General features: G+C 36.8%; 60 protein-coding genes and 1 pseudogene (1 of these 61 running past the window's edge). 28 read left to right on the top strand and 33 right to left on the bottom strand.

Annotation, left to right across the window (positions count from 1 at the left end; genetic code table 11):
- A protein-coding gene (locus J5J03_RS14550) for a prolyl oligopeptidase family serine peptidase (RefSeq protein ID WP_208590523.1) crosses the window boundary here: on the bottom strand, positions 1-100 show its beginning. 665 nt of this gene lie to the left of the window's left edge; the window shows 100 of its 765 coding nt (coding positions 1-100); its start codon is at positions 98-100; its stop codon lies off the left edge, out of view.
- A gap of 143 nt (positions 101-243) precedes the next feature.
- Between J5J03_RS14550 and J5J03_RS14545 the strand changes: the two genes are divergently transcribed.
- From J5J03_RS14545 to J5J03_RS14535, 3 genes are all read left to right on the top strand, one after another.
- Positions 244-1,098 (top strand): Cof-type HAD-IIB family hydrolase, encoded by an 855-nt coding sequence (locus J5J03_RS14545; RefSeq protein WP_208590489.1) that lies wholly within the window; start codon positions 244-246, stop codon positions 1,096-1,098.
- Positions 1,099-1,284: 186 nt separating this feature from the next.
- A complete protein-coding gene (locus tag J5J03_RS14540) occupies positions 1,285-1,482 on the top strand; it encodes a DUF3813 family protein (RefSeq protein WP_208590487.1) in 198 nt (65 codons plus the stop codon).
- 131 nt (positions 1,483-1,613) lie between these two features.
- The gene (locus tag J5J03_RS14535; RefSeq protein WP_100359601.1) at positions 1,614-1,877 is read left to right on the top strand and encodes a NifU N-terminal domain-containing protein; all 264 of its coding nucleotides are present in this window, start codon (positions 1,614-1,616) and stop codon (positions 1,875-1,877) included.
- A gap of 349 nt (positions 1,878-2,226) precedes the next feature.
- On the opposite strand, the gene J5J03_RS14530 is transcribed toward J5J03_RS14535, so the two are convergent.
- Positions 2,227-3,087: a BsuPI-related putative proteinase inhibitor gene (locus J5J03_RS14530; protein ID WP_208590485.1), complete on the bottom strand. Its 861-nt coding sequence runs from the start codon at positions 3,085-3,087 to the stop codon at positions 2,227-2,229.
- 50 nt (positions 3,088-3,137) lie between these two features.
- Positions 3,138-3,986, bottom strand: coding sequence for a YitT family protein (locus J5J03_RS14525; protein WP_208590483.1), 849 nt, complete (start codon positions 3,984-3,986; stop codon positions 3,138-3,140).
- Positions 3,987-4,219: 233 nt separating this feature from the next.
- On the opposite strand from J5J03_RS14525, the gene J5J03_RS14520 reads away from it, so the two are divergent.
- Positions 4,220-5,080, top strand: a complete 861-nt coding sequence (locus tag J5J03_RS14520; RefSeq protein WP_208590481.1) for a DegV family protein — start codon at positions 4,220-4,222, stop codon at positions 5,078-5,080.
- Between the two features lie 186 nt (positions 5,081-5,266).
- Positions 5,267-6,127: an SDR family oxidoreductase gene (locus tag J5J03_RS14515; RefSeq protein ID WP_208590480.1), complete on the top strand. Its 861-nt coding sequence runs from the start codon at positions 5,267-5,269 to the stop codon at positions 6,125-6,127.
- Between the two features lie 18 nt (positions 6,128-6,145).
- On the opposite strand, the gene J5J03_RS14510 is transcribed toward J5J03_RS14515, so the two are convergent.
- From J5J03_RS14510 to J5J03_RS14500, 3 genes are all read right to left on the bottom strand, one after another.
- A complete protein-coding gene (locus J5J03_RS14510; RefSeq protein WP_208590478.1) occupies positions 6,146-6,649 on the bottom strand; it encodes a DinB family protein in 504 nt (167 codons plus the stop codon).
- 748 nt (positions 6,650-7,397) lie between these two features.
- Positions 7,398-8,306, bottom strand: a complete 909-nt coding sequence (locus J5J03_RS14505; protein WP_208590477.1) for a macrolide 2'-phosphotransferase — start codon at positions 8,304-8,306, stop codon at positions 7,398-7,400.
- 497 nt (positions 8,307-8,803) lie between these two features.
- The gene (locus J5J03_RS14500; RefSeq protein ID WP_208590522.1) at positions 8,804-9,373 is read right to left on the bottom strand and encodes a flavin reductase family protein; all 570 of its coding nucleotides are present in this window, start codon (positions 9,371-9,373) and stop codon (positions 8,804-8,806) included.
- Between the two features lie 147 nt (positions 9,374-9,520).
- Here J5J03_RS14500 and J5J03_RS14495 point away from each other — a divergent pair, with 147 nt between their 5' ends.
- Positions 9,521-10,231 (top strand): ArsR/SmtB family transcription factor, encoded by a 711-nt coding sequence (locus J5J03_RS14495; protein ID WP_208590476.1) that lies wholly within the window; start codon positions 9,521-9,523, stop codon positions 10,229-10,231.
- A gap of 885 nt (positions 10,232-11,116) precedes the next feature.
- On the opposite strand, the gene J5J03_RS14490 is transcribed toward J5J03_RS14495, so the two are convergent.
- From J5J03_RS14490 to J5J03_RS22255, 5 genes are all read right to left on the bottom strand, one after another.
- Entirely contained in the window at positions 11,117-12,529 is a 1,413-nt protein-coding gene (locus J5J03_RS14490; protein WP_208590475.1) for an alpha-amylase family glycosyl hydrolase, read from the bottom strand.
- 115 nt (positions 12,530-12,644) lie between these two features.
- On the bottom strand, positions 12,645-13,091 hold the full coding sequence (locus tag J5J03_RS14485) for a hypothetical protein (protein WP_208590474.1): 447 nt from the start codon (positions 13,089-13,091) through the stop codon (positions 12,645-12,647).
- Positions 13,092-13,129: 38 nt separating this feature from the next.
- Positions 13,130-14,977, bottom strand: coding sequence for an asparagine synthase (glutamine-hydrolyzing) (gene asnB / locus J5J03_RS14480; protein WP_208590473.1), 1,848 nt, complete (start codon positions 14,975-14,977; stop codon positions 13,130-13,132).
- Positions 14,978-15,937: 960 nt separating this feature from the next.
- Positions 15,938-16,318 carry a YisL family protein gene (locus J5J03_RS14475; protein WP_208590472.1) on the bottom strand — a complete coding sequence of 127 codons (381 nt, stop codon included), beginning with the start codon at positions 16,316-16,318 and terminating at the stop codon, positions 15,938-15,940.
- A 115-nt stretch (positions 16,319-16,433) separates the two neighbouring features.
- A complete protein-coding gene (locus J5J03_RS22255; protein ID WP_208590471.1) occupies positions 16,434-17,612 on the bottom strand; it encodes a DUF418 domain-containing protein in 1,179 nt (392 codons plus the stop codon).
- A gap of 156 nt (positions 17,613-17,768) precedes the next feature.
- On the opposite strand from J5J03_RS22255, the gene J5J03_RS14465 reads away from it, so the two are divergent.
- From J5J03_RS14465 to J5J03_RS14440, 6 genes are read left to right on the top strand one after another with little or no spacing between them, the layout of a single operon-like run.
- The gene (locus J5J03_RS14465; RefSeq protein ID WP_208590469.1) at positions 17,769-17,987 is read left to right on the top strand and encodes a spore germination protein; all 219 of its coding nucleotides are present in this window, start codon (positions 17,769-17,771) and stop codon (positions 17,985-17,987) included.
- Positions 17,988-17,998: 11 nt separating this feature from the next.
- Positions 17,999-18,205, top strand: coding sequence for a spore germination protein GerPB (locus tag J5J03_RS14460; protein WP_208590467.1), 207 nt, complete (start codon positions 17,999-18,001; stop codon positions 18,203-18,205).
- Between the two features lie 24 nt (positions 18,206-18,229).
- A complete protein-coding gene (gene gerPC / locus J5J03_RS14455) occupies positions 18,230-18,769 on the top strand; it encodes a spore germination protein GerPC (RefSeq protein WP_208590465.1) in 540 nt (179 codons plus the stop codon).
- A 6-nt stretch (positions 18,770-18,775) separates the two neighbouring features.
- On the top strand, positions 18,776-18,982 hold the full coding sequence (locus tag J5J03_RS14450; RefSeq protein WP_208590463.1) for a spore gernimation protein GerPD: 207 nt from the start codon (positions 18,776-18,778) through the stop codon (positions 18,980-18,982).
- Positions 18,963-19,346: a spore germination protein GerPE gene (locus J5J03_RS14445; RefSeq protein ID WP_208590461.1), complete on the top strand. Its 384-nt coding sequence runs from the start codon at positions 18,963-18,965 to the stop codon at positions 19,344-19,346. Before J5J03_RS14450 ends, J5J03_RS14445 begins: the two co-directional genes overlap by 20 nt.
- 49 nt (positions 19,347-19,395) lie before the next feature.
- A complete protein-coding gene (locus J5J03_RS14440; protein ID WP_208590459.1) occupies positions 19,396-19,614 on the top strand; it encodes a spore germination protein in 219 nt (72 codons plus the stop codon).
- 20 nt (positions 19,615-19,634) lie between these two features.
- On the opposite strand, the gene addA is transcribed toward J5J03_RS14440, so the two are convergent.
- The 5 genes from addA to J5J03_RS14415 form a co-directional block, all read right to left on the bottom strand.
- Positions 19,635-23,339, bottom strand: coding sequence for a helicase-exonuclease AddAB subunit AddA (gene addA / locus J5J03_RS14435; RefSeq protein WP_208590458.1), 3,705 nt, complete (start codon positions 23,337-23,339; stop codon positions 19,635-19,637).
- Entirely contained in the window at positions 23,339-26,812 is a 3,474-nt protein-coding gene (addB, locus tag J5J03_RS14430; RefSeq protein WP_331460500.1) for a helicase-exonuclease AddAB subunit AddB, read from the bottom strand. Before addB ends, addA begins: the two co-directional genes overlap by 1 nt.
- 239 nt (positions 26,813-27,051) lie before the next feature.
- The gene (locus J5J03_RS14425) at positions 27,052-27,672 is read right to left on the bottom strand and encodes an HAD-IA family hydrolase (protein WP_208590456.1); all 621 of its coding nucleotides are present in this window, start codon (positions 27,670-27,672) and stop codon (positions 27,052-27,054) included.
- A 113-nt stretch (positions 27,673-27,785) separates the two neighbouring features.
- Positions 27,786-28,301, bottom strand: a complete 516-nt coding sequence (locus J5J03_RS14420; RefSeq protein WP_208590455.1) for a GrpB family protein — start codon at positions 28,299-28,301, stop codon at positions 27,786-27,788.
- Between the two features lie 29 nt (positions 28,302-28,330).
- Positions 28,331-28,693 carry a VOC family protein gene (locus tag J5J03_RS14415; RefSeq protein ID WP_208590454.1) on the bottom strand — a complete coding sequence of 121 codons (363 nt, stop codon included), beginning with the start codon at positions 28,691-28,693 and terminating at the stop codon, positions 28,331-28,333.
- Positions 28,694-29,126: 433 nt separating this feature from the next.
- Here J5J03_RS14415 and J5J03_RS14410 point away from each other — a divergent pair, with 433 nt between their 5' ends.
- The 3 genes from J5J03_RS14410 to J5J03_RS14400 are packed head-to-tail and all read left to right on the top strand — an operon-like array spanning position 29,127 to position 32,656.
- On the top strand, positions 29,127-30,542 hold the full coding sequence (locus tag J5J03_RS14410) for an ABC transporter permease (protein ID WP_208590453.1): 1,416 nt from the start codon (positions 29,127-29,129) through the stop codon (positions 30,540-30,542).
- A 16-nt stretch (positions 30,543-30,558) separates the two neighbouring features.
- A complete protein-coding gene (locus tag J5J03_RS14405; RefSeq protein WP_208590452.1) occupies positions 30,559-31,230 on the top strand; it encodes an ABC transporter ATP-binding protein in 672 nt (223 codons plus the stop codon).
- Positions 31,223-32,656 carry a PASTA domain-containing protein gene (locus J5J03_RS14400; protein ID WP_208590451.1) on the top strand — a complete coding sequence of 478 codons (1,434 nt, stop codon included), beginning with the start codon at positions 31,223-31,225 and terminating at the stop codon, positions 32,654-32,656. Before J5J03_RS14405 ends, J5J03_RS14400 begins: the two co-directional genes overlap by 8 nt.
- Before the next feature lie 254 nt (positions 32,657-32,910).
- Here J5J03_RS14400 and J5J03_RS14395 read toward each other — a convergent pair whose 3' ends face one another.
- The 5 genes from J5J03_RS14395 to J5J03_RS14375 form a co-directional block, all read right to left on the bottom strand.
- On the bottom strand, positions 32,911-33,510 hold the full coding sequence (locus J5J03_RS14395) for a DJ-1/PfpI family protein (protein ID WP_208590450.1): 600 nt from the start codon (positions 33,508-33,510) through the stop codon (positions 32,911-32,913).
- A 174-nt stretch (positions 33,511-33,684) separates the two neighbouring features.
- Positions 33,685-34,590 (bottom strand): alpha/beta fold hydrolase, encoded by a 906-nt coding sequence (locus J5J03_RS14390; protein ID WP_208590449.1) that lies wholly within the window; start codon positions 34,588-34,590, stop codon positions 33,685-33,687.
- Between the two features lie 15 nt (positions 34,591-34,605).
- Positions 34,606-35,430: a GNAT family N-acetyltransferase gene (locus tag J5J03_RS14385; RefSeq protein WP_208590448.1), complete on the bottom strand. Its 825-nt coding sequence runs from the start codon at positions 35,428-35,430 to the stop codon at positions 34,606-34,608.
- Between the two features lie 132 nt (positions 35,431-35,562).
- On the bottom strand, positions 35,563-36,108 hold the full coding sequence (gene lepB / locus J5J03_RS14380; RefSeq protein ID WP_208590447.1) for a signal peptidase I: 546 nt from the start codon (positions 36,106-36,108) through the stop codon (positions 35,563-35,565).
- A 58-nt stretch (positions 36,109-36,166) separates the two neighbouring features.
- Entirely contained in the window at positions 36,167-36,835 is a 669-nt protein-coding gene (locus J5J03_RS14375; RefSeq protein ID WP_208590445.1) for a TVP38/TMEM64 family protein, read from the bottom strand.
- Positions 36,836-37,022: 187 nt separating this feature from the next.
- Between J5J03_RS14375 and J5J03_RS14370 the strand changes: the two genes are divergently transcribed.
- The 4 genes from J5J03_RS14370 to J5J03_RS14355 all read left to right on the top strand — a co-directional run bounded on the left by J5J03_RS14370 (position 37,023) and on the right by J5J03_RS14355 (position 38,564).
- Positions 37,023-37,418: a hypothetical protein gene (locus J5J03_RS14370; RefSeq protein ID WP_153833921.1), complete on the top strand. Its 396-nt coding sequence runs from the start codon at positions 37,023-37,025 to the stop codon at positions 37,416-37,418.
- A 67-nt stretch (positions 37,419-37,485) separates the two neighbouring features.
- Entirely contained in the window at positions 37,486-37,857 is a 372-nt protein-coding gene (locus J5J03_RS14365) for a hypothetical protein (protein WP_208590442.1), read from the top strand.
- Positions 37,844-38,341, top strand: coding sequence for an RNA polymerase sigma factor (locus J5J03_RS14360; RefSeq protein ID WP_208590440.1), 498 nt, complete (start codon positions 37,844-37,846; stop codon positions 38,339-38,341). The genes J5J03_RS14365 and J5J03_RS14360 overlap by 14 nt, the downstream gene beginning before the upstream one ends.
- A complete protein-coding gene (locus J5J03_RS14355) occupies positions 38,331-38,564 on the top strand; it encodes a hypothetical protein (protein ID WP_208590438.1) in 234 nt (77 codons plus the stop codon). The genes J5J03_RS14360 and J5J03_RS14355 overlap by 11 nt, the downstream gene beginning before the upstream one ends.
- Positions 38,565-38,573: 9 nt before the next feature.
- Here J5J03_RS14355 and J5J03_RS14350 read toward each other — a convergent pair whose 3' ends face one another.
- On the bottom strand, positions 38,574-38,777 hold the full coding sequence (locus J5J03_RS14350; RefSeq protein WP_208590436.1) for a hypothetical protein: 204 nt from the start codon (positions 38,775-38,777) through the stop codon (positions 38,574-38,576).
- A 132-nt stretch (positions 38,778-38,909) separates the two neighbouring features.
- Here J5J03_RS14350 and J5J03_RS14345 point away from each other — a divergent pair, with 132 nt between their 5' ends.
- Positions 38,910-39,758 (top strand): hypothetical protein, encoded by an 849-nt coding sequence (locus J5J03_RS14345; RefSeq protein WP_208590434.1) that lies wholly within the window; start codon positions 38,910-38,912, stop codon positions 39,756-39,758.
- Positions 39,759-39,857: 99 nt separating this feature from the next.
- Here the strand turns inward: J5J03_RS14345 and J5J03_RS14340 are convergent, their stop codons facing one another.
- Positions 39,858-40,388 carry a competence protein ComK gene (locus J5J03_RS14340; RefSeq protein ID WP_208590432.1) on the bottom strand — a complete coding sequence of 177 codons (531 nt, stop codon included), beginning with the start codon at positions 40,386-40,388 and terminating at the stop codon, positions 39,858-39,860.
- 193 nt (positions 40,389-40,581) lie between these two features.
- Between J5J03_RS14340 and J5J03_RS14335 the strand changes: the two genes are divergently transcribed.
- The 6 genes and pseudogenes from J5J03_RS14335 (at position 40,582) to J5J03_RS14310 (ending at position 43,671) form a co-directional block, all read left to right on the top strand.
- A complete protein-coding gene (locus J5J03_RS14335) occupies positions 40,582-41,034 on the top strand; it encodes a DUF3939 domain-containing protein (RefSeq protein WP_208590431.1) in 453 nt (150 codons plus the stop codon).
- Positions 41,035-41,118: 84 nt separating this feature from the next.
- Positions 41,119-41,373, top strand: a complete 255-nt coding sequence (locus J5J03_RS14330; protein WP_208590430.1) for a DUF2651 family protein — start codon at positions 41,119-41,121, stop codon at positions 41,371-41,373.
- Between the two features lie 95 nt (positions 41,374-41,468).
- Positions 41,469-41,987, top strand: coding sequence for a sigma-70 family RNA polymerase sigma factor (locus tag J5J03_RS14325; RefSeq protein WP_208590429.1), 519 nt, complete (start codon positions 41,469-41,471; stop codon positions 41,985-41,987).
- On the top strand, positions 41,980-42,837 hold the full coding sequence (locus J5J03_RS14320) for an LCP family glycopolymer transferase (RefSeq protein ID WP_208590428.1): 858 nt from the start codon (positions 41,980-41,982) through the stop codon (positions 42,835-42,837). Before J5J03_RS14325 ends, J5J03_RS14320 begins: the two co-directional genes overlap by 8 nt.
- Before the next feature lie 32 nt (positions 42,838-42,869).
- Positions 42,870-43,049, top strand: a pseudogene (locus tag J5J03_RS14315) (hypothetical protein); the annotation flags it as partial.
- Positions 43,036-43,671 (top strand): O-methyltransferase, encoded by a 636-nt coding sequence (locus J5J03_RS14310; protein ID WP_208590427.1) that lies wholly within the window; start codon positions 43,036-43,038, stop codon positions 43,669-43,671. The pseudogene J5J03_RS14315 and the gene J5J03_RS14310, both read left to right, overlap by 14 nt.
- Positions 43,672-43,709: 38 nt before the next feature.
- Here J5J03_RS14310 and J5J03_RS14305 read toward each other — a convergent pair whose 3' ends face one another.
- The 5 genes from J5J03_RS14305 to J5J03_RS14285 form a co-directional block, all read right to left on the bottom strand.
- On the bottom strand, positions 43,710-44,072 hold the full coding sequence (locus J5J03_RS14305) for a hypothetical protein (RefSeq protein ID WP_208590426.1): 363 nt from the start codon (positions 44,070-44,072) through the stop codon (positions 43,710-43,712).
- A gap of 4 nt (positions 44,073-44,076) precedes the next feature.
- The gene (locus J5J03_RS14300; RefSeq protein WP_208590425.1) at positions 44,077-44,949 is read right to left on the bottom strand and encodes an AraC family transcriptional regulator; all 873 of its coding nucleotides are present in this window, start codon (positions 44,947-44,949) and stop codon (positions 44,077-44,079) included.
- A 112-nt stretch (positions 44,950-45,061) separates the two neighbouring features.
- Positions 45,062-46,000, bottom strand: coding sequence for a hypothetical protein (locus J5J03_RS14295; RefSeq protein ID WP_208590424.1), 939 nt, complete (start codon positions 45,998-46,000; stop codon positions 45,062-45,064).
- A 32-nt stretch (positions 46,001-46,032) separates the two neighbouring features.
- Positions 46,033-47,190, bottom strand: a complete 1,158-nt coding sequence (locus J5J03_RS14290; RefSeq protein WP_208590423.1) for a M48 family metalloprotease — start codon at positions 47,188-47,190, stop codon at positions 46,033-46,035.
- Between the two features lie 158 nt (positions 47,191-47,348).
- On the bottom strand, positions 47,349-48,344 hold the full coding sequence (locus J5J03_RS14285; RefSeq protein ID WP_208590422.1) for a lipoate--protein ligase: 996 nt from the start codon (positions 48,342-48,344) through the stop codon (positions 47,349-47,351).
- Between the two features lie 157 nt (positions 48,345-48,501).
- Here J5J03_RS14285 and yhfH point away from each other — a divergent pair, with 157 nt between their 5' ends.
- Positions 48,502-48,630, top strand: coding sequence for a protein YhfH (gene yhfH, locus J5J03_RS14280; RefSeq protein ID WP_208590421.1), 129 nt, complete (start codon positions 48,502-48,504; stop codon positions 48,628-48,630).
- 579 nt (positions 48,631-49,209) lie between these two features.
- Here the strand turns inward: yhfH and hemY are convergent.
- From hemY to J5J03_RS14260, 4 genes are all read right to left on the bottom strand, one after another.
- The gene (gene hemY, locus J5J03_RS14275) at positions 49,210-50,607 is read right to left on the bottom strand and encodes a protoporphyrinogen oxidase (protein ID WP_208590420.1); all 1,398 of its coding nucleotides are present in this window, start codon (positions 50,605-50,607) and stop codon (positions 49,210-49,212) included.
- Complete coding sequence (hemH, locus tag J5J03_RS14270; RefSeq protein WP_208590418.1) at positions 50,604-51,539, bottom strand: ferrochelatase; 936 nt, start codon at positions 51,537-51,539, stop codon at positions 50,604-50,606. The genes hemY and hemH overlap by 4 nt, the downstream gene beginning before the upstream one ends.
- A gap of 16 nt (positions 51,540-51,555) precedes the next feature.
- Complete coding sequence (gene hemE / locus J5J03_RS14265) at positions 51,556-52,587, bottom strand: uroporphyrinogen decarboxylase (RefSeq protein WP_208590416.1); 1,032 nt, start codon at positions 52,585-52,587, stop codon at positions 51,556-51,558.
- Between the two features lie 126 nt (positions 52,588-52,713).
- Positions 52,714-54,900 (bottom strand): transglycosylase domain-containing protein, encoded by a 2,187-nt coding sequence (locus J5J03_RS14260; RefSeq protein ID WP_208590414.1) that lies wholly within the window; start codon positions 54,898-54,900, stop codon positions 52,714-52,716.
- A 125-nt stretch (positions 54,901-55,025) separates the two neighbouring features.
- Between J5J03_RS14260 and J5J03_RS14255 the strand changes: the two genes are divergently transcribed.
- On the top strand, positions 55,026-55,499 hold the full coding sequence (locus J5J03_RS14255; RefSeq protein WP_208590412.1) for an antibiotic biosynthesis monooxygenase: 474 nt from the start codon (positions 55,026-55,028) through the stop codon (positions 55,497-55,499).
- Positions 55,500-56,264: 765 nt separating this feature from the next.
- Here the strand turns inward: J5J03_RS14255 and J5J03_RS14250 are convergent.
- Entirely contained in the window at positions 56,265-57,548 is a 1,284-nt protein-coding gene (locus tag J5J03_RS14250) for an IS110 family RNA-guided transposase (RefSeq protein ID WP_208587795.1), read from the bottom strand.
- Positions 57,549-57,671: the final 123 nt, after the last annotated feature.

Here is a 57,671-nt window from a genome sequence, read left to right as displayed (position 1 = left end):
GTATGTATGTTAAAGTTGGTAATGCTTGCTCTTTCTTTTCTCCGTCAACGACATGTAATAACGGTATGTCGTGCCAATACTCTTTATTTATCGCTATCATCGGTACATTCCTTTCTCGTTCTTTTCTTATTTTCATGATATAACTTCTTAATCAAACATGCAAAATTTAGAAATAAAAATATACAAAACTTTACACCTGAAAGAAAGATCTTTAAACTATAATTACAATAGTGAGGTGAAGGTATGCAAACAAATAGACACTTGGTTGCGTTAGATCTAGACGGAACATTGTTAACCGATCGAAAGGAAATCAGCTCTTATACCAAATCAGTGGTTCAGCAAATCATCCAAGAAGGACATATCGTTGTGATCGCCACAGGTCGACCGCATCGTGCAAGTATTGCGTATTACCAAGAGCTTGGTTTACAAACTCCGATGGTTAACTTTAACGGTGCACTTATTCATCATCCAACCGATCAAAAATGGGACGTATTACACACACCACTCCCAAATCGAACTGCCAAAAAAATCATTCAAACCTGTTACGATTTTGAAGTCCATAATATTTTTGCTGAAATCAGAGATAATATGTACTTAGATCAGTTTGACCAACAAATTATCGATGTTTTTTCGGAACCTAATCAACAGGATTTGATTACAGTGGGAAGCTTAAAAAATCACTTACAAGAGGATCCTACCTCTTTATTAATCCACCCGAAAGACGAGCATATTGAGGAATTGCGTCAATATTTAGATGATAAACATGCATCCATTATTGAACATAGAAAATGGGGTGTACCTTGGAATGTAATTGAAGTTGTACGAAAAGGGATTAACAAAGCTGTTGGCTTGAAAAAAATTGCACATTATTTCCACATCCCTGTCGATAATATCATTGCATTTGGTGACGAAGATAATGACCTCGAAATGATCGAATATGCGGGTGTTGGTGTCGCAATGGGAAATGCTATTGATGAATTAAAACAAATCGCTAATTACGAAACCAAAACCAATGAAGAAGACGGTATCGGCAATTTCCTTGTAGATTATTTAAAATTGGAAGCTAACGTTAAGGTTGGCAAAGATCTATCTGAATAGAAATTCACGATTAATCCATAATAAGCATGAACATCAAATTGGTGTTCATGCTTTTTCCTTAAGCTCTGTTTCAGTGGTGGTTTATCAAAGATCAAAGCTTCCATTAGTTCATTACCACCATTAAAAAGGATCATAATGGTAATCCAACTGATAAGCCTAGTGATTCAATAGACAGGAGGATTTATTATGCAAAACCAATTGTTTCAGCAAGCAAGAGATGCCGTCAATCGCTTAATGAATCGCGCGAACGGGAACTTCAGTGAGCAAGATAAACAAGCAGCTCAAAATGCGATTCAAACTGCTTATACAAATGCAACAGCAGAAGAACAGCAAGAACTTCGCGAATTAGAGAATCAATTAAAGCAACAGAATGAATTAAAGTAAGCTCCTCTATTTAAAGAAGGTATGCGAAATCGTATACCTTCTTTTCTTGATTCAGCATCTGTTGAATTCCTTTCATAATCAACTACATTTTGATATGATTATGATAAAGTCGTTTTATAGGAGGAAAGACTATGAGTATTCATGTAGAAGCAACACCAAATCCAAACGCAATGAAATTTACTAGTGACAAAATGATTTTTGAAGGAAATAATAGTATTTCTGTTATGCCTGGTCAAACAAGTGAACATGATATTTTAAATGAACTAATGAAACTAGAAGGTGTCGATAATGTATTTGGTTTTCAACACTTTATCACAGTTAACAAAAAAATGGATGTCGAATGGGACGAGCTTACTGGTAAAGTAGAAGAAGTTATTACTAAATACGGTTATTAATCAAAAAAGGTAATTAAACAAAACTTTGAAGATTCCTTCGTAATTGAATAAAGTAGCCCCACCAGAGAAATACTCTGATGAGGATGTTAAGTTTATCAACTAATCTTCTAACTTTCTTTGATATTTCACCATACCTTTTAGTCGGAATTTACCTTGTTTATTGAATTTTTATAATGGTGACCTTTTTCTAATAAAAGGATCAAATGAAGAAGAACCTTTTTTAGTAGTACTAAACTATTCGTCCTATAGTTAATAATACGCAAATATTAGATAATAGATAAACGCCTGGTTAGAACTTTTTCTAACCAAGCGTTTTCTATGTTCATTCCACGATATGTGGACTACTTACTTATGGCATTACCTCTAATTGTACTGGTCTTTGTTCAGAACGATCTTCTGTATACAGTAACATGACAACTGCCCCGTTCTGAGGTAACATATCCTCGTCAATCGAAATATGGATCTCAAACTCCTGCCATCCATCGCCTTCAACAGGAATTTCTGTTTGCTCCACTAAATAATTATGGCCATCCTCTACCTCATAATAGGTTACACCGACACTGGTATCAACCTCTCCTGTAACGGTATATTCGCCATTTTCTCCTTCTACGTCAACTGAGCGAAAAGGGCCATCTTCATCAGCTACAGTGTCCTCTAGTGTAATGGTAATCGTTTGTTGCAATGGCTCACCTTCTACCTGCTGTCCGTTTATTTCAGCTGGTAACAGCGTCATTTCTACTTCATACTCACCAGGCTCCAAATATTCAATCATGTCCCAGGACTCTGCCCAGTTCTTGAATTCACCAGGTTCTAATGATTCTTCAACCAAAGCTTCGGTAAACATTTTTCCTTCTGAATATTGATAAAATAATTCATCTTCTTGAAACAACTTAATTTCAAATTGTTGACCAGAAGTAAACATCAAGTCAACGGTCTCTTCAGTTTTGTTGATTAACTGAAGTTTAAAATCAATCGCTGTACCTTGTTGTTCTGCAGCAACTTTCAAATCTAAATTTTCCATAATAGCTGAAAGAGCCTCCGTTTCGGATTGAGTTTCTTCTTCGTTAGCATTCTCTGATTCGGGTGATTCTTCAGTAGAATTATCTACCGGTACCGAATCATCTGTTTCTGTTTCTTCCACATCCGAAGAACCACAAGCCATTAACAACATCATCAAAATAATCGATATGAGAGAGATATATTTTTTCATATTTCTGCGACCCCCTTTAAAAGATTAGATGTTTGATACGAGAAAAGTGTTCAATCATTTCGTCGGAAGAATCCATAGACACCTGCTGTCTGAATAACATTCGTAAAGGCATTCTCATCTACTTCATGGATAATCCGTTCTAAATCATATAACTCATATCTGGTTATAACTAAATATAACATATGCTTATCTTCTTTTGTATAAGCACCTTTAACCGGCAGTATCGTAATTCCTCGAATCATCGTGTCATGAATGGCTTTTTGCAACTCATCTGCTTTTTTCGTTACAATCATAGCTGTCACTTTCTCATGACGAGTATGTATACCATCGATAACTCGTGTTGTTACATACAAACCTACTAAAGTATAAAGTGCATTCTCCGGCTCATTTAAGATACCAGCGATAACAATAATCATTCCGTTAATTGCCATTAAATAACCGCCAATTGGCTTGTCCTTCATCCGAGATAAAACCATTGCGATAATATCAGAGCCACCTGTGGAAGCACCCCACTTCAAGGTAATACCGACACCAACACCGGCAATAACTCCACCAAATACTGCATTAAGCAATATATCATTGGACAAATTAACAATCGGCAACACCTCTAAGAAAAAAGAGGTAGCAATAACCGAAAGAAAACTGTAGATCGTAAAGCCACGACCTACCATTAACCAACCGATAATAGCTACTGGTATATTGAGAATTAATAAAATAATACCGGTACTTGCAATTTCTACTCCTAAGTAATCAGAAAAAACAGTAGCTAAAATTTGTGAAATACCAGTAAAGCCACTAGCATATACATTTGCGCCAATCAAGAAAAAATTAAGACCAATTGCATTAAGTATTGCACCAACTATTACAATTGCTATTCGTTTTGCTTCCATTAAAAACATGTTGTTCATCCCTCCTGTTAACGGAACCCACATGATTCCATACCCTTTTATCTCATTACATAATCTCTTTTGCACAAGAATAAACTATACTAGAATCTGATCTGGAAACCAAGTATTTTAAACAAAAAAGTTGGTGAATTTATTTTGACGTAACTGTTCGTTAAGCTTACACTTATATTAAGCTAAAACACGATCATCATACATGATCCAAAAGGAAAAAAGGAGGGGTTACATTGGCTGTAAAAATTCTTGCAGATTCTGCTTGTGATCTTTCATCAGAAGATTTTCAACAATTTGACATCGAAATGTTACCATTAACGGTTCAACTGGATGGTGAAGATTACGAAGATGGTATTAGTATTTCTTCAAAAAAAGTTTACGATGCCATGAGAGAAGGCAAAGCGCCCAAAACGGCACAAGTCAGTCCACAAGTGTTTAAAGATGCTTTCGAAAAACATGCCAAGGCAGGAAACCAGGTCTTATATTTAGCTTTTTCTTCAGAACTGTCTGGTACATATCAAGGGGCAAAATTAATGGAACAAGAAGTGAAAGAAGAATCCCCTGATTTTGAATTACATGTTCTTGATACGAAATGCGCATCATTAGGGTATGGGCTTGTTGTTCTGAAAGCTGCAGAACTAGCTCAATCAGGTGCTAGCATGGAAGAAATACTCGAAGTAAGTAAACACTACTATGAACATATGGAACATATTTTCACTGTAGACGACTTAGAATATTTGTACCGTGGAGGTCGTGTCAGTAAAACAGCCGCTTTTGTCGGTACATTATTAAAAGTAAAACCTTTATTACACATGGAAGATGGAAAACTGATTCCACTAGAAAAGGTGAGAGGTTCCAAAAAAGTGTTTAAGCGTATGATCGAAGTGATGGAGGAACGCGGTAAAGATCTTGACAACCAATTAGTGGCGATCAGCCATGGCGATGCATTGGATACAGCTGAACATATCGCAAGCATGATCCGCGAAAAATGGAATGTGAGAGATATCAAAATTAACATGGTTGGTTCTGCCATCGGTGCACATTCCGGACCAGGTACAATCGCGCTATTTTTCTTAAATGATTCTCCGAAATAAAAATAGACTGTTCCAAGTAGGAGTTTTGCGATCGAGTTAATATCGTAACAAACACCTCATTTTTATTGGACGCTTTTCACCACTTACTGGACACTTTAGAAAATCCTTGCACTCGCAGGGATTTTTTACGTATGTAGTTCTTCAATTTTGCCATACTAGGAGAAAAAGCTTCGAGGAGTGTCCAAAATGTCAGCAAACCAGCAAAAACAAGTATTGCCGAAGCAGCATCAAGATCGACAACCTGGTTTTGAATATAAGATGACCCCTCTTCCAGTCAGTGTACTTGACAATTATCAGGGGAGTAATAAATTAAAAGATAAAGTTGCGATCATTTCTGGTGGGGACAGCGGAATTGGTCGTTCTGTTGCGATTCATTTTGCCAAAGAAGGAGCAAATATCGCCATCATCTACTTCGACGAAGATCAAGATGCCAATGACACGAAGAAAATGGTGGAACAAGAAGGTAAAGCATGTAGTCTATTTCGCGGAGATATTTCGCATAGTGAGTTTAGTAAAGATGTTGTGAAAAAAGTAATCGATGAACATGGTAAAATTGATATTATTGTGAATAATGCTGCGGTTCAATATCCACAGCAGGATTTTCTTCAAATTACCGATGATCAATTAGAAAAAACATTCCGCACAAATATTTTTGGTTATTTTTATCTCACAAGAGCAGCACTCCCTCATTTAAAACAAGGTAGTTCAATCATTAATACTTCTTCGATTACCGCTTTTCAAGGTAATGAAAGTTTGATTGATTACTCCAGTACCAAGGGAGCCATTACGACATTTACGAAATCTCTCGCAAAATCGCTAGTCACCCAAGGAATTCGCGTCAACAGTGTTGCACCTGGACCAATCTGGACACCACTGATTCCAGCAAGCTTTGATGAGAATCAAGTTGCAACCTTTGGGTCTGATACCGAAATAGGGCGACCTGGTGAATCAGCGGAAGTTGCACCAGCATATGTCTACCTTGCAAGTAATGATGCTAGTTATGTAACGGGTCAAACCATTCATGTTAATGGTGGAAAAATCGTTTAACAGTATGTGTCGCGAAATTCATTTAAAAAGAAAAAACACGTAATCTGTTGGTACACCCCGTTCACCCTGTTGATGAAGCATTGCCGTTAGATTACCACGATGGTATGTTCCATGATTAACGACATGATGAACTAAATCAACTAGGGTGAACTCACATACTCCATGTTGTGGATGCTCTGTAGTGATCGAATGTTCAGGATTCTTATGTATATTGAAAAATTTATAATACGCTGTTGAAAGTTGATCATACAGTTCTTCTAGATCAACTATTGAAGCTTGTGATGCTTGAGATTTTTGATGTTCAACTTTTTTTATGATGGTATGAAAATTACTTCCTTTCATCACCTCCAGCCAAGTTATATCAGTAGCATAAAGATGAGTCAGCACTTCTGAAATGGAAGTAAAAACACTTTTAACCTTGCCGTTTAAAATTTCATCAGGTAGCTGCTTTAAATGTTGAAATATTTTTTTATTTGCCCACACGTGATAATCATATATTTTTATTACCTGACTATTTGTCATCTAATCACTCCTTTATATCAATTAACAAGATTATTTTTAAATCAATAAATGGTACCTTTAAATTTCTCTGGATTTTACTTAACCTTCAATAATATAGCCACAATTGATACAAATTATATACTCCACATCAGAACCACAACTCATTTTGTTTACAGGTTGCATCGCTGCATATCCACCATGCTTACCAAGCCCCCATTCCGTTTCCCCACATTTTGGGCATGCTGATACTCCTTTATACTGAACAGGTTATGCTAGAATTACGTTTTAAAGGCTATTTGTGTTTCATTAATTTTCTTATCTTAGTAGCAAAGACTTCTAGTCAATAACCATGCCAAATACAATATGATTATATGTTTGAATACTATTTGAAGAAGTCATAAACCTTTGAATTTTACTACATAACCTGGTCGAGCATTTACCTTGTGGTCATTAACTCACTCCAGAGCTGCAGGTAAAGTTAGGTTTTCTATTGTAATTCGGATTACCTCGATGCTCTGGTGTAAATGCTACATCTGCATGGTTTTATGGTACCTTTTTAGATTTAGGATGAGTAGGTGTACTGGATAGCTTTTATTGCCGATGAATGGCTAAGAGGAGTCTTAACTAAGAAGATGGCGATCAAGAACTTGGGTGAAGAAAGTATTTTTCAGAAAAGAAACGAAAGCTGCGGCGGAATAAATCAAAAGCATACCAGTGCACGTGGTGAACGGTATGCTTTTTGCTCTTTTAACAGATGGAAAGAAGACTTCTATTTTTTAGTAACCTCTAATGCTTGTTTTGCCATTTTCTCATATTCAACCAAGCCGGAAACTAATGCAAACTCAGCGATGGCTACTGGATAAGCAGCGCTTAATTCCATAATATGTTCTTTCATTAATGGCCAACTATAACCTCCCGCTTCTTTGTAAGCATCAATTAGGGAAACTAGCCCATCCTCACCAAAAAGTTGATAATATCCTACAAAATCATTCGATATATCTGTTACCTTTACTTCTGTCCAATCAATTATGCCGGTAACATTTGCTTCTTCATCTATTAAAAGATGACCTGCATGGATATCACCATGAATGAAACCTGTTCGTTTTGGCCACATTTCATCATTATTCACCCATGTTTTCCAACGATGCCATAAAGCTTCACCTACCCCGAACTTTTCCTTCACAGCCGCCATTCTTTCGATCATAGACTGTCTCGCTTCTTCTGGGCTGTGGACAATTAAGTCGGAATTTACTACATTCTCTGCTGGAATGTTATGAAGTTCTGCCAGAGCACTTGCTAATGATTTATGAAAATTAGCTGGTACATGGTTAATATCAATTTCCCATACATAATTTTGAATCTCATGATCTATTGTTCCAGCCGGTATTCCATTTAATTTCTTATACGCAATCAAGTCTTCTTCATATATCAACCAGTTGGGAGCCTGAAAAGTTGATACATATTCGTTCACTACATCTAAAGCTTTTTTCTCCACTTTCGTTCTCGGCATTACATCAGGTCTTCGAGGAATACGTAATATCCACTCCTCTCCTTCCGGATCTTTTGCAAATACAACCTGAAAATCTAACCCCGACTCATTATACTGTAAAGAATCTCCTTGTAATGGAAGATTATATTTCCTCGCTATGTCCATCACTTCTTGTATTGATTTACTCACTTTTCATCACATCCTCATCATTTCTCAAATAAAAAAAACACAGGTGTACTATCCTGTGCTGAATAATCGGATTTTTGCTTTGTGAGTTATAAAAATCATCCATAAAAACATAACAAGAAAACTGGATTCAAAATAAAATAATCCTGCTCATTCGTTACAAATTATATATTATTGGGTTATTGAATATACAATTTATTTGTTTATGATGATTACTTAAAAATAGGGAAACCTATCCGATTACTCTACACACAGGCAGAGCCTTTAAACACTATAAAATTAGTAGTATAAAGATTAAAATCGAATTCTAATATAGTAGATCCCCATTTTCAAGCAACCCTCCGTTCCTTTAAGTTATAAAAATTATAACAGACGCACCTATATGTTGCAATCATTAGAATGGCTAATTCAATTCTCATGTAGTTTAAAACGCTTGGATTAAACTATTTATCCAAACGTTTTATGTGCAATTTTTTGTAGGATAACTATTTTTCTAATTATCAAGTTTCTGAACGGAATGTTTTGCCCACCTCTTTCCCTAATTCAAAGTAATGCCTAAAATTATATATTAATGGACTCCATTTAGATGGATCAATATAATTTTCATTTTGTATTATGCTATCGTCTGCATGAAAATGTAATACTTGTGTTTCAACAATTGCAAACAATGGATTATATTCAGGGGTTCGAATATTTTTAACCAATGCTTCGATTTGAATAGGACATTCTTTTATTCGAGTGGGAGAGACCGTTTTTGATTCTAAGGGAGTTAATCCTGAAGATTCAAATTTATCTTTTTTATAAGTGAATCCGATCTCTTGCTTGTAAGAAGGGATAGCTTTTTTTCCGGTATAAGAAGAAATTTTTTCAACATTATCCCAAAGGTTTGGACTGGGTAAATTAATAACACATTCTTTATACCTTTCTAAGTTTTCGATAGCTTTCCCTCCAAGTCCTATTCCAAGAACAATGCAGTCACCTAGAGCCCAAGACGAAGACATTGGACTTATGTTAGTTGTTCCGTCTTCATTTAACGTGTTAAGAAGCAATGTTGGTGTTCCATAATACATAATTTTAGGCTTAATTTCTTTAAAACTTAACGTGTCCTGATTTGTTGTCCTATTCAAGTTTTTTCCTCCTTTAACTTCATTACATTTATATTGTAAATCTTAAAAATTTCGACTATCATCGAAATATGAATGTAAGGAGGGAAAATGATGAATCCTAATGTTTCTAAAATCGCTTCATTACTATCAGATCCAACGCGATCAGCTATTTTACTTAGTCTTATGGATGGAAATATCCACCCAGCTAGTGAATTAGCTCTTATTGCTAAGGTAAAACCCCAAACTGCTAGTTTCCATCTACACAAAATGCTAGAGGCAAACCTTGTTAACGTGGAAAAGCATGGAAGACATCGTTATTATAAGTTAATTAACAGTGATGTAGCAAAAGTAATAGAGCAAATGTTGAGTATTTCACCTAGCTCTCTTGTTACATCATATAGAGAATCTAGAGAGCAAAAGGCAATCCATTTCGCCCGAACTTGTTATGATCATTTGGCAGGTTATCTAGGTGTACAGATTACAAATTCTCTTATGAAACAAGATTATATAAAAAAGATAGATTTAAATTTTGAAGTAACACCGAAAGGATCCAAGTTTTTTCAAGACTTTGGCATAAATCTAGAAGAACAGAAAAAGAAGCGGAGAGCATATGCTCGTTGTTGCTTAGACTGGAGTGAGCGACAACATCATATTGCTGGAGCACTGGGAAATGCTTTACTATTACAGATGCTCGAACGACAATGGATAACACGCTTGCCTAATACACGGGCTGTTCAAGTAACTCCAACTGGAAAAATTGAATTACAGAAACTTTTCAAATTCGATTACGAAAATAATCTTAGTACTTTTGAAGAAAGTTAACTAGAGAATTCTAGTGAAGCTTTTGGATAAAATTCTATTGTAGTGATCCCTAGCGTTTCTCTTGTCAAACTAGAGTAATAAGCGTAAACAAAAAATATAGTTAAGAAAAACCGGCAACCCCGCCGGTCCATTATTAAATGCTAAAGTAGGTGTCGATTACTTTGGTAGTAATGATGAAATATATGAAGAGCTTGACCACTACTCCGGCTGCCCACTTCCCTTTCCGTGGGGTTTGACCTTCCGCTAACTTTTTCGAGCAAAAACCGCTCGAAAAAGTGGATCTTCAGGCCAAACAATTCCCACAGGAGTGAAAGCGGGCGGCCTACGCTAAGTACTGCTCTACAACGCAAGCATGAAGTAACACAGCAGCTTTTATACTCGCGGATAGCGATTTTTAACTTTGTTCTTTGTAAAAAGTCAATCTATTACTTATGACAAGAATTGTTGCACCTTCTCATAGCGGAGACTATTTACGGAGACTCCTGCGGGAATAGCGCGAGCCGAACATCCACTTTGCAAAGTTAGTTGAAACCGGGCCCGCGGTATAGGATACACTGCGTAAGCAAGCTTTTAGCAGATGTTACTTATGCCCTTTGGGTGAAAGCGAAGTAATTAGTCGGAGCGTTGCAAATATACATCAAACATTTCAAAATAACTACTTCGCTTAACGCAGTCATTGCACTGATTTTATACATTCTTAACTTACTCGAAAAACCAGTTATTCTTTTTGGAGAATAACTGGTTGAGCTCTAACTCGCTCATTCACTATATTTCCACTATAGCTTCTGAGCGCCCTTCTATTTACACCCAGATTCTGCATTGCATTTAGTATATAATTTCAAAGTTTATCCACAGTAAAGTTCTGCTCAATTCTTTACATTATGCTCACTGACGTATTCTACGATTCTTCACACTAACCGCCGCAACAAACGCAACAAACCCTCCAAGTATCACAACCATCATGGTAATAAAAAACCAGTTAAACCCTGTATCTTCTTCTAAAACAAAAATATTACTTGTTTCGCGTTCTAAAATCATGCGATGTGTACCATCATTTTGTTGTCTGACGATGTTATCTTCCAACAAACCTCTCAACTGTACATCGTCACCGATGTCTTTCAGCGAGGCTGTCTGTGTTTCTGTATCATTATTAATCGCAATATACATCGTTTGATCATCGGCACTTCTCTTGTAAACTGACATAGCCCCCGCTTGAGCTACCAGGTCTATTTCCCCATTTTGTAATGCAGAGGAATCTTGGCGGATGGCTGCTAGCTTTTCTAAATGCTGAGCTATTTCTTCGTCCTCTTTATTTAATTCGGCCATGCGGTGATCTGGTTCATCTTCCCCATTATCCATTGGCACTTCTACTCCCTGATAAAGAAAAGAAGATCCTGGTAATGTATAGAGTAATGTAGATGCAAGCTTCCACCTTGTGACAGGGTGATAGCCTTCTTTCACTGTTTCGTGCGTAAAGCGAGATGTAAGCGCAGATTCCATGTAATGCACACCAGATATCTCGTGAGAAAATAATGGTTCCAAGGACTCTCCGGGGTGTTTTAGAATATCAACCGCTTCCTTTTGAAAATCATGATCGATATTGTTTTCATCCTCCATTCCATCCACTATTAAATACGCATCTTCTTTCTCAGCTTGTACACGTTGACGCAATTCATCGATAAAGGATTGTGGTGTTTGTTCATCTACATAAACATGAAAACCATCAATTCCCGTACTATTCATCCAATATGCCGCTGTTTCCAGAAAATATTGCTGTACATCTTCATTTTGCAAATTAACGGTTGGTAATTCTTCATTCAATTGATTGATGGAAGGTTGAAATACCCAATCAGACTGTTCATTTACCCAGAGATGTTCATTATCTACATGTGATAAAACGAAATCTAGAATTACCTTGATATCATTCTCATTTGCTTCGGCTACAAGATTTTGCAGCACCGCGATATTTCCAAATTGAGGATCGATACTTTGAGCATCTAAGGGATCAAATCCATGGTAAGAAGCTGCCGTCATGATAGGACTTAAATTAATGGCAGTTATACCTAGTTCGCTTAAATAAGGAATTTTATCAATAACACCCTGTAAATCCCCACCATGATATGCAGAAGGATCACCAATATTAATCTCTATATCATTGTTACTGTCTCCATTTACAAATCGGTCTACTAAAATATAATAGATTCCTTCTCCTGTTTGTTCTTCTGCCATCACGGTTACACTTGGGAATAAAAACAGGCATAGAACCATAACTAGTAATACTTTTCTTATGTAATGCATATTTGTCCCCTTTTCTCGTATGTATTCATTATCTATTATCCTAGACAATCAAAGAAAGTCAAATACCCTTAACGAAAAATAACATGAATTTTTTGTGACTGAAAAACTCCCTATCTTAAATCGATAGAGAGTTTTGGTATTTTTTCTTAACTTTTTCCCTAATTCGGTATGTGATAATGAGTACGGTTAAAAAGAGGATTGGTGTAAGGTAATAGATCATATTGCGCCAGTGTAAAGGAACACGTTGGACAAATTCAGCTTTCACATACGACCCTTGTTCTGCTACTGCAATTGCCTCGGAAATATCTACGCCTTCTATTTTTAAATACTTAGTACCTATAGGATAATGATTAGATGCATTGCCATAATACTTACCGGTGCGATCATCAGCTTGGGTGGTCACTTCTCCGATCGATTTGCCGATAAGAGATTGATTGATTTGTTCATCGGTCACTTCATATACACGGCCGTCTAACACTACAAACGAGTACGTCCATTCTAGTGCATGCAAGGTGGTAGGAATAAGTAATAGAAGCAATATACCGATAGATAATTTCTTCATAACTGTCACTACTTTCATCCAGTTTCGACGTTACAGAATCATATATCAATTATCACATCATTTTCTTGCATCCAGTATTCAATTTGTCCGAGATGAGCCAGCAATTGAGGTCCTGTCATTAATTGGCCAAACCATGGTGCACTAATATTTGCTGCTTTCTGGTCGACCAATGCTTTTACTTTAGTGCGATCTAATATCTCGAATAAACGTGCATTCTTGTCATCAATAATCTCATTCATCCAATTGATCACTGCATTTGTATAAGCCGGGTGATGTGTCTTAGGATAGGGACTTTTCTTTCGGTATAGAATTTCATCTGGTAAAATTCCTTCTAACGCTTTTCTAAGGATACCTTTTTCACGATCTCCGTGTGTTTTTATTTCCCAGGGAATATTCCACACATACTCAACTAAGTGATGATCACTGAACGGAACACGTGCCTCAAAACTAGCCCCCATACTCATGCGATCCTTGCGATCTAACAATGTCGGCATAAACCATTGCATATTTAAGTAAAACATTTGTCTTCTTGCGGTTGCCTTTGCCCCTTCTCCCTCTAATAAAGGAGCTTCTTCTACAGTATCTTCATATCTCTTTTTCGTATATGCTGCCAAGTTTAATTTCTGACTCACTTCTGATTGTAATAAATTTTGTCTCACTTCTGAAGAACGAATCCATGGAAAACCTTCTCGATTAAGGTCATCCTCCCGATAAAACCAAGGATAGCCACCAAAAATTTCATCGGCACATTCACCAGATAGTGCAACAGTGACTTGTTTTTTTGTCTGTTCACAAAACCATAATAAAGAAGAATCAACATCAGCCATCCCAGGCAAATCACGGTATCGTACTGCATCTTTTAATAAATCAACCAATGTCCCATTGTCTATCACAAAGTTATGGTGTTCGGTTCCCAATGAATTTACCATTTTTTCAATATAGGTTTTGTCCTGATTAGGCTGAAAACTACTTGTTTTGAAATATTTGTCGTTCTCCTGATAATCTATGGAAAAGGTTTGAAGAGCATCCTTTTGATTTTGTTCGAGATATTGTGCAGCTATCGCTGTAATTGCACTGGAGTCTACTCCGCCTGACAAAAAGGTTCCAAGTGGAACATCAGAAACTAGCTGTCTCTCTACTGCATCCACTAATAAACGGCGAACCTTTTCGGCTGTTTCTTCTACGGAATCTTCGTGTGGCTTACTTTCCACATTCCAATAACGTCTAATTTTCCAGCCATCTCGGTTAAAGATGCCTACATGTGCTGCGCGTAATTCCTTCAATTCGTCAAATACACCATGGCCTGGAGTACGTGACGGACCAAGTGCAAAAATCTCAGATAATCCTTCCTCTTTGATGACAGGATCTACTTCATCATGTGCGAGAATCGCTTTTATTTCAGAGCCAAATAGTAAGCCATTATAATGTTCCTTGTAAAATAAAGGTTTTACACCAAGACGGTCACGGGCAAGAAATAGCTGCTGCTTGGATGGATCCCAAATAGCATATGCAAAGATACCATTTAACTTCTCGACGTGTGCTTCTCCCCATTCGATATAGCTTTTCAACAGGACTTCTGTATCGGAGTGAGAATTGAATTGCCATCCTTGTTTCAACAGTTCACTGCGAATATCCTCTGTATTATAAAGCTCACCGTTATACACTAATACGTATGAATGTTGGTCTTTTGGATAGCTCATCGGTTGCTTGCCGCCAGCTGGATCAACAACAATTAAACGCTGATGTCCGAATCCAACATGTGTCTCCGTATAAAAATCGGTTTCATCTGGTCCTCGATGGCTAATTTTACTTGCCATACGCTGTACTTGTTCTCGTTCATTCCCGATATTTCGGGTAAAGTCGATCCAACCTGTAATCCCACACATACTGTAATGACACACCTTTCCCTATCATAGTAGCTCTTATTAATGTATGCAGCAAAAGAAAGAAAATGAACAAGAGATACGAATTAAAACGACCGCAACAATCGCAACCGACACCTAAGCTAGTACCTTATGTTTGAGGTGGAACCGGACATTCGTTCCTTAAACAGTGACAAAAGAGGTGTTTTTTTGATTGCCGCGGACATCTATTCCGTTACTCAGCACAAATAACGTAAAATTCACACTTATTTCAACAAATAAGTGATCATATGTCCGCACACATCGATAAATCGGCATTATTCTAAAAAATAACGTACTAAATGTCCACCAAAAAATAATTCCACTTCACGCGAAATAAGAAAAACCGGCAACCCCCGCCGGTTCATTATTACTTGGGTAGTAATTAAGAAATATTTGAACAACTTGACCACCACTCCGGCTGCCCACTTCCCTTTCCGTGGGGTTTAACCTTCAGCTAACTTTTTTGAGCAAAACCCGCTCAAAAAAGTGGATCTTCAGGTCAAACAATTCCCATAAGATCTGCTCTACAACACATGTCAGAGCTAAAAACTTGGATTATTATCCCATAAAAGCACTAAAATATAGCATTGACATCTCTAAAAAAAGTGGGATACCAATGTTTATATACTTTCCTTACAAGGAATAAAAGCGCAGAGCGCCCGCTTAAAAACGTAGCGGCTTCAGAATCAACTGAGATAAAGCAATCACTGAGAAAAGCGAACCGATGATGACTTTCACCTAAAGGTATAAGTGCGACTAAGCCTCTGGTTTAACCAATCGGCAAGTCTTCTTTATCGTAGGGCGATTCGTGAAGTCGCCTAGTTTTTGGGCGCTCGAAGCTGGACGTGGCTAAACAGGTTGCCTACATGTTATCCACATCCAAAAAATTTATCATTTCCTAGACAATAAAAAAAGATCACGGAATTATCTCCGTGACCGAATTTACCCCATAAATTGTACTCCAAATGGCAGTCTGCCAAAACCTAGAATAAGTACGATTAAAAAGGCAATAATGAGTTGAATCCAAGCACTTTTAGTAGGTTTTACTTTGCTTGCCCTGATTAAAACCATTTCCATTGCACCGATTACCCAAATTCCAGCAATTATTTTGACTATTACTTCACCTAGTATGCCGGCTGAATTTGTATATACACCGGTATTATTGATAAATAATAAGAAACCAGTGATAATAATCAATAAATAAACTAACCGTAAGATCATATGTAACATTTTTCCGGACTTGTTTCCATTTTTGTACATTGCATAGGATACCAATAGAAGAATTAGTCCTACTACCCATGCTGTTATGTGCATATGTGTCATCTTAAGTGCACCCCCAATTATATTCTCATGAATGTATCATATCATGAAATGTCACAGATTTCATTTATCAAGAACATCTTTCACTGTATTGTAAAAGAATATCTCTTTATGATTTTTAATGGTTACGCCGATTTGGAAGCTTTTGCTGATAAATCAGACTTCTCCATACCCATTCCAGTGGGCCGCGTTTATATTTTATCAACCATAAACAACTGAGTATCATTTGGAGCGGATAAACGATAAATGCGATTAATATCGTTTGAAAAGGGGTCAGCTGACCATATAGTCCAAATCCAATCGAATAAAATACAAATACACCGATAATCGATTGCAGAATATAATTAGATAGTGCCATTTTACCGACATAACCAATCATTTTGAAAACCTTAGTGAATTTATCAAAAAGAAAGGCAATCGTAATGACGTAAAAAATCGCCGAAGCACTACCACCAATTGTATCTTGTAATCTTGAAAACCAAAATGGATTTCCAAATGCATATGGTCCAGCCTTGAACACCACAAACAAAATCAAGGAGAAAATCCACCATTTCCACAATGTTTTTTTATGTTCTTGTAGATCATGCAGCCATTTTTTTCGGGCAAAAAGTAAACCTATTAAAAATATCGGCAAAATATTTAACAATCCCAAAATGAAAGTAAATAGATTATTACCATAAAGCCAATCATTAGCATTTTGTGTTAATATCTCGCCCCAACTGCCTTGCCCATAATGCTGAAATGCACTTTCAATAGCTGCCGAATCGGTTAAATTATTGATATCTTCTATTAAACTTGCTAAAAATAACAAACCGGTCAACATAAGCGTCGGAATTAGTAAAAGACAGATACTCCAGACGACTAATGTAACATTTTTACGATTCAAAAATAATAGTAACAAAAATCCGGTAACTGCATATGTAATGAGAATATCACCGTACCAAATTAAAAATGCATGAATCAGACCAAATCCAAGCAAGATGAACAAACGCCTGACCATCCATTTTTGAGGTGCTTGCACATTATTTGCATGTAAATTTTCATAAATGATTTGCATGCCAAAACCAAATAAAAAAGAAAATAAGGAATAAAAACTCGCTTGAAAAAATATATCGATAATCATTTGCCAAAATCCCGGTTCACCTGTTCCCCAAAAGTTGATACCATTGCCATAAATCATATACGGTGCATGAAAGGTTGGTAAATTCACCATAAAAATACCAAAGATCGCAAATCCTCTTGCAGTATCAATCCATGGTAATCTTTTTGAATCTGCTAATGGCGTTGCATTATTCACAATTTTCCACTCTCCCTACTTACTATCTGCATTCATTTTACTTTATTCAGTAAAAATAAACTAGCATTATCAGGAAAACGGTAGACTATTTTCACAAACTGTTGAAAAATTCATAAAATAATTATGGAATAATGTATCAACGTTAGGATGATGTCTATGCCCGCAATTGTTGGTGCTGTAAAAGTGATCAACATTGGTAATTCCAGCATTTTTCATATTGGTGATATTTACAAAGTGCATCCATATACACTATCCAAAACCTTCGCTGGTGGTGGTTCCTTTAATACAGGGGACGGCATACGTGTACAACTGCAAAATGCGCAGACAACAATGGTAGACAATGACGAATTTGATCAAAATATATCGGGAATTTAGTAGGTGATCATGTGAATTTAACAGTAAACCAATCGATCTATATTCATTTTTTAAAAGTTGGAAGTGTTACGAATTCGTCCGTTTTACAAATTGGCAGTACCGGAAAAATGCAAGCAGTATCTCAATTATACAATACAGGTGAATTTGAAGAACCTGCAGAAGAAGCAGTTCCACAAGGTGTAACAGAACCACCATTAGTCCCTTTATCACCTTATTAATATTCTCGTAAGGAGTGATTTCTGATGGATTATCAGATGATGGTATATTATATTACCCAATTACAACAGCAAGTCCAACAATTATATAATCACATCAACTCCTTAGAGAATCGTATCCAACAATTAGAACAACAAAAATCTCCTAATAAAAATACAACGATTGAAAAGTTAGAATACCATTTTGATCAATTAAAAATTGAACGCTTGGACGGAACACTTCATATCGGGGTAACCCCTGAAGATTTACAGTCTATGGATGAATTTTCTATACCTGATCATAACGGTGGACCATTACCACCTGTACACCAGGCATTAGAACAGTATGTTGACCAAGAATTACCTGGCTATTTACAATCATTGGAACAGCAATATCACTATCCGTTAGATTCAGGCTATCGGCAAACATTATTAGACGATATCAAACAGCAAATTTCCAGCAGAATTGCTCACTATCAACAAGCCAATGTTCCTCCTGAACAAATGAATCAGCATATACTTTCTAATGTGAAAAATGAATTTCAAATAGGTCTTAGAAAATGGTTCGAAAACAAGCAAAAGGAGTAAATCGTCATGTATTATACCGTGAATAATTGGAACTTAGGCGTCGGAAACATATCGGTTGTCGGTGTTTCAAGTTCCTCTCTCTTTATTGTCGGTGACAGTCATGAAATACAACTATCCTCGCTTTTTGACACACCTCCTGAATCTTTTATTGTTGGTGCTGCTATTAATAACAGAGAAGAGGAAATAATTGATCATGATGCCACGAACGACTAATGTTAAGCAAGCAAAAATAAACAGTATATCCCATAGTTCTTTATTTCAAATTGGTGATACGAAAGAGATAGAACCTCAAGCAGATGTTCTCGCGGTACAAAAAGAAGGAGGCATATCCTCTGATAAAGGATTTGAATTAAACCAATATCGAATCTTCAACACCACGATCCAATCGATTCCTGATCCTGAAATTGTAGTCGGTAATCATTGCCATCATAATCGGAATATTTATGTTTCTAACATTGATGTTACAGCAATATCAACGTCCGCCATTACGCAATTAGGAAGCAGTAAGAAAATTAATTCACTTGCTAGGCTAAAACATATTAGGATTTTAAAGAATGAAATTGAAGAGGAGAATTAAGGATAATTTTTAAATTTACGTAGCGCCAAATAGAAAGGTTGTGATAGTTTTGCCTTCGATTGTAGGTCCAATCAAAATTAATAGTGTCGGCGGTGGTGTAATCAATTTTGGTGACAGCTTTTATTTAGCACCAAAAAGTGCTGATAAATCGGCTACTGGTGCTGGCGCCAATAATACCGGTGATTTCTTAAACACAAATACTGGATTTAATATTACCAATGCCATTGATCCAGACGCAGTCGATCAAATCGTTGGTGGAAATGCATAAGGAGCTTGCTACTCCTTATGCTACACCTTTACGAGTATACTTTTATCAAAGAAATATAAATATTTTTCAATAACTGGTTGTTTCCAAATCCGTTCAAGTGCTTTTGCATAAAGATCAATTTGGATTAGATATCGGTTTTTTAGTTTTTCTTCTACTTGCGGACTGATCTCCTCATGAATCTGATCTGTTTTATAATCCAATAGAACCAGACCATGATCTGTTTTGATGACACAATCAATCACACCTTGCAAAAAAATTCGTTCTTGATGCTCTTCCTTCCACTGTGGATATACTTCTTGTGCTGGCAAGGTTAAACTGAACGGAATTTCTCTTTCCACTTGATCTGCTTCCACCAATCTCTTTCCGATATCGGTATGAAGAAAGGTTAGTATTGCCTCGGTATCAATGACACTAGCCTCATCAGCTGTGATCATTTCTTTTGTTTCTAATTCAGCAATAAATTCCACTAACGATATTTCTGTCCAATCATTTCTCAATGGTAAATGCTGCATGATGGTATGCATTGCTGTACCAATTTCTGCACGTGTCAACTTCTGCTCTTTCTGCATAAAACGTGGTCTTTTACGGATTGGAGCACGAAAAGGTTCAATGATTTTCTGATCACTATAACTGTCGATCATTTCATGCTGTCGTTTCATTTCTGTTACCGTTTGTTTTGCACGGTAAAAGATAGAATCTTGGTATGGATATTTAAATTCTAAATGATTGGCCACTTTTTGCTCTAAATCCTGATCTGCAAGTGCTAAACCTTCCCACCCGTGAATGGCTGTTTCTAATGCTTCGATCTGTTCACGGTTTGTTTCATCAATGTCCTGGTATTCACTTTGATGGACACGATCCACCCTCCAGACCGAAACATCCTCCGTTATTTCCTCTGGGATGTTTAACGGTTGATCATCGTCTCTTAATATCTCACCTTTTTGATGACGGACTAAACTGGCACCTACCCAGTCTAGGTAAGATAACGATTCTAAACGATAATAAGATGGAAGAACCCAGTCTTGGTGTGCGATAATATTTGTCCATTTCTTTTTCTTCTTCGCTAATGATCCCACCGTGCCGACCATCACCACTTTTTCTTTCGCACGTGTTAACGCAACATAAAGTACGCGCATTTCCTCGGCTAGCATTTCTCGTTGCATTTGTTTCTTTATACCATGATAGATTAATGTCGGATACATAATCCGCTTGACAGGATCAATATATTTCGTTGCAAAACCTAATTCTTTGTGTAACAAATATTTTGCACGTAAATCTTGTTGATTAAATTGCTTATCCATTGCACCGACTATTACTAACGGGAATTCCAATCCTTTACTCTTGTGAATCGTCATAATCCGGACAACATCTTCCTGTTCTCCTAATGCTTTCGCCGCTCCTAAATCATCACCTTTCTCTTCCATTCGTTCGATAAAACGTAAGAAACGAAATAATCCGCGGAAAGATGTAGATTCATAACTTTTAGCACGGTCATATAAGGCGCGTAAATTTGCTTGGCGTTGGCGTCCTCCAGGAATGCCACCAACAAAATCATAATAACCTGTTTCCTGAAAAATGTCCCAGATTAAATGCGACAACGCTCCTTGTCGTGCTTCTTTGCGCCACTGGTTCAACTGTTCCATAAAATGCTCAATTGTCTCATTATTCGTTGTTTTAACGTATTCTTTAAGTGCTTCGTAGTAAGTTGCGCCTTTTTTAGCTAGACGGATTTTCGCCAGTTGATCTTCATCCAGCCCGACCATTGGTGATTTCAATACAGACGCAAGTGGAATATCCTGTCTTGGGTTATCAATCACCTTTAGTAAGCTAATCATCACTTGAATTTCGATTGCTTCAAGATATCCTGTTGAAAGCTCAGCATAAACAGGGATTCCCTGTTTCTTAAATTCTTCCATAATCGTTGGTGCCCATGTCATAGAGCGTAATAAAATAACAATATCACGGTATGCTACGTTTCGTGGCTGACCAGTACCTTTATCCATAATTTCTGTCGGCGCATCACCATTTGCACCAATCCATTGTTTAATCTTTGCAGCGTAAGCCCGTGCTTCCAGTTGAGCCTTTTCTAAGTCTTCTTCATTCTCAATATCTTCATCAGATCGATCATTGTCATTGGATTCCTGATCAATGATAAGCAATTCGGTATCAATATCTGGAAAAGGAACATTTTCATAATCTTTGTTACCATAAATTAATTCAGCATCCTCGTCATAGTCAATATCTCCGACTTTTTGATCAAATAACTGTCTAAAAATATAATTTGCTGCCGTTAATACTTGTTCTCGACTACGGAAATTTCGTGCTAGATCAATTCGATATCCAGGATCCTCATCTGTCGCAAATCGTTTGTATTTATCAATAAAAAGGGTTGGTTCGGCATGTCTAAAGCGATAAATACTTTGTTTGACATCACCAACCATAAACATGTTGCCGCCATCCTCTTGATTGGATACTAGCGACAAGATTGTTTCCTGCACAATATTGGTATCCTGGTATTCATCGACCATTACCTCTGTAAACTTCCGTTGCAAGTCTAATGCAACAGACGATGGTGAGTTACTTTCTTTGTCTTCTAATAAAATATCTAAAGCAAAATGCTCTAAATCAGCAAAATCGACAAGTCCTTTTTCTTTCTTTGCTTCTTGATAGCCAGCCTTAAACTGTTTAATCATTTTCGTTAATTGGACGATAGTTGGGTGTAGTTCCTGCATATCGCGAAGATGATCCACTAAACTTCTTGTGAACCAATCTTTGGCAATATTGCCCCACCTTTTTTTGATTTGATCACGAATTGCTTTCACCTTATCTTTTTTGTCTTCTCCACATTCCACTTTTTTACGAGATAATGCTTTAAATTTCCCGCCAGCAAATATGGTACGTGCTTCTTCCCATGATATATTAATCGCACCTTTAGCGTGCTGGATCATTTCCTTGTCGGCGTCAATTGCTTCTGCATAATGGTAAGGTCCATCGCTTTCCCTGGTAATATCAAGCGCTTGTTCCGCCAATGCTTCCATTACGTCCAGTTGATCGATTACTTCTTGCTTCAATAACTGTAACCAAGGAATCTCCGCCTCTGTCATTTCATCATTTACCTGATAAATGGTCGCCATTTGATCCAACCAGTAATCCGGATTCGGGTGCTGGATGGCGAATTCATACATTTTTAAAATTAACGATTCCACTTCTAAATCATTTCGATCATTACTGAAACGATCCACAACAGCAAAAAAAGCTTCCTGCTCTGCTTCATCTGCCTCTCCGTACCATGCTTCAAACAGTTGCTCTAATACATCTTGCCGAATTAAATCTGCTTCGATGCTGTCTGCGATGCGGAAATTTGGATCAATGTCAATTTGATAAGCATACTTTCGCACCAGCTCCATACAAAAAGCATGGAGAGTGGAAATTGCGGCATGCTGTAATAATGACAATTGTTTTTTCAAATGATTAGAAGTCGGATTATTCTCTAGAGCCGACTCGATAGCTTCTCCAATCCGATTTCGCATTTCCTGTGCCGCTGCATTGGTAAAGGTTACGACAAGCAAGGTATCGATATCGACTGGCTGTTCTTTATTTAATAATTTTTGAATGATTCGTTCTACAAGTACAGCCGTTTTCCCTGATCCCGCGGCAGCTGCTACCAGAATATTTTTCCCTGATTGATAGATCGCTTCTTCCTGTTCTTTGGTCCATTGCGGCATTATCCTTCACCCCGCTTGATTGCTTCAATTACTTCTTCATCTTTCATCTCTTTGAGCCTGCGATAATTATTCTCTGCCAATGTCGGATCAAATTGACAGACCGAACGGAATTCACAGAAAGTACAAGCTGTTAATTGTTGTTGCTGATATGGGTTGAGATCGACTTTTCCTTCCGTAATTGCTAGTCCTGCGTTTTCCATTAATTGATGGATATAGCTTTGCAGCTGGTCAAAAATTTCCCGTTCTGCTACATCAGAACCTTTATAGAAAGAACCACTTTTACTAAATCCTGCTGGAATGATATTACTTCTTCCTGATTCCAGTGATGTATCCATCATGCGCACAACATCTTCCTGATCAACTAAAAGTCCTTTCATTTTGAACTTTTTAAATATTTCCTGTTCAATTTTGTCTTCGGTAAGAAAATCACTAGCTGAGATCATTGGATTATGGACGTGGAAATAGAGCACACCAGCTGGTAATGCCTTTTGCCCTAGCCAATTTTCTGCATTTTTCAGGACAACATCCAGATAAGCTAACATTTGTAGTGCTAGTCCATAATATACTTCGGTTAAATTCAATCCTTTTGAACTGGATTTATAATCAATAATTCGCAAATATAATTGCTCGTTCTCCATTGCTTGGTCAACACGGTCAATTCTGCCTCTTAACATTAACGTATAATCATTTGGCAGGTTGACGGTCAATGGTTCTAATTGATCTGGGTAACCAAATCCGACTTCTAAACCGACAGGCGAAAAGTTTGTTTTTCTTGCTTGTTCACTTAACACATACATCGCCCTCGCGATGACATTTTCCAATTTACGTTGAATGTATTGATAACGATTCGAACTGTGTAAAATCTGATGCTGTAATACTGGTGCTAACTTTCCAACAGCACGATGGGCATATTTCTTCGCTTCTTGATCATATATGTCAGAAAAACCAAGCCCTTCTTTTTGAACCCATTCGGTGATCTGCTTTAAGGCTTCATGAAAGAGTTGACCGATATCTGGTGCATCGAGCTTATAAGTTGGTCGTTCCTTAAGGCCTAAGCTATATTTGGCAAAATGCTGATACGAACAGCGGTGATACATTTCGAGCCTTGACACACTTGCATTGATTTCTTTCTGGTATAACGTATCGACCGTGTCTTCTGCTAAATCTGTCGGCTTATTTTGGTAAAAAAGACTTTTTAATACACGTTGATTAATCGATGGTTGATCGGATTTTTCAATAAACCAGTTTAAGACATAATCCCAGATATCGTCGATTGGATAGCCTCTTAACTTTCTTGCCAGTTGTGCAGTTAATGCACCTCTTGTTTTATTTGGTGTTGTTACAAAACGACTTGCTTCTGTCATCTCTTCTGGGTCTTGTAAAAACAAATGCTCTTTTTGGATCGGAAAAATTTCCTCCAGTCTTTTGATTAATGGAGAAGCGACTTTTTGTTTTCCTTCCTCATTACTTATTGGATAACTCACCCATAAATAATCAGACGGCAGCGTAAACGCTAAGTAAACATAAAACCAATCATCTAATAATTGACGTTTACTTCCCTCTGCTAATTGTAAGCCATGTGTTTGTAGTAGAGCACGTTCTTCTTCTGAAATTAAACCATCCCCACCAGGTTTCATCGGCCAGGTCCCTTCATTCACTCCTAACAAAAAAGCAACCTTAATGCCATGCATACGCGAACGGTCAATTGAACCTACCACAACATGATCAATACTCGGTGGCACGTGGGAAAATTTTAGTGAATCAAAGCCGGACTCTAACACATTACGGAATGTCTGCAAGTCCATCTTTTCTTCACCAGCAACTTCCGTAATCTCTTCTAACAATTGAATGACCGCATCCCACACCTGGTCTTGCTCACGTCCTTTTTCGACTCTTCCTTCTTCATCATATTGGTCACGCATGTTCTCCAATCGTCCAGGTGCTCCAATTGTTTCCAACCATTCAAATAGGGCAATTGCCTTTTCTTTAATCGTTGGTAATTCCCGTAGTAGCTGATCAATGTCCGCAAGTGCTGCTGTTACTCTTTCCCGATAAGCATTAATACGTTCTTGTGTTGAGCGTTCACGGTCTGTTTGTGCTGATTGATCAAAACCTTTAAAACGTTGGAATATCCAAGGCTTATCACTTAACCATCTGTTTCTGCCTCGTACGCCATACTCCAACACATAATTTTCTAACTCATCAATTGCCTCTTGATCTAAGCGATGCTTACCTTCTCCTTTCGGAATAAACCCTGCTTTTAGCAAGCGAAAGACTGCATCATATCGCCAGTTTCCTTCAATGACATCGAGCAATGATCTGATCGTTTCAATTAACGGATGGTTGAGCATCGTTCTTTTTTCATCAACAAATATCGGAATCTGATAATCATCAAAAACAGTAGTAATGAGATCATGATAAACATCTGGTTCGCGAATCAGAATAGCAAGATCACGATAACGATACCCTTCATCCCGTACTAACCGAACAATTTCCTGTGCTGTTCCTTCAACCTCAGCACGCGGATGCACCGCTTCCGCGATCCGAACGGGTGCTTGTTCCGAATAACTCTGAACAGGACGACTATCAAAATAACGATCTAAATGAATAAATGGTGCTGTTGCATTTTCATCTGTTGTTAAAGGAATGACTTCTGTTTCCACCATCGTTTGTTCTGCTAATTGCTCTAATTGATGATAGGTTTCCTTTGTTTGATAGAAAAGGTCTAACGGTACTACCTCAGGATCATGTACATCCTCAACCGTTAACGTCACTGTGACATTTTCGCACTTTTTGAGCATTGCTTCTATCACTAATAATTCTTGTGGCGTAAATTGGTGAAAGCCATCTATGTAAACGGATGCGCCTTCTAAAAAGTTAGTCATTTCTAGTTTTTCTACTAACTGCTGTAACTGATCCTCACTATCCATGTAGTGACCTTGTAAAGCTGTAGTCAATTGCTGATAAATATAAACTAAATCATCTAATTTATGTTGTAACGCTGTTTCTCCAATTGTCTTGTGCTGGAATCGATTCATTTCTTGTAACTGCTCATTGATCAATTCTGGTGTAACACAATAGCGTTTGAATTCGGTGATCATGTCCTCCAGTTGTTCAATAAAACCTTGCTTTTCAATCGCCTTCTGGAATACTTTCCATTCATCAGTCCGCTCCTCGACAATTTTACGAAGCATCATCTGCATCCCCGTTGATGTAATGTATTTCTTTGTTGCTCCACCAGTCAGCTGCATAACGCGCCACGCTAACCGTGAAAAACTATAGACTTGTCCACGAATCGAGCCATTTATATCAGGATCATTTAATAACGCATATTCCTGTTGGAAGGTCATTTGATCTGGAACTAAATAGATAATCGGGGATCCTTGAGGATTTAGCTTGAGTTCTTGTCTTATTTCTTGCAAGCATTGCTCGCTTTTATTCACCGTTGCACTTCCAATTAAAAATCGCAACAAAGAGAACACCTACTTTCTCGATCTTCACGTCTATTTTACCATAGATTATAGCAAACGAATGTTCTGTTGTGAAGAGAAATGGTGTTTGGTTTGATTGTAGGCTACTTACTTATTTTCTCCGGGAAATAGAATCGCTAGAATAATTCCCTTTCTTTTTATCACATCCTAGAATCAACATCGACTTGCACGGAGTACTTCAACATAGGAGTATTTATATTGATTTATAACTGCTTTTCTTTTTAAATCACTTTCAATATCTCAGCTGGAGTGTTTACGCGAAAATCAGGTTTCATTTTTTTCACCACTTCAAAAGTGTCATATCCCCAGCTAACCCAAATTATTTTAACACCAGTTTTTTTACAAGCAAGAATATCTCGTTTTTCGTCTCCTACATAAATTACTTCTGCTGGCTCCAAGTTATTTCCCCTTAGAAATCTGTGGATTAACTTATCTTTCCCAAATATGCTGCTTGAACAGATAACGTTTGTTATACTCGTTAACTTGTTACTTTTTAAAAATGTCATAATATTTTCTTTTGAATTAGATGATATAATAATAGCCTTATAGCCTTTCCTCTCTAGTTCAGCTAACATTTCAGCAATACCTTCAAATAGCTTCACTTCATTTATGGATTCTCGATATAATTGATAAAACTTAGGCAACACGATTGGCATTTTAAACATCGGAAACTGCAAATACCTACCTCTTTCCTTGATAGACAGCTTCTTCATTTTTTCCATTTCATTTAAGTTTATTTCTCTAAAATAATACTGCTTTGCTAGCGTATTCCAACTTTTCAAAAGTGCTCTTCGGGAATCGGCTAGCGTCCCATCAAAATCAAAAATAACGTATTTTACCATCAAATGCACTCCACTTCTGAAAAATCTTATAAAATATTATCTATGTGATACAATTAAAATTCTCCAGGAACAATAACCGTATCTCCCTCCAATGATTCCTGCTCGCGGAAGCATTATTTCTCCTTTTTTGCTCTTTCCACAATATTTTTAATAAAAGGTTCTTTTTGGCTTGTATATGTTTGTCGATCATACTTATATTCCAAAGCAAGACTTTTCTTTAAGACCTCATATTCTTGAACTGCTTCCGGGTGTAATCTAAGATAATCTCGGAATAATAGCTTTTCAATCCATTCCCTACTATCATATTCACAGACATGTAAATGGGAAGTGCCCTTTCCCCACTCGCCCTTTCTAAAAAATTTTCTATCTTTAAGCTCTGGTTTAAGAACATACTCATACTCAATTTCCTTCAAAGGATTCACCAATTGATCTACTTCATCTAAGTTTTGTATACCTACTAGAATGTCGATGATTGGTTTTGCTGCTAATCCTTTTACAGAAGTGCTTCCTATGTGCTCAATTGCAACAACTTTATCACCTAAGACATCTATAATTCTATTTCTCTCTTTAGTAAACTTTTCTGCCCATTTAGCGTTATAATCACTAATAATAACAGTTGGTTTTGTCATTTCTTTCTCCTCTAAAAAACACATTCACATTATGATTCTTGTATCATTTCTACCCGATTACCAAAGGGATCTCTAAATTCAAAACGTTTGAAATTTGGAATTGGTACGGAATCAAATATTTCAATATGATGCTGTTCCAAAACCTCTCGCCAATAATCAATATCTTCCACTTGGTAAGCTAAATGTGCTTTGGTTTTAGTTCTGTCCACACCATCTTCCGTTCCTACATGTACATCCCTATCACCAACTTTTAACCAGAATCCTCCACGGCCTTTTAAGGCATCAGGCTTTTCAACTTCAGGTAAACCTAGTACACTACAATAAAAGTTTTTCCCTTCTTCTTCTGCACCTTTTGGAATCGTAATTTGTGCATGATGTAATCCTAGAATCATTTCAATTCCTCCTTCAAAAATGCGACCACTATTTTTCTAGCTATTTGTATTTCTTCTTTCCATGTCATTGTCCTTCAACCTTTTTATTATCTAGTCTCTCACGAGTATTCCATTGCCTTTAACAAACTTAGTATACCATCATCTCCATTAATTGGAAACCTAACTATTGAAATATGAATAAGGCTAGAATAGTTGAATAGTAATAGAAATATTTGTAGAAAAATGCACAAATGTAGGTTTTTCGTATCGTTTTTTGCCATCCCCTTCCTCTTTTTATCCTAACAACACATAAAAATTTGCTATTATATGAAACTTTTTACAGTAAGAATTCGTCTAACATTAATGGAGGTATTATGTGCAAAAATCACCAAGATAAATCTTCATCATGACTCAACCATTTCATTAAATAAGAAACAAGAACAGGGGGAACGAAATGAATTTTTTTAAGCGTGGTTTATTAAGTATTACTAGAAGAAAAGGAAAATCTCTAATTTTACTTGCTGTCCTTTTTATTTTAGGAAACGTGATAGCAGGAGCCATCTCCATTTCACAGGCGACAGCTAATGTCGAAGAATCTATTAAAGAACGACTCGGAACAGGTGCAACACTCGAATTAGATTATGAAGCACTTGATAGTATGGAAGAATCAGAAATGATGAATTTAGAGATTCCAAATTTAGGCGAGGACTTAATTAATCAAATTGGTGAACTTCCTTATGTTAAATACTATGATTATAATACAACAGCCTTCTTAGCTTCTGAGGAAATCGAAAGCTATAATCCGATGATGGAAGAAGCAGAAGGAGAAGTCGAAATGGAAGGAATGGGGCCTCAATTTCAACTAAAAGGAGTAAATTATGCCCCACTACTTGATATTGAAGAAGGTAAAAGTGAACTTGTCGATGGACGTGTCTTCACAGATGAAGAAATTGAAAACGGAACGCCTGTAGCAATTATTTCTAAGAAACTAGCAGATTTAAATAATCTTCAGGTTGGAGATACCTTTTCCTTATCGAACGAAATATATGAATATAGTGAATCCGGCGAAGAAGAAGTTTTAGATTCTCGAGACGTACCACTAGAAGTGATTGGTATTTTTGAACCTAAAACCGTGAATAGTGATACCGAAAATCCTGAAGAATTCGATTACATGGATATGGATTTTCAAAATACGATCTATGTAGCCAATGAACTTGTTTCACAAGAAATGGAATTCTCGGTTGGCGACATGCCAGAATATGAAGATTATTATGTACCCTTCTTTGTCTTAAATGAACCAGAGGATGCAGAAGCTTTTGAAGAAGAAGTAAGCCCATTACTACCAGACCTATTTATTGTTCGTCATGCAAGTGATTCGTATGATTCAATTGCTTCACCAATTGAATCCATGTCTAACTTATCCAAATATGTTTTAATCGCTTCCGTCATCACGACTATTCTTATTATTGGGTTAGTTGTTTTGCTGTTCCTTAGAGATCGGAAGCGCGAGTTAGGTATTTACTTATCACTTGGTGAATCGCGCATGCGAGTGGTAGGGCAAATCATTACAGAAGTATTGATTATTTCCATTATTGGGATGACACTATCTTTATTTACTGGAAATCTATTAGCGCAAACCGTTTCTGATTCTTTGATTGATAATGACAATAATCAAAGTGAAGAAGAAATCTATTACACAGAAATGCAAACAGATCTAACAACAGAAGATGTAATCGACGCTTATGAAGTGAACTTAACAGGAGATTTTATTTTGCTATTTTATGCCGTGGGAATTATCACAATTTTACTATCCACGGTGATTCCTTTAATTTATATTATTCGATTAAACCCTAAAAAAATTATGATGTAAGAGGAGGTTAAAATATATGATATTAGAAGCAAAAGATTTAAATTATTACTATCAAGACGGTGAAAGTCGTCGCTTTGTCTTGAAAAATACTAATGTTTCCTTTGACAAAGGGAAATTTTATACGATATTAGGACAATCTGGTTCTGGCAAAACGACTCTGTTGTCCTTACTTAGTGCTATGGATACGCCACACAACGGAGAAGTTGTTTTCGACGGAAAAAATATTCTAGAAATCGGACACGATAATTACCGTAGAAATAAGGTCGGTATTATTTTCCAAAGCTATAACTTGATTCCTACCTTTACCGCTGTTGAAAATGTATTGATTTCTATGTCCATTACCGAAAATGAGTTACCCGATAATCACAAAACTGTTGCATATAATTTGTTAGATTATATTGGCATTTCCCAAGATAAAGCAAATCGTACGGTTAATAAACTATCAGGTGGAGAGCAGCAGCGTGTGGCAATTGCACGGGCGCTATCTACTAACGTTGAACTGATTCTTGCTGATGAACCTACCGGAAATTTAGATGAAGAAATGGAACAGGAAATCATCGATATTTTCAAGAAATTGGCACATGAGCATGAAAAGTGTGTGATTATGGTTACGCACTCCAATGATATTGCGGAACAGTCTGATCAAACATTTTATTTAAAGAAAGGCGTCTTGAATACCAATGAGTGATTTTCTTTCTAATTTTGACAAAGATAATTACGATAAACTGCCTAAAGAAAAAAAGGAGCCACCAACCAGTAATGAGAAACCGGACCAAGAGCAGCCTAAGGAAGAATCGTTTCCTACTGAGCAAAAAAGCGTGAGAAAACCTCCGCGTGACAACCATGAACATATTGAAATCGATCCAGATTACCAATGGAAGAAACGCAAGAAATTAATCATTTATATTGCTCTTGGAATTCTTGCATTATTGTTAATTGCCTTCATATACTACAGCATTCGCTATGTCGATATGGAGGACTTTGTTGGCGGGCCAGTTGCCGATGCAAGAGCATGGGCAGATGAGAACGATATGGAGATAGAACTAACACAGGAATACAGTATGGAATATGATGCCAATCAAATCATCGAACAAGGCATAGCACAAGGAAAAAAGGTTAAAAAAGGATCAACGATTACTCTAACAAGTAGTATTGGTGCAGACCCAGAAGAGCATATCGAATTACCTGAATTTTCCGAAATGACTAGGAGCGAAGTCGAAGCTTGGAAGGAAGAAAACAAAGCAGAAAACTTACAAATTGTTACGGAATTCAGTGATGAGGTGGAAGAAGGAGAATTCACCCGCTTTGTGATGCGGGATGAAGAAATAAGTGAAGAAGAGTATCGTCGCCAAGATAATGCAAGTGTATATTTCTCAAAAGGGGAAGAAGTCTTTGAAAAAGATATAGAAGTTCCTGATTTTGTTAATAAAGGTAAAGAAGAAGTAAAGCAATGGGCCGATACCAATGAAATTGAAATCACCTACAAAGAAGAAGCATCCAATGACATTGAAGCTGGATTAGTTAGTAAACAAAATATTGATCCAGAAACAATGATTGCCAAAAAGGACGAAATGGAAGTCACGATTTCACTTGGAAAATCTGTTGAAGTACCAAATTTTGCGTCTCTCTCCATGGAAGAGGCGGCAAGCTATGAAGGTCTATCCGTAACAGTGAGACAACGATTCCATAATAAAGTAAAGTACGGAAATTTAATCGCCCAGTCTATTGAACCAGGAACAGAATTAACCGATCAAGATAATAAAAGTATGACTGTCACTTACTCAGAGGGCAAACCATATTTAAGAGATTACCGCGGACAATTAGAAGGAGATTTACCACGTTTGTTCTATGAGGATTATCAATCCAAAGGAGCAGATATCTCCTACATTGTTAAATATGTCGATGCACCTGAAGTGAAGGGTACAGTTGTCGGGATGAGCAACTTTAATGCCTTTGTTTCCATGGACTACACCGTAGAAATTCGCGTAAGCAATAATAAAGACGCTGATCCTGGATCCTTTGACAGCCCAAGTGGAAATGAAGCACCTGAAGAAATCGAAGAAGAGTTAAGTCCGGAAACAGAGGAATCGGCAGAAGAACAGATCGAGAAATAAGAAAAGCGCAGAGCGCCCGTTTAGAAACGTAGCGACTGGAGGGCATCAACTGAGATAAAGGAATCACGGTGAGTTTACGAACCGATGATGACTTATCGTAGGGCGATTCGTGAAGTCGCCTAGTTTCTGGGCGCTCGGAGCTAGACAGGCATCCAATTTTTATACTTTCTTTCCTTATAAACAATCTCCTGATAGTTGTGAATCTACTATCAGGAGATTTTATATGAATTAATGAAAGTATGAGCAACGAATTACTAAGATCTATCTTGGGAAAAGCTATCATATTCCATCCTCTTCGCAGTTTCTGCTGCAACTTCTCTTCCATAAATACGAGAGATAAGGTGAAAAGACATATTAATCCCTGCTGAGATCCCTCCAGAAGTAATAACCTTACCCTCATCTATAAACTTTACATTGCGCTGAACAGCTACCAATGGAAACTCCTTTTCCAATCTATCTTGATCCATCCAATGTGTCGTTGCCTTTTTCCCATTTAATAATCCTGCTTTAGCTAAGAGTAATGCTCCTGTACATATCGATGTCATATATTCAACTTGTGAATATTGTTGTTTAATCCAATCAATCAGGCTAGAATTATTTATTTCAATTTCTTCTGCTCCATACCCTCCTGGAACAACCAAAATATCTAATGCAGGATGATTATGAAAATTATAATCCGGGATCACCTTCAAACCATGTCTTGCTTTAATCATCTCTCCATCTTCTGAAATAGTTATAACATTAAAAAGCTTCGTTTCTAATTTTGATGTTAATGAAAAAACTTCAAATGGCCCTGCAAAATCCAATACTTCCACTTGATTAAATAGTAAAATACCAACTGTGTGTTGTGCCATATTTTTCTCCACTCTTTCCAGTATCAAATATAAAGTGAGACTTCCATCAATGGTTGATTTTGACCTACGCTTACCTTCTTTGATTTACTCGATATTGTTTTACAGATGATTGACACCGTACGTTAAATTAGCTTGGAAGACTCTTGTTTCCCACATCCATGAAAACAAAATAGCTTAATAGATAGAACTTTGTACTAAATCGTACTCTTCATAATATTTCTCAAGAAACTTCCCGATTTGCTGATTCATTTTCATTAGATATGCTTCTGAAGGAAAATGTCCCATTTCATAACTTTTAAATGCCACCAGATTAGGAATAATCTCTTCTGCTGTTTGACGTATTTTACTTTCGGGAAAGTAGACATCCTTTGTCCCAGCTATAACTAAGGTAGGAGCATTATAGTTTACTAACTCTTCCTTTTCTGTTAACTTTGGCATGTTTTGTTCTAGCTTTACGTATTTCATCACATCACCTATCAATTCTACATCGATTTTTTTCATGCTGTTTTCTGACATAACATTGGTCATTTTGTGGAGATGCTTTTTAGATGAAGTGATATGAAAACAAATAAGCGGGTACAATATATCTCTTATCATGTGCCATTTAGAACCGAGTTTTAAACCAGCCGGTGCAACTAAAATAGCAGATGCTATCTTTTCAGGCATAAAAGTAGCTAATCTTAGTATAATCCCACCACCGTAAGACGGGCCAATAAATGCACTTTTGGATATCTGATAGTGATTCATTAATTCCTCAATCCAACGGGCAAAACTCTGATCCTTTGCAGATACTCTATTTTCAGCACTAAATCCTGGATGACCAATTGTATCTGGTGCATAAATTCGGTATTGCTCTGCTAATGGAGAAAACCATGAAAGCGTCATGGGATTAATACAGTTACCACCTTGAAGAATAATAACAGGCTGAGCACCTTCTGGACCAGCTACAAGTATATGGGTTGTGCCAAAGCTTGTATCCACATATTCCCGTTCCACATCGAAAGCAAGATTGTCCAAATACTTTTCGTATTTTTCAGTTATGACTCGTTTACCTTCTTTACTCTTATAGATAGTTGTCATCTTGCACCTCTCTTTTTATCCAATCGGAAATTGATACCCTTTATATTCAAATTTTTTAGTAAATCCTAACTTCTCAGCAACCGCAACAGATGGACTATTCTCTACCATGCAATCCCAATATGGTATTTCATTTTTCTCGAAACATTCTTGCACAAACAGATGAGCAGCCTTTTGTGCTAACATTTTGCCTCGATACTCTTCTACTGTTTCGATATTTATGCACTGTTGTTTTTCAGCAACAAAACCAGAAAAACAAATACTGACGATCTGATGATCATAAACAATACAATAACCAATACCTTTGTCAAAAAAATGTTGAGTTGAAGCCCAAAACTCTATAATATTGGTATGTAAGAATTCAATATTTTCTATAGTATTATTTTCATAGAGTGCTTTATTGATTTTTGTCATTTGATATTGGCGATTCAAAATTGGCTCTTTTTCTGCTATATAATTCGTTTGTGAAAGTTGGTATACTCGCTGATTCCAATTCTCTAAATTTCTTTGCTTAAATATGGTTTCTATCACAGGGTTCCATTCCGGATGGTGTGCTATTATTTCTAGATCATTCAAGCCTTGCATTTTTGCTTCGGGGAAAATATTTTTCTCTATGAAGTGGTCTAATTGTTTTCTAAACACCACGTTTTTCTCATTGCCTAATAAAAAAAATCCATCATTATTCCCAAGCCACATAAATGCAGCATCCGGAGATTCTGGGTTGTCTACAAAGATACGCCCTGGATTATTGCCCAGAATGACAGCTTCCACTTCCATATGCCCATCTTTGTTTATCAAATGCTGACATCTATTAAAATCACTCATTTTTAATTCAGAGATCATTGCTACATCTCCTTCCTATTTGCGATTTCCCCTTTTTATCTCCACTATATTGTACCATAAAATCCCATAAAAAAGCCCGATCCATTAAAAACATTTATGGATTGGGCTCTTAATTAAAGCGCTTACCTTTATTTAGTTTATAAATTGAAAGTTAAGCTCTGACATCGGCCAATAACGAATATCTACTTTTCCTACCACTGTTTCTTCTTCCACGAAACCAATCGCTCTGCTGTCATAGCTTTTTGTCCGGTTGTCACCTAATACAAACAATTTTCCATCTGGCACGACTTCTTCACTGGTTATTTCTTCTAAAGTAAAATCTTCTGTGAGTACTTCATTCGGTTTTCGATATGGATCCAGATATGGTTCATCAATTGCCTCTCCATTGATATATAACATGTCATCTTGATAAACAATATGATCACCAGGTTTTCCGATCACTCTTTTTACATAATCCTCCTTATCATTCGCGTGAAAAACAATGACATCAAAACGGTTAATATCCTTTAAATCATATACTATTTTATTGACCATTAGTAAATTTCCATCATGCAGTGTTGGTTCCATCGATTTACCATTTACAACATAACTTGCAAATAAATAAGATCGGAAAAACAAAGCCAACACCAATGCAATAACAACAATTCGCACAATTGACCAAATACGCTTCTTATCCATAATCCTTCACTCCAAAGAGACTCTCTTTATTAACTAATTTACCCCCTTTTGGAAGATTCTAACCCTTTTTACCTCCACTTTTTTCCTTAGCTCTTTTTTGCAGGCGTTGCTCTATATATTTACCTATGATCCAGAGAATAGAGATTCCTATTGCTAATACTATGGTTTTAACAGGATTTTGTGCAAAGGAGACAATACTATCTCCAATGAAGGACAAGGTTAGGATCATGACACCTTTTCCTAATAATACTGCCAATACAAATTGGTAAAAGCCTACTCCTGAGATAGCAGCTACTAAATTAATCACCGCAGAAGGGGAAAAAGGAAAACAAAGTAAAAGAAATAATGGTCCAAACCCATGACGTTCCAACCAGTTGGTTACCTTTTTTACTTGTTTATTCCTGCTAATCCATTGCAATAGCCGAATATGTTTGAAACGACGAACCAACATAAATACTGCTATTGCTCCTGAACTGGCTCCTGTCCATGACAAAATAAATCCTTCTAATAACCCATATGCCGCCGCATTCGTCATCACAAATACGATAACCGGCAAAAAGGGAAGAAAAGCTTCAATAAAAGGAAGTAAGAAGCCAGGAAGAGGACCTAAGCTTTCATAGCTTTGCAATAAGAAGTTTACTAACTGTCCTAATTCATTTGCTTCAACTAGTTCTTTAATTTCTTCCACATCAATTTTATCTAAATTACTTATATTATATGTAATCATATCTTGTTTAACTCCTTCACCTGACCAAAAAAATGAGTTAGTTTCATTTTAATATTTTTTTGGTTGTTTTCCTAATTTTTCACTTAAATCCTTGATTTTCTTTTTAGTTTTTTTACAATTTTGTTGCATTTTTTAGAGGTTCGGGTATACAATAGAACAAACGTTCCCTTGGAGGTGGAAATGGAAAATGAGATATTTAAACGAACAAGAATGGAAATTAGCATCACGTTTTCTATTTTTATCAATGGCCTTAAAGGTTATTAAACATGATTTACAAAAAATGAACCAACTATCCCCTTTTAAGATAAATGAACCATATATTGCGCTGTTGGAAAAGATGGAAAAAAACGCAACCGAAGAACGAAGAAAATTGCGCAAACAAATGTATCAGGAGAAAATTAAAGTCGTTGCAGCAGAAAAAAATGATTCGTTCACATCTTACCTATTCCTCTGCAAAGGAAAAGAGGAAAAACGGAATTACTTTAATCCAGCTATTCGTAAAAAAGTCGAACTGATTTTAGAGGAATTACTTGCACATGCTTATGAGTCAACGTCTTCCTCCAAAGAAGAAGTAAAGCTGTAATTTTTTTAAAAAAATAATGAACTTTTCATCTCCGTTCATGGTATAAGTAAATGAAGGAGATGATAAAATGGAATTAGGTTGGTTGATCAGTACGATTGTTGCTTTTATTTTGGGCGGATTGTTTGTCACACTTATTGCTACTATGAACAAAAAAGTAGTTAAAGACAGACTAGGAAATATCGATTTTAAAAAATCAGATCTTTATTTTTACTGGACTAGATGGGATTATACCATTATTGCGTCTGCTGTTTATACGTTTATCTGTATTACTGGATTATTTGTATTCTTGCTTTCCGGAGAAAATATCGAAAACCATTGGATACAATTTTTTCTTCACCAAACATTTGTTTTTTCTTTAATTACATTCATTTGGTTTATTACGCGATTAGCATATGTATTTAAAGGAATTAAAGAGCGGTGGTCTGATGATTTCAAATGATAATATCCAAGTGGAAGAGTTATTTACCACTTACCATCAACAAATTTATCAGTTTATCTACCGTTACACACAGGATGAAGCGTTAAGCTATGATATTGTCCAAGATACATTTATCAAATTTCAAAAATATGCAAATGACTATGACTCCACTAAGTCCCATATTCGCACTTTTTTATTCAGAATTGCTTACCAGTTAACGATGACGAAACTAAAAAGACGGAACAAGTTCAAAAAGCTACTCCCATTTTTATATGAACAGAACCAAGAAGAACCAGTATCACTAGAAGAAAAGATTACGATTCGCACTACCTTACAACAGCTACCACCTGAACAAAGAGCTGTAATTATTTTTACTTATTATCATGATTTAAGTCAAAAAGAGATTGCTGCTATTTTACAAATTCCTATTGGGACAGTAAAATCAAGACTACACAGTTCATTAAAAAAGCTAAAAGACCTATTGGAGGTTGATGATGATGAATAAACACGATATTCCCGAGGAATTAAAACAAAAATTAGATGAATTTGAAGTAGATGTACCAGATATTCCATTGAAAAAATCATTATCACAACGAATCGCAAACTGGCTTTATGCGCCAGCGAAAAATCCGGTAGATCTTATCTCCACGCAATGGACACCATTTAGAATAGCAATGTTCCCTATTGCACTTTTATTTTTATGTTCGTTGCCGTTACTATTACTTTAAACACTATTTCTAGTCATTTTTAATCATTTCATTGGGATACGTGAGTGAGATGGAAGATTCTTTTCTTCCATTTGCTCGTGTTTTATCAATTTGATTGTCATGCAAATAAACATGATATATCCCTTGAGGAATATCTTTGGATAACTCAATTTCTTCAGCAACCACATCTAACACTTCTTGACTTGGTTCACCTTCATGCAAATATAAATTCACTGTGATCACAACTGAGTGTGTATCTATTTCAAGCTCATCAACAATGTTTTTCCAATCACTTGAAAATAAGATAATTCGAGATATAATAGATAATTATGAGATAAAATCAACAATTTGGTAAGAGGTTACATAATGAAACGGCTGACAACAACCATACTATGGTCTTTCCTCATTCTCTATTATTTAACGGGATGTGCATCAAAGGAAGCGCGCGAATTTAAAAATGATGAAGATAACCAAAAAGAAATAGCAGAAGAAATAATTCGTATTGGGAAAGAAAAATACAACATTGAATTAAAACCCGATCCAGATAAGATAGCATTTAATACAAGTCCAGGCATTCCCCTCACTGATGACAGCAGTCTTCTTATCCCAGTAGAGACCACAGGTAAACCTGTATATTCTTTTAAAGCACAAGTATTTTTGGAAAAACAAAGCGATGACAGTATCGAAGTTGATCATATTGATATAGAACGTTCACATTCTGGTTTAGACGGATTAGGAAAGTATTTGGTTCAACATATGTACAATGAAAAATATTCAGATATAATATTCGAACTAGAAAAATACGACAGCAGAATATCCATTGGTCATATAGATGTAAATGCTGTTACTTCCTATCATTTTGATGATAGAGAAGAAAAAGACGAAATAATAAAAAATTTGATAGCGGATTACAACAATGGACATTTTGCCAACCTAGAGATGTTTGAAGTTTTATATGACCGCTATGTTCCAAAATGGGAAAAGAGTTTGCAGAGGGCGTATTTACCAGATGTCCAAATTAGCATAGAAGGGAGTAGCTACGAAGGAGAGGAATTTGATTTAGCAACGATGAAAAGAATTAATTACGGTTTAAAAGCTGAAATTATACAAAGTAATAAACTACCACTTGCTAATTATTCCATCCACACTTACAATACGATGGAAAAAGGTTATGATGAGGAGAGCTACCATACTATAGTAAGAAAGATAAAGTGAAACTATGATCTGTAGGGGGGTTGTAGACGTTAGCACCGTGATATAGTAAAATCGGAAGGACTAACTACCCCTTTCCGATTTTACTACATGTAAACTTTTCTATCTCTTTTTATGCCATTTCGATTCCGCAATATGCTGAGAAGCCTCGAGGATATCCTCTATTTTGTTACTAAGTAGGTAACGATACTGGGCGGTACGGTACAATTGATTGATCATTGTAGCATAAGAAACCTCTAACACCAAGTCACGCCCATTTTTAAAAACGACTCGTGTTAAGTGCTGCTCTATTTTTTCTATTTCGAGAACGTGTGAATGCGCAATCCATGTACAAGCTTTTCTTAAGGGGGATTCCACTGGAAAAAAGTACATTCCACTCATCCGATCAATCGCAATTGGTGGTTTATGCGTGATCCTACTTAACATTCTTGCTCCTTCAATCAACCCTTTTAAACTAATACCAAAAGCTTTACAAGTAACATCCATCACTTGCTGTGTACTAAATGTCGTTTCATAATCATCTGCTTCTTCATACTCAATCACACGTGTTAAAAACCTCCCATCTGCTTCATAACCGACGACTGCTAATGTCTTTGGACTGATTTCCCGAACCTTCTCCATTAAAATTTCCATTTCATTTCCTCCTTTAAAGTATTCCACTATAATGTAGCAATTTTTGATAAAATTGGATATAAAATAACAAAAAATAGCCTGAAATTTCGTGTTAGACTATCAATCTAGCTGGAATTTGCTATAATTTTCTTAAATGAGGCAACTGAGTGGCCATTTTCAACAAAATTTTCGCAAATTAAGTGAGGTGAATTAATTGTGGTTTAAGAAAAAAAGAAAAGAAGCGAAAAAGTTCCCAACAAGAGACATATCATTAGAAGAAGTCCGGTCCGCTATTCATGAGTACAGTAGAGACTTACCTCCAAATATTCCATTGAAAATATTGATCAAGGACGACTTATCGCTAGACTATACTTTACTAGCTCCGATTTTGAAGGCGATTCCATCAAAAAAATACTACATGTCAAAAGAAACCTATGACTTGTTTGAGGAAGAAGATAAGCATATCGCACAAGCCTTGGATCTAGTTCAGCAAGCAGTCGATCAATATATCGCACAAAAAAATGAATTACCGATCATTGATCATGATCCCTATCACAGAGTAAATTTTTTTAAACTAGAACAACTTAACTTAATCAACGAACGACCAGAAATGGATTTTTATATTACGGATCAGGAACAGTTAGTTACAACGATAAAACCTAAGTGAAAGGGGAATGTCTATGACAAAATCAACTAATAAAGCAAAGCAACAAGCAACTTTAAGTGACACCGATATTCAGGAGGAAATGGTATGCTTACTATTCCATTGATCATTTTCATATTCCCTATCATATCTATTATACTTGGGGGCGTTGGTTACTTAATATTTAAGAACCTCTCTGCACCTATTATTCTAGTAATACTGCTTGGAATCATAGCTGCCATTGTATGGTTTAACAGATCTTTTGGTTTCTGGATTTTCATCTATGGGTTTTTGGCATTTGCAGGTGCTTTTTTAACTAAAATGGTAACTACCAAAATGAAAAGTAGGAAGCCTTTATCATGAAGGCTTCTTTTGGAGTTTTCTTATATTTTGAAACTATTTAAATATCGCTTTCGTCCAATGTGCGAAAGTAAGATAAATTAGAGAAGAGTGGTGTAATGACAGAACTGGAAAAAGAACAATTATTAGAAGAAACCATGATAAACTACGGTGATGATTTAGTACGGTTAGCTTTCCAATATGTGAAAGATAAAGAGTTAGCTAAAGACATGGTTCAGAACACCTTTGTAAAGTGTTATCAAAACCTTGAGCAATTTAGAAATGACGCATCCATTAAAACATGGTTATACCGGATTGCTATCAATGAATGTAAGGACCATCTCAGGAGCTGGCATAACCGAAAAGTACAAGCAAAAAACTTTTTGGAAAATACGCTGACGATATTCTCAGCTGAAAGTAAGGTAATGGAAGCGGAGGAACAAAACGAAATTAAGGACTGTATTTTTTCACTGTCAAAAAAGTATCGAGAGGTGATTTTTCTTTATTACTACAAATCTTTCACAATGGAAGAAATAGCGATCATTACAGAAGTTAACCTTAATACGGTGAAAACTAGACTAAGGCGGGCAAAACAGCAATTAAAAAATATAATGAAGGAGGAAAATATCTATGGGTAACAAATTTGAGAAAGAATTATCCTCTTACTTCAATCAGGAAGATTTAACGTTTACGAAAGAAGACAGGGAACAAACAATCCGAAAAATTCGTAACCAAGCAACAGTTCAACATCATCAAAAACGTAATATTACACGTCCAATAGTGCCTATCATGGCAACTATTGCAGTGTTTATTTTAGCTATTGCGTTAATCCCATCTCTTATTCTTAACGAAAAACAAAATTCAGACGCAGACAAAAGTATCACATCAACAGAAGAAGGAGATTGGGATTCTGTTTTATTGCTAATGGGTGAGGATACAGATAGACACAGAAACCCTTTTAATCTTCTGCTTACCTTTAATTTCGATAAGGAAAGTGTAAAAGTAGTTTCCCTTCCCCGTGATTTATATGTTGACAGGTATAATGGTGAAGGTGAAAAGCTTGAAAAAACAAAGCTATTACATGTGAGAGCTCATGATAACGACCCAGCAGCGAGCGTGAAAACTGTGTCTAATTATTTAGATATTCCGATTGATTACTATGCTTTGATGCCGATGGATGAAATATTTCAATTATTAGGAATTGATAATGAAAATAAAAAATATGAAATCGAAGAACAAAATAATCTTGCCAATCTATTAGAGAAGGATCAAAAGTTTCCTGAATTAATAGAGCTTATTTCTCACCATCAAACAAATCTAACTGATGATGTGTTCAATCAAATGAAAAAGAAATCATACCAATATGATATAATACAGTTGGAAGAAGGATTAAACACTTTCGTTGAAGATGAGATTTACTATGTTGAATTAGAACCAAGCTTCTTAGAAAAACTAAAGAATGATTTACAGAGTCATATAGATAAGTAACCAAAAAAGTCTTGTGTTTCTCCACAAGACTTTTAAAGCGCTCGACTATTCAACAACAATTGGAGCAACCCGAATTTCAATCCATCCAACAAATATTAGTCGGTGAATTAAAGGCAATTGATATGATGATGGAAGAATTTAAACAGCTGTTTGAATTAGATGAAACAGAAACACACAACCAAAAGGGATGTGAACAGAATGAAGAAAATTAATCAGTATATTGACTCCGTTTTTAATCCGCAAGATAGTTTACTGGAAGAAGTGATTACCTCCATCAAGAAAAATGGGATGCCTAATATTTCAGTATCAGCTTCTTCTGGGAAATTTTTAACGATGTTAGTGTCGATTTCAGGTGCTAAACATGTGCTGGAAATTGGAGCACTTGGTGGATATAGTGGGATATGTCTTGCAAGAGGTTTTGGACCAAATGGCTCGCTCACCTCTTTAGAATTAGAGGAAAAATATGCAAAGTTAGCAGAAAGTAACCTCGCTAAAGCAGGTTTCAAAGACCAGGTTACATACTTAACAGGTCCTGCTTTAAAAAGTCTTGAAAAACTGGAAGCAAAAAATAAACGATTTGACTTTTTCTTTATTGATGCCGATAAAGGTAATTATCCGAATTATCTGGAACGATGCATTAAGCTGGCGGAACCCAATGCTGTGATTGCTATCGATAATGTGTTGGTAAGAGGTAGTGTCGCTGATGATGAGGTGGACTCCAAACGTTATACCACATTGATGAAGGAGTTTAATCAAACAGTCGCAGATCATCCACAATTAGAATCCATACTTGTTCCGATTGGCGATGGCATTACCATAGCCCAAGTAAAATAAAGAATGAAGGATACACATACACATTGTCCTTCATTCTTTCACGAGAGAACTTTTTTCGTTTTGCTCTTTTTTGTCTTCGAGAGTGGTTCTCGAAGACTCTTTTTATCATTTTCGCTTTCTTTTGTCCTTGAGAGCGGTTCTCGAAGACTCTTTTTATCATTTTCGCCTTCTTTTGTCCTCGAGAGTGGTTCTCGAAGACTCTTTTTATCATTTTCGCCTTCTTTTGTCCTCGAGAGTAGTTCTCGAAGACTCTTTTTATCATTTTCGCCTTCTTTTGTCCTCGAGAGTGGTTCTCGAAGACTCTTTTTATCGTTTTCGCTTTCTTTTGTCCTCGAGAGTGGTTCTCGAAGACTCTTTTTATCGTTTTCGCCTTCTTTTGTCCTCGAGGAATGTTTGAGCACCCCGTTATTGCCTCTCTACAGGTATCCAAATCTCACTTTTAAAGTCTGGCGAATCAAAATCGCTATTTTCATTCCAAAGAATCTCCGGACCTTTCATTTGCTGATAATTGGATGATGGGAACCATTCAGCGTAAATTTCCCCCCATGTCTCCTGCAAATGTTGTGGGAACGGACCAATTGATTCGAAAACTGCCCAAGTAAAGGCCGGAACCTCTAATGAACTCCATTGTTCTGGGCACTCTTCTGTTGTAGCAACCCCAATATAATGATCTAGTTCACCTTTTTCTTCCATACGTCCTTCTGAGAAATTAGTGGATGCTTGAATGATCCCATCAGGTTCTGTGTTCGAGAGCTCTTCCAATTGCTCCATTTTCTCCTTGTTCAATGATTTCCACATGGCGGTGATCTCTGGATTCTCTCCTTCAAAAATAATTGGTACCCGTTTTTTTACACCAACGATTCGGAAGGGTTCCTTTTCCTCGATACGATAGTTCATCTCATTTCCTCCTTCAATTGATAATCGGAAGGTCATTTTTGGAAAAGACTTCAGTGGTGAACCATGCTGTTTTGCTTCTGACGGTTTAATGCCGTGCAAACCGCGAAATGCTCTAGCAAAGGAATCAGGAGATTGATAACCATATTTTATGGCAATATCAATTACTCTAGCATCGCTATTTTGTAGGTCAAATGCTGCGACAGTTAAGCGTCGACGGCGAATATATTCCGATAAAGTAATACCTGCCAGAAAAGAAAACATTCGCTTAAAATGGTATTCAGAGCAATAGGCCATGCTCGCTATTTTTGTGTAATCTATTTCATTGGTTAAATTCTCCTCGATATATTCCAATGCCTTGTTCATTTCTCGTAATCCACTCATGAACATGACCTCCTTGACTCAACAATAGCAGAAAAAAAAGAAGCTCTTCCGACTTTTCGTGCACAAAAGTGTCGGATCGAAAAGACCCTCGACTTCCAATCGAGGGTCTCACTTAAGATGCATGATATATAATCTGTTCCCATTTATGATTTGCTTGATCGATGGTGTTATTAACATCTTGGTTGAGACGCTTTAATTGCGAAATCGTCTCATCAACTTTTTGGTACATTTCACTGACTTGTTGTTCTGATTGGTTGATTTTGTCTTGCACAAACCAGTCCATGATAAGACCGTCAAAAAAGTAATCAGCAAAAGTTAAACCGCCAGAAATCTCGACATTTGCCTGAAATGATTTGCCAATATCATTTAACTCATGTGAAAACTTTCGTAATAACCGTTGGGCATCATGTGTAGCTTGCTTGGCGTCATCAATATGACTATGTTTTAAAGAAGTCGAAATTAAGCCACCGCCAAACATATCCGCTGTTCCCCAGTTTTTCGCACTATCTAGTGAAGATAGAGCTGATGATAAAGCACGTTTTACTTTTTCTCCTGCATCAATCGCTTCGGCAATTTCAGATTTCTCATCTTGCATGTTTCCCAATTTTTCTAATACTTCAAGTGCTTGTTGACCACTTTCATGGTTGGTATCTAACAAGTGATGATATTTCTCTTCTAAAAGATGCTGATAACGAACATCAGGCTCTCCCAATTCACGAATTTGCTGATCTAATGCGGATATATCCTCTTGCAAGTCCTGAACAGACGCTTTCGCTTCCTGGTAGCGTAATTGTGCTCTTGCGACTTCTTGTTTCTCTTCATCAAGTTTTTCTAACTTTTGACCAGTGATCGAATAAAAAATATTCGCTACACTAAAGGATTCTAGTTTTTCGACATCCACTTTCTCATTTTGCAATTGTTGATAGAATTCCTGCTTTTGCTTCTCCAATTTTTCTAATTCAACTGCTAATTCTTTTCGTTCATGTTTTAATCGATTTAACTTGCGCTTATCTTCTTGAGCTTTTACTATTTTTTGATAATAACTATCCAATTCAACCACCTCTACTATATATACGAATCAAATTACAGGTTCGTTTCACGATTTTCTATTTCTTTTTTGATTCGTTCGATACGATCCGCTATTGATGGATGACTAGAACGGAACCATCGAATCCATAGAGCTGGAGAAATATCTGCTTTCGATTGTTCAGCAAGTTGTCTATAGCTTGTCAATGCTGGATATAAATCTTCCGTATGATTAATCGCATATTGATCTGCTTGATTTTCCATTTCTCTAGATACCCAGAGTGACAGAGGCTGCAAAAGCATAAGTATAGCAACTGTTAATAATAATAGTTTAGTTAAAGATGTTAGAGAGTAGATACTTGTCCAAGAGCGAGTCCACTGTTGTAATACAATTAATACAACAAGTGTTAACAAAAGGTATAAACCAACTCCCCAGTAAACGTGATGATAGATGTAATGCGCGATCTCATGGGCCATAATAAATAGAATTTCACTCTGTTGCATGCCAGCAATGGTGGTGTCCCATAATACAATACGAGCATGATTAAAAATACCTGTCACATAAGCATTATAGGTTGACACTTTCTCGCTTTTATTAACGACGAGTAGTGTGGCATCATTAATTCCTGCATCTGCAGTTAAGGTTTCGATTTCTTCTCGCAACTCTCCTTCTGGCAATAGGCTGAAATCATCAAAAAGTGGATCAATCCAAATCGGTTGCACAAAAACAATGAACAAGACTACCGGGATCGCAAGGAACCAAAGAATCATTCCCCAGATTTTCGGCCATCTTTTCATAACGGTTCGTGTAATTAAGATAATGAACGAAAGGGATAACCACAACATTCCCGTATGTAATAATTGTTCAACTAGCCATGAAAGAAATCCTTGAGTCCCAATTCCTTCTTTTACCCCGATCCTATACCAGAGAAAGCGAAAAGGAAAATGGATCAGATAATCTAACACGGTAAGTAATGTAACATATAACAGCACCTTTTTTATTTCTGATCGAATTTGTTCCAGTTGTTCCATCAAATTTGTTTTCTTGATTAGCATGTATAACATCAATAGCTGTAATGGCCACATGGCAAAGAAAAAGGCGTGTGCTAATGCTCCATAACGTGTATCACTAAATGATGTAAGTGGATAAAAATAATAAAAGTAGAGAAAAATCAGCATTGCATATACTGTATATCCTATCATCCATTTTTTCATCAATATAAGCCCCTAAACATAAAAGTTATTACTATTATATGGATAAAATTTGTATTTTTAATCTTAACATTTTATCTTTTTTTAAAAAAACTCAAAAAACAGGATTAAATTAAATTAAAAAATCCTCCCATCAAACTAAGATAAGAGGATTTTTTACGCTAATATATAAGCCCTAAGAAGTCTTCTTTTGTAATTTTCCCTAAGTAGTGGGAAACATCTAAGTCACTTAACACTTCATCAATTGCCTGGCGCTCATAGCGAACACCTTGTAATTGATCTTCTAATTCTTTGACATCACCGACACCGAAGAAATCCCCATAGATTGTACATTGTTCAATAATACCTTTATGAACATCAAGTCGAACGTCTACCAAACCACTGTCAAACTTATGAGAGTGCTGAATATTAAATTTCGGTGATTTGCCATAATTCCATTCCCATTTTTGGTAACGTTCTTTTGATAATTGATGGATGTTGTCCCAATCTTCATCTGTTAACACGTATTGTGGAACTTCTTTCACGTTTTCGACATCAAAAACATGCTTGAGTATATGTGCCTTCAAATCATCCATCGATAATTTCTCGTCCATAAATTCAGAAATGTTAGCAACACGGCTACGGATTGATTTTATTCCTTTTGATTTAATTTTTTCGGTTTTTACATTAAGAGAACGTACAACATTTTCGATTTCTGAATCATACATTAATGTCCCATGACTGAACATACGTCCTTTAGTCGTGAACTGGGCATTCCCTGAAATTTTACGTCCATCGGCAACTAAATCGTTACGTCCCTTTAATTCTGCTGGAACCCCTAATTTTTTCAACGCTTCTACTACTGGTTCAGTGAATTTAGCGAAGTTGTGGAAACTGTCACCATCGTCTTTTGTGATAAAACTGAAGTTCAAGTTACCTTCGTCATGATATACTGCACCACCACCAGACAAGCGCCGAACAACTTTGATACCATGTTCATCCACATAATCCGTATTGATTTCTTCAACAGTGTTCTGATTTTTCCCGATAATGATGGATGGTCCATTTATATAAAATAATAAATATGTATCTTCCTCACCGAAGTTTTTAAGTATATACTCCTCAATAGCTAGATTAATATATGGATCGGTAATTCCTTTATTGTCGATAAATTTCATATGTTCTTTCACTCCTATTGTTGGCTGATTTTCACTACAAGTATAAAAGAATTAAAAAGATAAAACAATTTTTATGATATTGTACTAATACAAATAGTTGATTTTTTACACTTGTTATAATACAATAATAATACGACACGCTTTTGGGAGGTCCGTTATGAAGAGCATCGTTGAATTCTTTCGCAACATTCCCAGAAAAAAGTGTAGTAAGTGCGGAAATGATATTGTAGAACAAGCAGATTGTTATCATAACATCTGCGACAGCTGCAGTCATCCCGCCATCTAACCTGTTACGTCTTTTACAACCATATCTTTCGTTTCTTTCATCCTTCTTATCCTGCTGAACAAGGATGATGAACATTCCCATCCAATTAATCAAGATATATGTAAAAGACAGACACCTGCAGCTATTAAAGTAGCTGCTTTTTTTTGTAGTCTAAAAACTTGTACTATTACACAGTTGATACATACTGCGAAGTAATGAAAATACTGTTTGTTCGAAACTAAATGTACAGTCACCTATGAAGTAATTTTGACATGTATCGTGATCATAACCGCCACTCCGGCTACCCACTTCCCTTCCCTAGATATAATCGTTTATCCCCGGAAGAGAAGGCTTTTTCCTCGGAACAGGACGGCGCTTCCGAGGATATTTCCTTCCCTTCCCTGGATATAGCCGATTATCCCTGGAAGAGAAGGCTTTTTCCTCGGAACAGGACAGCCCTTCCGAGGATATTTCCTTCCCTTCCCTGGATATAGCCGATTATCCCTGGAAGAGAAGGCTTTTTCCTCGGAACAGGACAGCCCTTCCAGGGATATCTCCTTCTCTTCCCTGGATATAGCCGAAAAAGCAGAGCACTTAAAGTTACTCTGCTAAATAATCTATTATTTTCTCAACAGCTGCTTCTCCTTGATCGATACAGTCTGGGATTCCGATGCCTCGATATGGGCTACCTGCTACGAATACACCAGGAAGTTCTGAAGCAAGACTATTCTCCAAATTTTCTACTACGTGCTTATGACCAATGCTATATTGTGGCATCGCATCTTTCCAGCGAGATACGACAGAAAACAAAGGATCACCGTCAATTTTCATTATTTTGTTTAAATCATGTAAAACAATTTCTTCTAATGCTTCATCAGAAAGATCCACTACTTCTTCATCACCTGGACGTCCAACATAGCATCTTAGTAATGCTTTTCCTGCCGGTGCAGCGGTACCCGGCCATTTTTTGTGTGTCCATGTACAAGCAGTAATACGATAGTTACTATTACGGGATACCACAAATCCAGTACCATCAATATCTTCCTTAATGGCAGATTGATCAAACGCTAATGCCACATTAGCAACAGAAGTAGCTTTCATATTATGCAGATCTGCTACAAAATCATAGGGTTTGAGCATATGTTTCATCACGGGATAAGGCGTAGCAATTAAAATAACATCAGATGATAATATAGAACCACCTTTTAACTCTAATTCGTAGCCATCTTCAGATCTGGTAATCTTATTAACTGCTCTCCCCTTTTGGACAATGCCTTCTGACAATGACGCTTCAATCGCTTCTACTAATGTTGCCAGTCCACCTTCCAAGCTATAAAACATACTTTTCTTCTTACCACTTGGTTGTTTCGGTACTGGCGTTGTTTTTTGCAGTCCGCGAATGAGACTGCGATGCTCTTGTTCCAAGTGATAAAAATTCGGAAATGTTGCCATCAAACTTAAATCATCTAAATCACCAGCATAAATACCTGATAATAAAGGTTCAATTAAATTCTCAACCACTTCGTCTCCTAATCGTCGTCTGAAGAACTTTCCTAATGACTGATCGTCTTGTACTTCACCTTTAGGCAACACAAAATCCATACCTGCACGAAGTTTGCCTGTTACGCTAAATAAACTTGACTTTAAAAATGGGCGGACTTGGGTTGGTATACCCATAAAAGAGCCTTGAGGCATACTATGAAGCTGATCTCCAACTAAAATATAGGATTTACCTGTTCCGTTCTTAACTAACTTGTCACCAATGCCAACATTTCGAGCTAAGCGTTCAGCTGATTGTTTACGAATTAAAAAAGAATCAGGGCCACGTTCGATCGTAAAACCATCCCGTCTTTCTGTATTAATTTTGCCACCTAAACGATTACTCGCTTCTAAAAGCTGAAGCTGATAATCCAAATTCTGTTCTTTAATCTTCTGGTCTAAATAGTAAGCGGCAGTAAGCCCCGCTATACCGCCGCCTATCACCGTTATTTTCTTCATGACTCGCTATCACTCTGGAATTTGTCTACTACAATTCCTGCTAGCGTGTGGATAAACGTTGGGTTTACATTTGGCATTGGTGGACGATAATAAGCTGCGCCAATTTCCTCACAAACAACTTTACATTCATAATCATTGTCATACAATACTTCTAAGTGATCAGCTACGAATCCAACCGGTGCATAAATGAATGATTGATATCCTTTCTGTTCAAAAAGATCACGAGTTAGATCCTGTACATCTGGTCCTAACCAAGGATCTGGCGTGTTTCCTTCACTTTGCCAACCAATTTCAACATTTGCGATACCTGTTTTTTCTTGAATTAATGTAGCTGTACGTTCTAATTGTTTCGGATATGGGTCACCGTTTTGTAAAATCTTCTCTGGTAAACTATGAGCAGAAACAATCAATACCGCTTTCTCTTTATCATCAATTTTTTCATATTCTTTTGTAATAGCATCTGCCCAATAGTTAATAAAGCCTTCTGCATCATACCAGCTTTCTACTGATTTAATCGCGATACCATGTTTATCTGCTTCTTCTTTCGCCCTACCATTGTAGGCTTTGACACTAAATGTAGAGTAGTGTGGAGCAAGTACAATAGAAATAGCTTCATCAATTCCGTCTTCTGCCATTTGCTGTACCGCATCTTCGATAAAAGGTTCGATATGTTTTAAGCCTAAATAGTAAACAAATTCTACATCATCCTGGATTTCATTTGCTTGGTCTTGTAAGCTTTGTGCCTGTTCTTCGGTGATTCGTGCCAATGGGGAAATACCACCAATTGCTTGATAACGCTCTGTTAAATCCTCTAGCATTTCTTTGGTTGGTTTACGTCCGTGACGAATGTGTGTGTAATATCGTTCAATATCTGCTTCTTTATATGGCGTACCATATGCCATTACAAGTAATCCTACTCTTTTCTTTGCCATGATGAGACATCCTTTCTTATTTTTTCGAATATTCATGTATAAATGTTGTTAATTTCTTTAATCGATCTGGACTGATTTCAGGCGTAACACCATGTCCTAGGTTAAAAACATGACTAGGGTGTGCTTTTCCTTCATCAATGATTTGTTTTGCTTTTTCCTCCACTACTTCCCAATCTGCTAGCAAAAAGGCTGGATCAAGATTTCCTTGTAGTGCTTTTGTTATATCTAGCTCGCGTGCTTCTGTGATCGACATCCGCCAATCAAGACCAATAACATCAACAGGTAGGTCATTCCATTCTTTCATCAAGTGGCTAGCACCCACACCAAAAATAATCAATGGTACATTCGTTTCGCGTAACTCACTAAAAATACGGTTCATCACAGGTTTAATATAAGTACGATAATCAGTTACATTTAATGCACCGACCCATGAATCAAAGATTTGAATAGCCTGTGCGCCAGCATTTACTTGTGCTTTCACATAAGTAATGGTCATATCTGCTAATTTTTCCATCAAGGCAAACCATGCTTTGGAATCACTGTACATGAGTGCTTTTGTTTTATGATAATTTTTCGATGGACCGCCTTCAATCATGTAGCTTGCTAACGTGAAAGGAGCACCACTAAAACCAATTAATGGGACATATAACTGCTCTTTCGTTAATAAGCGAATTGTATCTAATACATAAGGAACATCACTCTCTGGATCGATTGTTCCCAATTTTTCAATATCACGTAATGATGCAATCGGATTATCAATAACAGGACCTATCCCTGATTGAATATCGACATCTACACCAATTGCAGGTAAAGGCGACATAATATCTTTGTATAAAACCGCTGCATCGACATTATACATTTCCACCGGTAACCTTGTTACATAGGCACAGAGTTCTGGTTGGTGGGTAATTTCAAATAAAGAATATTTCTTCTTTAATTCCCGGTATTCTTTCTGGGATCTACCGGCTTGTCGCATATACCAGACAGGTGTATAGTCTGTTTCTTCCCCTCTAAATGCTTTTAATATCGTATCGTTAAATTTCGTCATCTATTTCACCCTTTTTTTCCATTCTATTCTACTATAGAAGGTTTGATCGATCCTGTATAGTATTTTTTAAAATGTTCACTAAATTGTAATTATTATAACTAAAAAGTAATTGTAATTAGTTTTAGGTTAAAAGTCAAACTCTAAAGACGTCATATTGGAAGGTTCACCTGTTTGTTTGGTTAATGGATTATATGGTACAACATAATATTCACCCGTTCGAAAAACATTAACGCGGTCAATCGTATATTTTCCCTGACCTTCCGCTTCACCAATGAAATGATCTTCATCCTCTCCACGTTCATAAATTCGATAGATGATACGACTGTCTTCCGAAGCTGTCCAATTTAATTCGCCCTGCAATATCGAAAAACCACCAAACTGAATCGATGCTGTTAAATCATTAATCTCGGGGAGTTGTATTGGTTCTGGTAAATCTTCGACATCATCAGGTTGTTCAAATTTTTCTGATAATAGTATTCTTTTATCTATCTCGGTTAAAATCGATTTTGTTAATCTTGTAGTCGCTTCAGAACCTGTTGTTAAATAATTTTCGGCTGTTGCATGATCATATCCGATCCATGCTGCTGTCACATATTCAGGAGTAATACTAGCAAACCATGCATCCTTTACCGCATCCTCTTTTTCTGGGTGTTGGGTTGATCCTGTTTTGCCTGCCAAAGCTTTGCCATATTCACCAGCTGTACCAGTACCATCCTTGGTTACTCCCTCTAACATTCGCAGCATATTCCATGCTGTTTGCGAATTAAACACATTTTCTTTTTCGCGTTCTTTAGGTTGTAGTTTTTCCTGATCTTTATTATAAACAACTCGAACACTTCTTGCTTCCAGCCATTCCCCGCCACTAATAAAGGTGCGGTAGCCCTCTGCCACCTTAATCGGTGTGATCCCTTTTTCTAAACCACCTAAAGCAATCGCCAATCCTTGATCATTCATATCAATATTCATTTTTTCCAACAGGGATTTACTATAATCGATACCAATTTGATCCAATAACCAGACAGCAGGAGCATTCTTTGATTCTACTACTGCTTGAAACATGCTTACTTCTCCATCAAATTGCCCGTCAACATTGTTAACACGATATCCGTCATCATATTCGATATCCTGATCTGGAATCATATCATATGGTTGATAGTTCCCTAATTGCATTGCTGGTCCATAAACGGCTAAAGGTTTCATAACCGAGCCTGGTTGTTTTTTCGTTAAAAGATGATTGGTATCATTTAATTGAAAATCACGTCCAGCAATTAATGCTTTTAATCGACCTGTTTTTTGTTCCATTAAAACAAAGCTACCATTAACGGCATCATTTGATCCGTGATAATAATCACTATCTTGCATTTGATCATATGCAATTTGCTGTATGTCAGGATCCATATGCACTTCCACGGTGTAACCACCACGTTTTAATGCTTCACGACTCAATCCATATGTAGCTTCTACTTCCTCTAAAACGTATGCAAAATAGTCGTCTAACCATGGATCTCTTTGCTCTTCTTGATCCTTTACTTTAATTTCCGTTGCTTGTAACGCTAGCAATTGTTCGGTTGAAATATCACCTTCATTTGCCATTTGTTGTAACACCAGATCTCTCCGTTGTTTCGCCTCATCTAAATCATGATGTGGGGAATAGGAATTGGGTGCTTTCACCATTGCTGCAAGTAAAGCTCCTTCTTCGATTGATAAATCCTCTATATCTTTTCCAAAATAGTAATCAGCAGCTGTACCTACTCCATGTACACCATGCGCCAAATATATTTGATTTAAATAAAGTTCTAAGATTTGCGATTTGGTATAATTTCGTTCCAGATAAATTGATGCCATCACTTCTTTTGTTTTTCTCATCCATGTTTTATCATTGACTAAAAACAAGTTTTTAGCTAATTGCTGTGTTATGGTACTGCCACCTTCCACTTTGCTCATTGTTATAATATCACGGTAAACGGCACGTGTAACAGCGGGTAAAGAAATACCAGCATGTTCATAAAAACGCTGATCTTCCATTGCGATAAACGCTTCTTCTACATGGTCTGGGATTTGTTCTAATGTGACATAATCTCTATTTTCTGAGTATAATTTCCCTAACACGGTACCATCCTCTGCAACCACTTTGGAAGCAGTCGGCAAAATAACAGCTCTCTCGTCAAAAACAAATCGTCCTCCAAATATTATAAAAAGATAACCTAATACAGATAATAAAAACATGGATGTGACGATAATCGAGAGCCATTTATACCGTTTGATCCAGGACCATACAGACTGAATAAACTGTTTTATTTTTTCTTTAGCCAAACTGATACACCACCTTTCTCTTAAATTTCGACAATGGTTTCATTTTATCACAAAACCTGTTTGTACGACGAATGTTATAATGGCAAAAAAAGTACAAAACTAAAATGAATAAAGGAGGCAGTATCATGAATGGTTACATGACAAACGGCACCTATCTATATTTAGAGAAATTAAAGAGCAAGCATCCTTTTTTTCCTTTTATTATTATGCATAACGATGTCAAAGCCGTCGCTTACTATGAAGATACAAATCCATCTATTTTTGAAACAAGCAGAGATTATCTTGTCATTGCACAAGTCGGAGAGTTATCAGAAAAAGGTTTTATCAGTCTGTCACATATCCCTGTTACAGAGGAAGGAAGTCCGATCTTCGAAATGGATTATAAGCAGAAAGTGAATGAAATAAGCGGGATAGTTGCTGCTAGATTATTGCGACCGTTTAGAGGAAATTCCTATATTATACTAGTGGAATGGGATGGTTCGAAAGATTATCATGCATGGAAAAAGACAAACCCACTTCCTAATAAAAAAGAAGATTCCTATATAGCCGGATCAGTCTATACCGAAACCTTCCAAGTTGGGGAAGACGAAGAAGAATAGTCAGTTTTATTTTATTGGACACTTTCAAGAAAAACCCCACGGAAAGGGAAGCAGGCAGCCGGAGCGATGCTTTCCGTCTACACATCACTTCAAAATGACCACCTATGATACAAAAACACTATCATGCTGCTTATTACATACTCCCTCTATATACTAACGTATTCTCTTGATTACTCTGTTTTTCTTAGAATTTCATCTACATATCAAGGACTACTTCACATCATAACTGGAGTCAACCAAATCATTTAGGGAATGATGGTGAAAAAGGGTGTACTTAATAAGCCATTCTTTCTGTTTTGAAAAAAATGGTAATTAGTTGTGCTATGATCGCACTCCATTCCCACAGTACTCATGGCGACAAACCCTCCCATATCTCACAGCGTCTTTGCGCATACATTCCTTCGTTCGGTCTATCCATGAAGTGGGGCCGGCGATGCTTTCCTCCAGGGTCATTGCCCGATCGTATATAAGTTTGCCGGCTGCTCCGTGGCTTCAGATGTTGTGTTTGTTTTCTTGATGTCATTCATGTGTTTCTATTTAAGATAATCTTTCATTCATACGCTACTATCGTCTGTAGTCTTTCTTTCACTACACTCTATTCATTGCACGGCTTGATGTGGAGAGGTGGGCATGATACCCTGATCCAACAGAGCCAATTTTTTACCATTTGATTCCTTGGCGAGGAGATCATGCCCATAGAGGCTCCATGTCAAGCCACTTAGGTATAACTGTCATTCCATGAAGAGAACATTACCAAATCTTTTGTTATACGGCATCTTTTAAACGAAAATGTGGGATATCCTGTAACATCTTTTCTGGACGAAAGGCTACTTGTTTCTTTCCAATGGCAAATAATACACGAATTAACTTACAACATAATGCAATTAAGGATTGTTTTTTCTTCAATGGATTTTCTTTTCTTGTCGTAAAATATTCATGTATTGCCTTAAATGCAGGATTGTGATTCACCAATGGCAGAATGACTTTAAACAACAGAGCACGTAATTTCGGGCGCCCTCTCTTCGTGATGATGGTTCTGCCTTTCCATTTACCGGACGTGGCCAGTTTCAAATTTAATCCTGCCAATTTAATGATTTGTTCAGGATGCGTATAGTTGCTTATATCGCCCACTTCTGCATAGAATGATGCGATCGTTACCTTGCCAACCCCTTTCATATCATCCATTTCTTTCACGCCTGGGATGGTATCTAGAAACTCCTCTACCACTTCCCATGCCTCTTCTATTTTCTCTTGAAGCAGGACATATTGTTCCATTAATGTTTTCAGTTTTAACCTAGCTAGGGTTTTTCCTTCTTGTATGCCAACAGAATGTCCGGCAACTTCTTTTAATTGTCGGATCTTTTTCAATCCCACTCCTTTTTTGACTGCTTTACGAATTTCATGCAAGATGGTAATGTCCTCTGTTTGGACGATTTCATCCGGAAACAATCCCATCTTGAGGACTTCCAAAGAGGCTTTTCCTTCCCAGTTGGAAAAGACCGTTGTATATTCAGGAAAATACCGGTCAATCCATTGATGAACACGACCTTTTACTGCTTGAAAATCCTTTATTAATTGCTCGTACAAATTCATACCTTCTCGCAGTTCTGCATAGATACCTTCTGGTAAATTCGGTTCCGAATAACGCCCATCTTGGATGAGACGGGATATTACTCTGGCATCTTTTACATCATTTTTGGTTGGTGAATTATCATCCAATTCTTTTGATTTCTTGACATGAGCCGGGTTGACAACAACGACTTTTAGCTGTTTTCCTTTTAACCAATAAGTTAAAGGTAACCAATAATGTCCCGTTGGTTCCATCCCCATGATAATATCCGTTTTTTCATGCTGGACGCATAATTCATCTTTCCAACACATGAGGCTCTCAAAGCCTTCCCATGAGTTATCAAAGTATAAAGCTTTTCCAAACTGTATGCCACGAAAATCTTGCGCACGTGCAACGTGTTTGTTTTTGGCGATATCAATCCCGATAATTAATGTTTGTTCCGTTACTTGTGATATTTTTTCATTTTGTTTATAATACATAATAGTCCTCCTTGGTTCTAATTAAGGGTCCTTTTCGCTGATCAGCTTTGGACACCTCGTATCATACCAAGGGGGTATTTTTTATTCAATACCCATTTTGCTTTATTACAGGAATGCTTTCCT

The sequence above is a fragment of the Gracilibacillus suaedae genome, from assembly GCF_017599345.1.
Lineage (GTDB): Bacteria > Bacillota > Bacilli > Bacillales > Amphibacillaceae > Gracilibacillus > Gracilibacillus suaedae.
This window is presented reverse-complemented; position numbering and strand designations above follow the sequence as displayed.

Excerpts from the sequence above, each read along its gene's own strand:
- J5J03_RS14345 (WP_208590434.1), top strand. The coding sequence starts at position 38,910 with ATGAAACGGCTGACAACAACCATACTATGGTCTTTCCTCATTCTCTAT.
- J5J03_RS14510 (WP_208590478.1), bottom strand. The coding sequence starts at position 6,649 with ATGACAAATAGTCAGGTAATAAAAATATATGATTATCACGTGTGGGCA.
- J5J03_RS14490 (WP_208590475.1), bottom strand. The coding sequence starts at position 12,529 with ATGCATTACATAAGAAAAGTATTACTAGTTATGGTTCTATGCCTGTTT.
- J5J03_RS14385 (WP_208590448.1), bottom strand. The coding sequence starts at position 35,430 with ATGATCTCTGAATTAAAAATGAGTGATTTTAATAGATGTCAGCATTTG.
- J5J03_RS14325 (WP_208590429.1), top strand. The coding sequence starts at position 41,469 with ATGACAGAACTGGAAAAAGAACAATTATTAGAAGAAACCATGATAAAC.
- lepB (WP_208590447.1), bottom strand. The coding sequence starts at position 36,108 with ATGGATAAGAAGCGTATTTGGTCAATTGTGCGAATTGTTGTTATTGCA.
- J5J03_RS14535 (WP_100359601.1), top strand. The coding sequence starts at position 1,614 with ATGAGTATTCATGTAGAAGCAACACCAAATCCAAACGCAATGAAATTT.
- asnB (WP_208590473.1), bottom strand. The coding sequence starts at position 14,977 with ATGTGTGGGATTACAGGTTGGATCGACTTTACCCGAAATATCGGGAAT.
- J5J03_RS14365 (WP_208590442.1), top strand. The coding sequence starts at position 37,486 with ATGGAATTAGGTTGGTTGATCAGTACGATTGTTGCTTTTATTTTGGGC.
- J5J03_RS14540 (WP_208590487.1), top strand. The coding sequence starts at position 1,285 with ATGCAAAACCAATTGTTTCAGCAAGCAAGAGATGCCGTCAATCGCTTA.
- J5J03_RS14420 (WP_208590455.1), bottom strand. The coding sequence starts at position 28,301 with ATGACAAAACCAACTGTTATTATTAGTGATTATAACGCTAAATGGGCA.
- J5J03_RS14355 (WP_208590438.1), top strand. The coding sequence starts at position 38,331 with ATGATGAATAAACACGATATTCCCGAGGAATTAAAACAAAAATTAGAT.
- J5J03_RS14525 (WP_208590483.1), bottom strand. The coding sequence starts at position 3,986 with ATGTTTTTAATGGAAGCAAAACGAATAGCAATTGTAATAGTTGGTGCA.
- addA (WP_208590458.1), bottom strand. The coding sequence starts at position 23,339 with ATGCCGCAATGGACCAAAGAACAGGAAGAAGCGATCTATCAATCAGGG.
- J5J03_RS14485 (WP_208590474.1), bottom strand. The coding sequence starts at position 13,091 with ATGAAGAAATTATCTATCGGTATATTGCTTCTATTACTTATTCCTACC.
- J5J03_RS14390 (WP_208590449.1), bottom strand. The coding sequence starts at position 34,590 with ATGACAACTATCTATAAGAGTAAAGAAGGTAAACGAGTCATAACTGAA.
- J5J03_RS14255 (WP_208590412.1), top strand. The coding sequence starts at position 55,026 with ATGAATGGTTACATGACAAACGGCACCTATCTATATTTAGAGAAATTA.
- J5J03_RS14445 (WP_208590461.1), top strand. The coding sequence starts at position 18,963 with ATGATGCCACGAACGACTAATGTTAAGCAAGCAAAAATAAACAGTATA.
- J5J03_RS14330 (WP_208590430.1), top strand. The coding sequence starts at position 41,119 with ATGCTTACTATTCCATTGATCATTTTCATATTCCCTATCATATCTATT.
- J5J03_RS14450 (WP_208590463.1), top strand. The coding sequence starts at position 18,776 with ATGTATTATACCGTGAATAATTGGAACTTAGGCGTCGGAAACATATCG.
- J5J03_RS14375 (WP_208590445.1), bottom strand. The coding sequence starts at position 36,835 with ATGATTACATATAATATAAGTAATTTAGATAAAATTGATGTGGAAGAA.
- J5J03_RS14310 (WP_208590427.1), top strand. The coding sequence starts at position 43,036 with ATGAAGAAAATTAATCAGTATATTGACTCCGTTTTTAATCCGCAAGAT.
- J5J03_RS14320 (WP_208590428.1), top strand. The coding sequence starts at position 41,980 with ATGGGTAACAAATTTGAGAAAGAATTATCCTCTTACTTCAATCAGGAA.
- J5J03_RS14415 (WP_208590454.1), bottom strand. The coding sequence starts at position 28,693 with ATGATTCTAGGATTACATCATGCACAAATTACGATTCCAAAAGGTGCA.
- J5J03_RS14425 (WP_208590456.1), bottom strand. The coding sequence starts at position 27,672 with ATGGTAAAATACGTTATTTTTGATTTTGATGGGACGCTAGCCGATTCC.
- yhfH (WP_208590421.1), top strand. The coding sequence starts at position 48,502 with ATGAAGAGCATCGTTGAATTCTTTCGCAACATTCCCAGAAAAAAGTGT.
- J5J03_RS14495 (WP_208590476.1), top strand. The coding sequence starts at position 9,521 with ATGAATCCTAATGTTTCTAAAATCGCTTCATTACTATCAGATCCAACG.
- J5J03_RS14250 (WP_208587795.1), bottom strand. The coding sequence starts at position 57,548 with ATGTATTATAAACAAAATGAAAAAATATCACAAGTAACGGAACAAACA.
- J5J03_RS14370 (WP_153833921.1), top strand. The coding sequence starts at position 37,023 with ATGAGATATTTAAACGAACAAGAATGGAAATTAGCATCACGTTTTCTA.
- J5J03_RS14410 (WP_208590453.1), top strand. The coding sequence starts at position 29,127 with ATGAATTTTTTTAAGCGTGGTTTATTAAGTATTACTAGAAGAAAAGGA.
- J5J03_RS14290 (WP_208590423.1), bottom strand. The coding sequence starts at position 47,190 with ATGAAAAAATGGATGATAGGATATACAGTATATGCAATGCTGATTTTT.
- J5J03_RS14545 (WP_208590489.1), top strand. The coding sequence starts at position 244 with ATGCAAACAAATAGACACTTGGTTGCGTTAGATCTAGACGGAACATTG.
- J5J03_RS14465 (WP_208590469.1), top strand. The coding sequence starts at position 17,769 with ATGCCCGCAATTGTTGGTGCTGTAAAAGTGATCAACATTGGTAATTCC.
- J5J03_RS14400 (WP_208590451.1), top strand. The coding sequence starts at position 31,223 with ATGAGTGATTTTCTTTCTAATTTTGACAAAGATAATTACGATAAACTG.
- J5J03_RS14515 (WP_208590480.1), top strand. The coding sequence starts at position 5,267 with ATGTCAGCAAACCAGCAAAAACAAGTATTGCCGAAGCAGCATCAAGAT.
- J5J03_RS14340 (WP_208590432.1), bottom strand. The coding sequence starts at position 40,388 with ATGGAAATTTTAATGGAGAAGGTTCGGGAAATCAGTCCAAAGACATTA.
- J5J03_RS14530 (WP_208590485.1), bottom strand. The coding sequence starts at position 3,087 with ATGAAAAAATATATCTCTCTCATATCGATTATTTTGATGATGTTGTTA.
- gerPC (WP_208590465.1), top strand. The coding sequence starts at position 18,230 with ATGGATTATCAGATGATGGTATATTATATTACCCAATTACAACAGCAA.
- hemE (WP_208590416.1), bottom strand. The coding sequence starts at position 52,587 with ATGACGAAATTTAACGATACGATATTAAAAGCATTTAGAGGGGAAGAA.
- J5J03_RS14300 (WP_208590425.1), bottom strand. The coding sequence starts at position 44,949 with ATGAGTGGATTACGAGAAATGAACAAGGCATTGGAATATATCGAGGAG.
- J5J03_RS14475 (WP_208590472.1), bottom strand. The coding sequence starts at position 16,318 with ATGACACATATGCACATAACAGCATGGGTAGTAGGACTAATTCTTCTA.
- hemY (WP_208590420.1), bottom strand. The coding sequence starts at position 50,607 with ATGAAGAAAATAACGGTGATAGGCGGCGGTATAGCGGGGCTTACTGCC.
- J5J03_RS14395 (WP_208590450.1), bottom strand. The coding sequence starts at position 33,510 with ATGGCACAACACACAGTTGGTATTTTACTATTTAATCAAGTGGAAGTA.
- J5J03_RS14285 (WP_208590422.1), bottom strand. The coding sequence starts at position 48,344 with ATGAAATTTATCGACAATAAAGGAATTACCGATCCATATATTAATCTA.
- J5J03_RS14500 (WP_208590522.1), bottom strand. The coding sequence starts at position 9,373 with ATGTATTATGGAACACCAACATTGCTTCTTAACACGTTAAATGAAGAC.
- J5J03_RS14405 (WP_208590452.1), top strand. The coding sequence starts at position 30,559 with ATGATATTAGAAGCAAAAGATTTAAATTATTACTATCAAGACGGTGAA.
- J5J03_RS14360 (WP_208590440.1), top strand. The coding sequence starts at position 37,844 with ATGATTTCAAATGATAATATCCAAGTGGAAGAGTTATTTACCACTTAC.
- hemH (WP_208590418.1), bottom strand. The coding sequence starts at position 51,539 with ATGGCAAAGAAAAGAGTAGGATTACTTGTAATGGCATATGGTACGCCA.